A 55,519-nucleotide genomic window follows, 5' to 3' on the forward strand; every position below is an offset into this window, starting at 1 on the left:
GGCTGAGATGCGGGTTGACTGTTGCGAGACCCAGGCGCCAATCTGGCTGTCGCGCGGACGGCTGTGAAAATACTTCACCACTTCCAGCGTTGACAGGCGCTCGGCCTTGCCAGTGACCATCACCTGGCGCTCCAGCATGTGCCACGGGAAAAGCAGGCTCACGCGAGGATTGTTTTCGATCTGGTGGGCTTTACGACTCCCGAGGTTGGTGTAAAACACCAGCCCTTTTTCGTCATAGTGCTTGAGCAGGACAATTCGCTGGTAAGGTTGACCGTTTTCATCAACCGTGGCGACGACCATTGCCGTCGGGTCAGCCAGCCGGGCGTCGCAGGCTTGTCTGAGCCAACGCTCAAACAAAGCCAGCGGTTCAGCGGGAAGGTCGCGGCGGCGCAGGCCGCCACGGGTATACTCTCGGCGCAGATGCGCGATTTGCTGCAATTCGTCGTTATCAGACATGGCAATTGAGAACATAGTCAACGGGTGGCGTCATTGTGCGCCCCCGGGGCAGAAATCTCAACGTTTGGCCGTCTGCAGCCGACAGTTTTCCAGCACAACGCGATCGCGCTTGTAAACGGTGGCGCTGTCGCCTTTCGACCAGAAGACATAGACGCCGTCGGTATAGCGCGCACCTGATGCCGAAAGCCCCTGCGCCAGATTCAGCTGCTGGTTGTCATAGATAAAACTGGCCATCTGACGGCTATTGTTGATGTGCACGGTCAGCGGTTTCTGATCGCACTGATACTCCAGGGTATCCGTCTGCATCCGCTCCACAAACTGGTTATAGTAGCTACAGCCTGCGAGCATAAAGGGTACTACAGCGATAAGGATTTTTTTCATTCGTTTGCCTTCGACTTTCCCGGTCCAGGAGGGCAAATTGCCCCCCGTTTACTTGATCCAGTTTACCGGCTAATAAAAAACAGGTGTTTCAGTTAACTCTGATTCTGCGGTCGGTTTGCGGGGAAAATAGCCCCCAGCACGGTGGCCTCAGACGCGCCGGTGACCGAGGGGAGATTGCCGGGAAGCCCGGACATCGTTCGCCACGCCAGCCAGGCGAACGCCAGCGCTTCCATATCATCGCCGCTGATTCCCGCCGCATCGGTCGTGGAAACCTCCGTTCCCGGCAACAGCGCCGCCAGCCGCGCCATCAGCAGCGGATTACGCGCCCCGCCGCCGCACACCAGCAGGCGTTCGCAGCCGCCGCTCAGCAGCACCTGCTCCGCGATGGTCACCGCCGTCAGCTCAGCCAGAGTCGCCTGCACATCCTGCGCCCGCAGCCCAGGGAAGCGGGCCAGATGGCGCTCCAGCCAGCCGTAGTTGAAATATTCGCGTCCGGTACTTTTCGGCGCCGGTAGCGCAAACCACGGGTCGCTGAGCATGTTTTGTAACAACGGCAGCAGCACCTTGCCCTCGCTGGCCCACTGCGCGTCTTTATCGTAGGGTTTTCCACACTGGCGCCAGATCCACGCATCCATCAGCATATTGCCAGGTCCGGTGTCATAGCCGCGGACCGGCACGCCCGGCGCCAATAGCGACAGGTTGGCAATCCCGCCGATATTAAGCACCATTCGCCGTTCGACGGGATGCGCCAACAGCGCCTGGTGGAAAGCGGGCACCAGCGGCGCTCCCTGACCGCCAAGTGCCATATCACGACGCCGGAAATCGCCCACCACCGTCACGCCGGTATGGGCAGCTATCTGGTTGTTATCACCGATTTGCAGCGTATTCGGCGCGTCGCCAGTCGGTTCGTGCCATACCGTTTGTCCATGACAACCGATGGCGACAATGTCCGCCGGCTGCACATTTTCCTGACGCATAAGAGCCAGTACGGCATCGGCAAATAAGCGCCCGAGACGCGTATCCAGTTGACCGAGCCGGGATAACGTCAGCGTTTGTCCCTGGCAGATAGCCAGAATATCCTCTTTTATTGCCACCGGAATGGGGTACGACAGACTGGCCTGCTGCGCCACTACGCTTTCGTTGATTGCCGCCAGAACCACATCAATACCATCAAGGCTGGTTCCGGACATTACGCCGATAAAGTGACCTGATTTCATACGCCTTCCTTCATTCCATGACTTTCGTATGCCTCACACTCCATCATAAAGAAGAGCGCAATGCTACGTTGCACTAACGTTTATTAACATTAAAGCGCGAAAGATTGCGCATGACGCAAAGAACGTATGTTTATGTTAAGTTGAAGAGGTGCGGATTATTATTTTTTGTATAGTCCATGCCGGAGGTCTGCCAGCCGACGATGAAATGCCATATAATTGAACGCATGGACGTTCAACAGAACACTATTCGGTGAAGGAGATTCATAAATGATTTTACGTGTTTTGGCTGTCTCGATGATTGGTTTATCGCTTGCAGGTTGCGTGAGCAGCAGCGGCCTCTCCGGAGACGTTTACTCCGCATCGGAAGCCAAACAGGTGCAAAGCGTCACCTACGGGACCATTGTTCATACCCGTGCTGTTCAGATCCAGAGCGGTGATGACAGCAATGCTATCGGTGCTATCGGTGGTGCGGTGCTCGGCGGTTTCCTCGGTAACACCATCGGCGGCGGTACTGGCCGTTCTCTGGCAACCGCAGCAGGCGCAGTCGCCGGCGGCGTCGCTGGCCAGGGCGTACAGGGTGCGATGAACAAAACTCAGGGCGTTGAGCTGGAAATCCGTAAAGACGACGGCAATACCATCATGGTGGTGCAGAAACAGGGTAACACCCCGTTCTCTGTCGGCCAGCGCGTGGCGATTGCCGGCAGCGGCAGTCAGGTTACCGTCTCCCCGCGTTAAGCTTTTTCTTATCAGTACGGCCTTCCCGGGCCGTACTCTTCAACCAATGGCTTGATATGAAGACGTTGGCGGATACTCGCTAAAAAACCGCACGGTCGCATCCATCCCTCCTTCTGGTTCTCTCTTGCGTTTGCGCAATATTTAGCATCCGCGTTATTGTATTATTTTATGAATGACCTTACGTCGGACAGAACCGCTTTATATAAAGTCTTTACAAGGATGAAACTTATGACTGTTAACCGCAGCCGCTTAGCAAAACGGTTTTTTGTGTACTCCGTCATTTGTACTATGGCTATTGGCGTAATACACATGCTCTCCTCATCATTAATTAGTCGTATCCCTACGTTTAATTCCTTTTTTTCCCGCGATGACTATTTTTTATTAATTCTGCACATTACGGTTTCAAGTTTCATGATGATGAAGTCCTGGTGCAATAGAAAGCGTCTGTATCTGATTCCGATTGCCAGTGCGTTCGCCGGTTCATCATAGCTGATGTTTGGAACGTTGAGCTGCTATCCCGGGTGGTTCCTGTGTGATTCGAATCTGTTTGCTAACGCTAACGCTGCGCTGATTTTTTACAGCTTCCGTAATATGATGATGCTGTTTAACGCGGCGATTATTTTATATTACTTTCGCCATAGTCCAAAACTCACCCGCACGGTGTTTTTTTTGTGCTGCGTATATTTTTACGCTGGCTTTTTTATTGTTATCTGAAAACGACACCGAGTACGCCTGGTATCATGCACGTTTTTTTGAAGTCATCAGCACGTTGTTTATGTTTTTCATTTTATTGTGCGATGTATTCAGTCTGTATCGGGAATCCAAAAACAAATACCTGAACTCTTCCCAAAATTCGATCCGTGACCCGCTGACCCGGCTATACAACCGCAGCTACTTTTATGACACGCTCGCCGCCCAACTCGAGAAAACCTCGGTTTCCCGGCCCCTGTCGGCGATCGTCGAGTGCGTAAGGCGAGCGGACGCGGCAATGTATGAGGCCAAAAAAGGCGGGCGTAATCGGGTGGTTATCTGGCACAAGTAAATAAAAAAGGGCCTTGAATACTCAGGGCCCTGAATAAATTAATCTTTTTCCTGAAGATCGAGGATATTTTTTTCCAGTTTACGCACTAAACTGAGCAGCGTTGCGACTTCTTCTGCCGATACGCCAGACAGAATTTCATCTCGCGTCTTGCCGATCACCTCTTCCATTTCGTTGATCAGCGGCTCCGCTTTTTCCGTTAACCTGATTCGTTTCGCGCGCCGGTCGTTTGCACAAGTCTGGCGAGAAATGAGGCCTTTCTCTTCCAGCTGATCCAGCGTACGCACCAGTGAGGGTTGCTCGATACCAATAGCTTTCGCCAGTTGAATCTGCGACTGCTCAGGAGGCAGCTGATGAATATTATGCAGCGTGACCCAATGCGTCTGCGTTAACTCCAGAGGTTTCAGGCGATGGTCGATCAGCGCGCGCCAGACGCGCACTAAACGTGCCAGATCAGAACCAAGTGGCGATTCCAATTTCATCTCCTTATAATTAGCTTGCTAAGTTATTATACTGATTTTACAATAGTGTGCAGCATTTGAATAATCAAAACAAATGAATTACCTGATACACCAAATTCAACACAATGATTTACAATGTGTAATAGTAGCATGCTGTGAACATTCTCCCTGCAATGGCAAAGGATTTTTGCTTGTGAAACTGAGTCTTAACACTTCCGGACTGGCGCTGCAGGATCTGGTATTCGGTGCGTCAATTTACTTTCCTCCCCTGTTTAAAGCCGTGCTGCTGGGATTTTTTATCTGGCTGGTTATTCATCGCCAGTTGCGCGACTGGATGTATGCCGGCGATATCTGGCATCCCTTGCTGATGGATCTGTCCCTGTTTGCACTCTCCGTGTGTCTGGCTCTGGTTTTACTGACTGCCTGGTAATGTTCACGACATGAAAAAACTTAAATATCTCTCGACGTTATTGGTCGCCGCACTTGCGATTATTGCCGCCTGGCTGGTCTGGAACTATTACACGCAATCCCCCTGGACCCGGGATGGCAAAGTACGCGCCGAGCAAGTCAGCATTACGCCGCAGGTCTCAGGCAGCATCCTCCAGCTAAACGTTCGCGATAACCAGCTGGTCAAAGCAGGCGACGTGCTGTTCAGGATCGATGACACTCCCTATCGGATTGCCGCTCTCAACGCCGAAGCGCAGCTGGCGAAAGCGAAAGCAGAAATGGCCAAAGCGCAAGCGGAGCAAACAAAAGCGGCCAGTGACGCCCGTCGTCGTCGTCGTCTTTCGCCAGAGGCCATCTCCGCCGAAGATCTGGAAAGCGTGAATACCGCACTGAATAGCGCCACCACCACTCTTGCGGCCGCCAAAGCGGTGGTCGGCGTGGCACAGGCCAGTCTCGAGCACGCGCAATGGCAGCTTGACCAGACGGCAGTGAAATCGCCGGTAGACGGCTGGGTGACAAACTTAACGACCCGCGTGGGCGACTACGCTTCCGCGGGCCATCCGGTTTTCGCCCTTGTCGATAGCAATTCATTTTATGTCATTGGTTATTTTGAAGAAACTAAGCTGCGGCATATTCGCGCCGGCGATCCTGCGCAGATAGTGTTATACAGCAGCAAACAAACGTTACAGGGTCACGTATCCAGTATCGGCCGAGCGATCGGCGACCAGAGCATTGAAAGCGGTAACAGCCTGGTCGCGAATATCAAGCCGAATATCCCGTGGGTGCGTCTGGCCCAGCGCGTACCGGTGCGTATCGCGTTAAACGACTTACCTGCGGATATAACCCTGGTTTCCGGGACCACCTGCACCGTCTCGATTGGCGCCCCCTGATGAAACGGCTGGTCCCGTCGTGGCAGGCGCTTCCCTGGATTAAAGCCAGCCGTGCGCAGTGGCGCTATGCCCTGCGTAACGGTATTGCGATGTGTCTCGCGCTGAGTATTGCCTACTGGCTGGATCTTGATGAACCCTACTGGGCGATGACCTCTGCCGCCGTCGTCAGTTTTCCGACGGTAGGCGGCGTTATCAGTAAGAGCTTCGGGCGCATCGCCGGAAGCCTGCTCGGCGCCTGCGCCGCGCTCCTGCTCGCCGGGCATACGCTAAACGATCCCTGGCTGTTTTTATTCAGCATTTCGGCATGGATTGCGCTCTGCACCTGGGCCTGCGCAATGTATACCAACAACGTGGCCTACGCCTTCCAGCTCGCCGGCTATACCTGCGCCATTATCGCCTTTCCGGTTATCAACGTTACCGACGCCAATGAGCTATGGACTATCGCCCAATCGCGGGTTTGCGAGGTTATCGTCGGTATCCTGTGCGGCGGGCTGATGATGATGATCATGCCCAGTACGTCGGATGGCGCCACGCTGCTGACGGCATTGAAAAATATGCATGCTCGCCTGCTTGAGCACGCCAGTCTGCTGTGGGTACCGGAAACCACCGATGCCATTCGCACCGCCCACGAAAGCGTGATCGGGCAAATCCTGACCATGAACCTGCTGCGTATTCAGGCCTTCTGGAGTCATTACCGTTTTCGTCGTCAGAATCCGCTGCTGAACTATTTACTCCACCGGCAGCTGCGGCTGACCAGCGTAATCTCCAGCCTGCGCCGGATGTTGCTTAACTGGCCAGCCGCGCCAGCACAGACCCGCGCAGTCCTGGAAACACTGCTTATCGCGCTGGCCAACCCCGGGGCCGATTTTTACGCTGTCGCCCGGATAATTGCCCCGCTGGCACCTCCCGCCGATGCCGACTATCGCCATCTCGCTTTCTGGAAGCGCCTGCGCTACTTTTGCCGCCTGTATCTGGACAGCAGTCGCTGGCTCCGCCGCGTGGAGAACGCCTCGGCAATCGCCGAATTTAATGTTCCTTCCGCCCCGGCATTAGCTCGTTATACCGATCAGGCCGAAGCGTTATGGAACGGTATCAGAACCTTCTGCGCGCTGGTGGCGGTGGGGGCATGGGGTATCAGCACCCAATGGCAGTCCTGCGCCGCCGCGCTCACCCTGGCGGCAATTTGCTGCGTACTTTATTCGGTCTCACCCTCGCCGTTCAAATCACTGAGCCTGCTGATGCGGACGCTGATATTGCTGTCGATATTCAGCTTCGGGGTGAAATTCGGCCTGATGGTGCAGATAACCGACCTGTGGCAGTTCCTGCTGTTCCTTTTCCCGCTACTGACCACCATGCAACTGCTCAAGCTGCAAATGCCAAAGCTGGCGGGTCTGTGGGGACAATTGATTGTCTTCATGGGGTCGTTTATTTCGGTGACCAACCCGCCGGTGTACGACTTTGCCTCTTTTCTCAACGATAATCTGGGAAAAATCATCGGCGTCGGCTTTGCCTGGCTTGCTTTTGCGGTGATCAACCCCGGCTCCGATGCGCGCAAGAGCCGCCGCCACATAAAAGCGTTACGCCGTCACTTTGTCGATCAGCTGAGCCGCCGTCCGCAGCATAGCGAACACGAGTTCGAATCGCTGGTCTACCATCACATCAGTCAGTTAAGCAACAGCCAGGATGCCCTGGCGCGACGCTGGCTGCTGCGCTGGGGCGTGGTGCTGCTTAACTGTTCACATGTGGTCTGGCAGCTTCGCGAGTGGGAAGCCCGTTCTGACCCGCTCTCGCAGGTCCGGGATTTATGCATCAGCCTGCTTCGGGATGTCATGAGCGAACGCGGCGTCCAGCAACGTCCGCTGGCCGCAACATTGCAGGAGCTACAGCGAATTTGCGACACCCTGAACCATCACCACCAGCCGGCGGCAAAAGAGCTGGCTGCCGTGATCTGGCGGCTGTATTGCGCCCTGTCCCAGCTTGAGCAGGCACCTGCGATCGGGACGATAACCGAAAGAGCTACTTAATCACCCCGCAGGCAAAACGTTCGCCGCCTCCGCCGAGGGGCTGCGGACTGTCGGACATATTGTCTCCACCGACGTGGACCATCAGGGCTTTTCCCCGCACCTCAGCCAGCGTTTTAAGCCGCGGCGCCACCACCGGCTGGGTGGCTTTCCCGTCGCTGTTGACGAGCAGTACCGGCAGGTCGCCCAGATGCCCGCGCCCCTCAGGCCCCTCATGTTTCCCGGTCTGCTGCGGGTCGTAATGTCCGCCGGCGGCACCGGCGGCGACGGCCTTACCGTCTTTCATCGCCGGTTGGCAGCTACCGTTAGCATGAATGTGAAAACCATGTCGACCCGGCGGTAGCGCTTTGAGATCAGGGGTAAATTCCAGCCCCTTTGCGGTCTCGCTGATTTTAACGCTGCCAATGGCCTGGCCCACGCTTTGGCTGGTAACCAGATTGAGATCCACGTTTTCGCTGGCCGCCTGCGCGCCCGCTGAGATCGCTAAAGTCAGTATTGCAAGGATACATCGTTGCATAACACCTCCAGAATGGCTCTGTCCCTGATAAGTGTAAACCAGAGACGACCATTGTGGAGGCGGTGGGAGGATTATGGTACGTCGTAACCCAGCGCGGCTTTGCGGATGCGGAACCACTGCTGACGGGACATATTCAGCTTTTCGGCCACTACGGCAGAACGCACGCGCTCGATTTTACCGGAACCGATGATTGGCAACGGCTGCGACGGCAGACGCAGGATCCACGCATAAACCACCTGCTCAATGCTCTCAGCATTCAGCTCCTGAGCCACCTGCGCCAGCTCATCGCGCAGCGGCTGGAAGCTTTCATCATTAAACAAACGCCCGCCGCCGAGGCAGGACCAGGCCATCGGCCGGATACGCAACTGCTGGAGCTGATCCAGGGTGCCATCCAGCAGCAGCGGCTGGTGTACCGGAGAGATTTCAACCTGGTTGGTGGCCAGCGTAAACGGCAGGCGCGATTGCAGCAGCGTAAACTGCGCCGGCGTAAAGTTGGAGACGCCAAAGTGGCGAACTTTACCGCTGTGATGCAGGGCGAGGAAAGCTTCCGCCACCTCATCCGCATCCATTAACGGATCCGGGCGGTGGATCAGCAGCAAATCAAGATGGTCGGTCGCCAGATTGCGCAAGGACTGCTCGGCGCTTAAGACGATATGATCGCGATCGGTGATATAGTGGCCGATGGTGTTTTCGGCGCGGGCTTTAGTGGCAATGCCACATTTGCTGACGATTTCCATGCGGCTACGCAGATGCGGGGCCTGCTTCAGCGCTTCGCCAAAGGCCGCTTCGCACTGATAATTGCCGTAAATATCCGCGTGATCGACGGTAGTCACCCCCAGATCCAGGTGCTGCTCAATAAAACTGACCCGCTCGTTCACGGACATATTCCAGTCCATCAAACGCCAGTAACCCATTACAAAACGCGAAAATTCCGGCCCCTGTGGAGCCATAGCAATACGCTGAACCATAACAACGTCCTCAACAAAAAAGTGTGTTGAGTATACGCAATTTTGCCATTAAAACAGTGAAGGCTGCTGTGGTTCTTCCTCGGCCTGCGGCTTATTCGCGCGTAATTTGCGCAACAGACGCTGACGGCACAGGCGCAGCACATCCTGCTTCTGAGCATCGCTCATTGTTTGCCAGTGAAAACGCTCTTCACGGCTACGAAAGCAACCGCGACAAAATCCACGTTCATCTGACTGACAAATTCCCCGGCACGGACTCTGTACCGGGAAAAACTCCAGCTGCTCTGCCACTCCACGCCTCCGGCGACTTCTCTGTGTCTTTTATTGAAGACGTTTCAACGCCATCTGGCAACTTTTGTTATTCAGTCCCCTGCCGCAGGCGACATTTTTTGTGCTTGCATTAGACCAATCGGTCTATTACAGTGAGCGCATGAACAAACATAGCGAATACGATACCCGCGAACATATTCTGGCAACCGGTGAACAGCTGTGCATGCACCGCGGTTTTACCGGAATGGGCCTGAGCGAGCTGCTGAAAATAGCGGAAGTGCCGAAAGGTTCTTTCTACCACTATTTTCGCTCTAAAGAAGCTTACGGCGTCGCGCTGCTTGAATATCACTATGCTGGCTATATCCGCCGCCTGGTTGACCATTTTGCTCACGGCGAAGGGAATTATCGCGACCGCCTGCTGGCTTACTACCAGCATACCCTGGCGCAGTTTTGCCAGCAGGGCGTAATCAGCGGTTGCCTGACGGTGAAGCTCTCCGCTGAAGTGTGCGATTTGTCTGAATCCATGCGCGAAGAGATGAACAAAGGCGCCAGCCAGATTATTACTTTGCTGGGCGAAGCGCTGGAAAAGGGCCGCCGGGAAGGCAGCCTGACATTTAATGGCGATGCCTTTACCCTCTCCCAGGTGCTTTACTCCCTGTGGCTGGGGGCCAATCTGCAGGCCAAGATTACCCGCAGCGCAATGCCGCTGGAAAGCGCCCTTGCCCATGTCAGACAGATTATTGCAGCGCCTGGCGTTTAACAGGCGTTTTTATTTAACGAATTACGAGACGACCGGTCTACTCAGGAGTCATTATGTCCGAATCAAAACTGTTTTCCCCACTGAAAGTCGGTGCCATAACCGTACCTAACCGCGTATTCATGGCTCCGCTGACGCGCCTGCGCAGTATCGAACCCGGCGATATCCCGACGCCGTTAATGGCAGAGTACTATCGTCAACGTGCCAGCTCCGGACTGATCATCTCCGAAGCCACGCAGATTTCAGCCCAGGCAAAAGGCTATGCCGGCGCCCCAGGTCTGCACAGCCCGGAACAGATCGCGGCATGGCAGAAAATCACCGCCGGCGTTCACGCTGAACATGGCCGTATCGCCGTGCAGCTGTGGCACACCGGTCGTATTTCCCATCACTCCCTGCAGCCCGGCGGCGAAGCGCCGGTCGCGCCTTCTGCTATCAGTGCGGGCACCCGTACCTCCCTGCGCGATGAGCATGGTCACGCTATGCGCGCCGATACCTCGATGCCCCGCGCGCTGGAGCTCGATGAAATTCCGGGGATCGTCGATGATTTCCGCCAGGCGGTAGGCAATGCCCGCGATGCCGGCTTTGACCTTGTGGAGCTGCACTCTGCGCACGGCTACCTGCTGCATCAGTTCCTGTCTCCTTCTTCTAACCAGCGTAGCGATCGCTACGGCGGCAGCGTTGAAAACCGCGCGCGTCTGGTACTGGAAGTGGTGGATGCCGTCAGCAAAGAGTGGAGCGCCGACCGTATCGGGATTCGCGTCTCACCAATCGGTAGTTTCCAGAATGTCGATAATGGCCCGAACGAAGAAGCCGATGCGCTGTATCTGATTGAAGAACTCGCCAAACGCGGCATTGCCTATCTGCACATGTCCGAGCCGGACTGGGCCGGCGGCCAGCCGTACAGCGACGCGTTCCGTCAGAAAGTGCGCGATCGCTTCCCGGGCGCGATTATCGGCGCCGGCGCCTACACGGTAGAAAAAGCCAACGAGTTGATCGGCAAAGGCTTAATCGATGCGGTGGCCTTTGGTCGTGACTATATCGCCAACCCCGATCTGGTCGCACGTCTGCAGCATAAAGCCGCGCTGAACCCGCAGCGCCCTGAAAGTTTTTACGGCGGCGGTGCGGAAGGCTATACCGATTACCCGACGTTGTAATCCCGCCGGATAAGAAAGAGCCGCGTAAGGGCCGCCTGAAATGGCGGCCTTTTTACGATATAGTGCTCAGGGGTATGAAACGCCTTGTCCGTTTTGTTACGCTATTCTGACAATTGCACATACGGTCTCTGCTAAGGGGCTGTAAACAAGGAGTATAAAAACTATGCGCTTACTTCACACCATGCTGCGCGTTGGCGACCTGCAACGTTCTATTGAGTTTTACACCAACGTGCTGGGCATGAAGCTGCTGCGTACCAGCGAAAACCCCGAGTACAAATACTCGCTGGCCTTCGTGGGCTACGGCGAGGAAAGCGAGACGGCAGTTATCGAGCTGACCTATAACTGGGGCGTTGACCAATACGACCTCGGCAGCGCTTACGGTCATATCGCGCTGAGCGTGGATAACGCCGCCGAAGCCTGCGAGCGTATTCGCCAGAACGGCGGCAACGTCACCCGCGAAGCGGGCCCGGTGAAAGGCGGTACCACGGTTATCGCTTTCGTTGAAGATCCGGACGGCTACAAAATTGAACTGATTGAAGAGAAAGACGCTGGCAAAGGTCTTGGCAACTAAGCTGCTTCGGGCGCTTATCGGCGCCCGCTGTTTTTCCCCTTCCTGCTGCAAGGCACGGCAAAATTTGCCATAATGCGCGCTACTTTTTTCCAGTTAAGAGAATCTGATGTCCGAGAACGTTCAACTTAATGGTCTGTGCGACCGTTTTCGTGGTTTCTACCCCGTGGTGATTGATGTAGAAACCGCCGGGTTTAATGCTAAAACCGATGCCCTGCTTGAGATAGCCGCCATTACGTTGAAAATGGATGAGCAAGGCTGGTTGATGCCGGACGAGACGTTGCATTTTCATGTTGAACCTTTCGAAGGCGCTAATCTGCAGCCTGAAGCGTTGGCCTTTAACGGCATCAATCCGCATGACCCTGAGCGCGGCGCGGTGAGCGAATACGACGCCCTGCACGCCATTTTTAAAATGGTCCGCAAGGGGATTAAGGACCACGATTGTAATCGTGCCATCATGGTGGCCCACAACGCGACGTTCGATCTCACCTTTACGATGGCCGCCGCCGAACGCGCCGGGCTGAAACGTAATCCGTTTCACCCGTTCGTGACGTTTGATACCGCGGCGCTGAGCGGACTGGCGCTCGGTCAGACGGTGCTGTCCAAAGCCTGCCTGGCCGCCGGGATGGCGTTTGATGGTGCCAAGGCGCACTCTGCGCTGTACGATACCGAGCAGACGGCGCAGCTGTTTTGCGAAATCGTCAACCGCTGGAAACGTCTTGGCGGCTGGCCATTACCGCTTGCCGGACAAGAAGAATAAGAGACAAAAAAAGCGACTTCACAGGAAGTCGCTTTTTTACTGGCAGCAGACTTATTCAGCTTTCGGTTCGTCGGCCTTGTGCTTTGCCGCCGTTTCTTTGATCAGCTGCTGCAGCTCGCCGCGCTGATACATTTCAATCACGATGTCGCAACCGCCAACCAGCTCGCCATCAACCCACAGCTGCGGGAAGGTCGGCCAGTTCGCATATTTCGGCAGTTCCGCGCGGATATCCGGGTTTTGCAGGATGTCAACGTAGGCAAAACGCTCGCCGCATGCAGACAGCGCCTGTACAGCCTGAGCGGAAAAACCACAGCTTGGCAGTTTCGGAGACCCTTTCATGTACAGCAGGATCGGGTTTTCAGCGATTTGACGTTGGATTTTTTCTACAGTCGTGCTCATTGTCATGCTTCCTTAACTTCTATACGGCAGTAATTTGTCATTGTAGCGTCCTGAACGCAGGACGGATAATAACATTTTTTTCACTCATTATATTTTATCTTCTGTGCTCAGAAGTTGCCTTAAAAATATCACTTTGCCCGTGTAAAAGCGGTATCTCTTTAGACTGGCCCCATAGATCGCCGGGCAATTCGACCCACCTTAAATTAATGACTATCGGGAGAATGGCATCCGCACAGTGCGTTAGGCTACCGTTCGCCGCGGGAAAATCTGCGACGTCGGCAGGCCTAAATAAGAGAGTCGATCAGTCTGGAGTTATAGGGGAAAATCCACCCATTCACTATTTATCAATCACTTAAGATACCTTTGTGACCTGTTTATAGGCATCCTTATCCCGCAGGGAAATATTTGTAAATCGCCTTCACTCCGACCCCGATCACATCTGCAACCTGCTGCCGGGTAGCTCCGTTCTCCATCATCCTACGGCAGCGTTCCACAACATCAGAAGTCATTACCCGCCGGCGCCCACCTGTGCCCCCCTGCTCTCTCGCCGCCAGCCCTGCACGAGTCCGCTCTACAATCAGTTCGCGCTCCATCTCCGCCAACGCGCTCATAACGTGGAAGAAGAAGCGCCCGGCTGCCGTTGATGTGTCTATCGAGTCGGTCAGGCTTCGGAAATTCCCCCCACGCTGTTGCAGTTCCGATACCAATGTGATCAGGTCGCGCACGCTACGCCCCAGCCGATCAAGTTTCCAGACCACCAGCACATCACCCGGGCGGAGTCGCCGCAGTGCACGCTTTAATCCCGGGCGGCGGGCATTCTTCCCGCTCGCTGTGTCTTCGAATATCTGTTCACATTCTGCGCGGATCAGCGCGTTTTTCTGTAAATCGAGGTTTTGATCCCCGGTGGACACCCGAGCATAGCCAATCAGCACTTTATAACTACTTGAAATTGCTGATTGTAAAAATCTCCGACATTTCGCACAAACCCTCGTTTAGGCGAATGCTTTTTTTGGAGCAAAAACATGGCCTTTAATCCGCCACTGGGGAGCACGTCGCCTGCTGTGCTGCTCGATAACGCCAAACGTCTGGATGAGTTGGCCAACGGGCCCGCTGCCATTGTTCCCGATAGTGCAGGTCAACCGCTGGATTCCTGGACTTTTCGCTGAACTTCACATTGTGCTCGGTGCCGAACCAGTAGATCGCTTCGATAACCTCGACCATGTAGCGCTTGCTGAATTGAGAGGAACGAACGACGAAGTAGACGCGGCCGCCGTTGATACCCCGGGCGTATTTCTGCTCGCACTCCGGATTTTGCATCTGGCTTACCGGTACGGTGATGAGGTCTTTCCACTCCACTGGCTCCAGTTTTTCGCCGTACCAGATAACCTGCTCGCTCAGGTCTTTCAAAAGTGGCCACATGAGGCGATTCTGCTTATCGGTGCGGCTTTCTTCGCGCGCCTCGATAATCAGTGGCGATCGGTGATCGACAGGTAGAGACTGGATGAAGTTGACGACGTTACGCTTAACTTTGTCGTTGATGAGGCAGAATTGTTGTTTCACGCTTCACCACCAAAGAGGTAAAGCACTGAATGTAATAAAACGCAGATGTATTTCTGCATCTGTAACTGGTTGAACGATATCCTGATTGTCATTTTCACTTTGAGTCCCCTCAAAGCGCAGAAGTCACCGGAGTTGTTCAGGCTCCGACGACATGATTATGGGAAATCAATTGCAAAAAACCAGCATAAATTCTTGTAGTTATAATGAGTTAAGTCTATTCAATACCGTATTTTTTCTCAGCCACGAATTTCGGCTCTTTCCAGTTAGGACCTTTTTCTGGAAGTGGCCTCCCTGTTTTTTTTAATTTTCCTTCGTCAAATAATCGTTGATGAGTTCGCAGTAATTCGCCATGCTCAATGACTTCAAATTTGTAATTCACGTACATCCTGTCTATGCTCGGATATGGTGTTCGTAGAGCGAAATGCAGAAGAACATCTTCCACACTTTCATTTTTATAAATACTTTCAAGATCTAGCATTACTTTCCCTCATCTGCACTTCCCCACTCGAAATTAAAATTAAGGTAGCCATGTGCTAAGTCTATTCAATACCGTATTTTTTCTCAGCCACGAATTTCGGCTCTTTCCAGTTAGGGCCTTTTTTAACCAGCATTTTCTCACCCCATTCAACTTCTCCTTTTAATCGCATCTGTTCAAAAGTCCTCATGAACGCCCCATTTTCTATGACTGAAAACTTGTGACGACTGAAAAAACGATCCATTTGAGGATAACCATAGCCGTTCTCCTTTCTTACCAGGAAGAGAATAATATCCACAAGATTTTGTTCTGCTGCCATACGTTCAAAATCAATCATTTTAACTCCCTTAGAATTGCAAAACGAGAAAAGGTTATTTTTTAGCGTTCTGCCTGGCCATTTCGATGTAGCGCGGATCGGATGATCCGGCTGTAACCCATCTTAATCAACTACCGAGAATTTACATGCAGTTTAAAAATCAATGTGTAGCTCTTTGTCAAAACTAACTATCAACATTAAAATGTTCGCTTTTACGAATGCAATTTTCGGGTGATGAATGCCAAAAATCATGTCCTGCCGGATACTGATATATACGAAGATGGAACTTTTCAACAATAGCCGTGATGTACTCAAAAATTTCTGATTGAGTATTCTCGTAATCCACCCACAGTGTTGAAGTGGTAAAGCAATAAATTTCCAGTGGAATCCCCGAAGCTGAAGGTTTTAATGTTCTCACTACAACATACATATCCTTGATAATATCAGATCGTTCAGCCAAATAGGCCATCATGTAATGGCGAAATAACGTTAGATTTGTCAGTCCATTATCTATAAACCAACTGTCCGCAATCCCCATTGCATCACGCCCATCGATTAACTTAGAGAGAGATTCACTCACACCTCGTATCGCAAGTATTGGTGCAAGTATTTCCTGAGTTAAAAAAGTAACCGAGTGCTGATCTATTGTAGTACTACGCATTATCCTTCGAGCACCAGAAGAAAACATAGCCTGCCAGTTAGTATATGTTTCTGTTAAGAAATTTTTCGTAGGTATACGTGAAATCGTATTATCCCAATTGCGTATAGTAATTGTGTGTAACGCAATATCGGTAACCTCCCCGCTCAAATTCTTATCTGGCATTTCAATCCAATCACCGAGTTGAAGTACGTCATTTGATGACAACTGGACGTTGGCTACAAGAGAAAGCAGCGTATGCTGAAATACTAGCATTAGCACAGCAGCAACAGCACCCAGACTCGAGATAATAATTGCAGGCGATTTGTTTGACATAACGGCAAGTATCATTATTGCCGCAATGATATGAACTAAAATCTTACCTATTTGTATATAACCTTTTATCGAATGATTTTTACGTTTTGTTTTTCTTAAATAAGAACCATTAACGATATCTAGCATTTCATTAAAGAAGACAGACATAAAAACGAAAAATAAGATTCCGCATACTGTATTTATGCCAGTGACCAATGATGCTGGCATATTTGGCATGAATTGTAGAACATAATATACAATAATAACAGGAACGAAGTTTGATAACTTTTCAGCAATACGTCGATCTTTTTCAAGAGGAACATCTTGTTTATGACTGGAAAAAAACACTTTCCTGACAACTTTAATTAACAGGAACTTGCACATAATATGCGCAAAAAATCCAGACACAATCAGAAGCACAATGTTAAAACCTATGGCCAATGCTGGGTTGCTCTTAATAAAATTCAAAAAATAATCCAAATACGCCATCATTCATCACCTACTTCACATGCTAAACTGTATAAGTTACAACCTGTAATAAGTTGAAATAACCTTCTAACTATTTCTTATCATGGCATAATCAAGTCATGCAAGTCCACGATCTAGTTCTGAAGAAAATAAAACACTTGCAAACTGAATGGGATTAACACTCTTATGCCATCGCTGATGGTTTACAAATCAAAAGTGCCAAACTATACTCTACGTCAGATAATGTTTTTACTCCCTTCCCAAAACTTCCAAATGCGCATGCACGCCCCCCCTTGAAATCCTCAAAATCCACTACAAAGGCTTGATTGAACATCACATCCCTCATTACATTCAGTATAGAACTCAGACGCATAAATGTTCTAAACTATTTGAAGACTAAGTCATAGGATTCAAAGGAAGGAAATCTTCATGCTTTTACCCGAGAAATTAGCCTATACTCATTCAGCCATTAGTTTGTCGTTTGCATTGCTACTTATAAGACATTACCGAAGAGGGGACAAAGACCCATCAGTTAAGTCAAGGCTACTGATATCCTGCTTGTTGATAATGTCTGCTATAGCAGTATTAATCGGCGTTTATTGGCCGGACTATCACGCTTGAAGTAAGTTTAAGTATTTCTCTTCATCTAACGTCAGGCTTATCTCTGATATGCAACCGCGGCTCCCCATCTTTCGGCTCCGGCCATTCGCGCTGTTTGTTCACCACCAGTTTTTCGATCATCGCCCTGGTAATCTGCTCGTCAGTGATACCGGCACGGCGCTGAGCATTCCACAGCAGAAACTGCATGTCGGCCCGCTCGCTTAGGTCGCCGGGTTCGGCAGCCGCTTCTAAAGCCTCTTTCGAGAGATGCTTCAGTGGGCCAACAGGTCCTACATTCCCGAAGGTTACCTGTGACCACTCGGAATGCTCACGGCGCACCTGCTCGCGTTCCGGCGCTGGCTGCGTGTTGCGATAGAGCATTCTGCGGTCGCCGCGACGCTTCGAATCCCATTGCTCGTAAAAATCCTGGTGCACATCCTCCCAATGAAATTCGAGTTCACCCGATGCATCGGTGTGATAGAACTGACACTGATAAACCGGCTCGCTGTCCATTACGGTCTTGCGCGCAGCAACTGATGAGTATTCCGATCTTCTGCTAACTCTCTGCATTTGCATGAAGATGGCAGAAGACGAAACGGATTTATACAGTCGTCGTTCAGGGTTCAAAAATCACTGTCGAAGTCGTAAACCGGAAATGCAGCTACGTAGCCACGGCCATGCACTGCGCCCGGCGGCTCCGCCCTTTACCCGGTCAGGTTTCCTGATATCGAATTATCAATTTATTAAGCCGGCCTGATTTACATTACAGGCCGGTAATGAGGTGAACATGGCCCTTATTACCTTAAAAGAATGGAACGCCAGGCAGCCACGGCCACGCAGCCTTGAAACTGTTCGTCGATGGGTGAGAGAAAGCAAGATTTATCCTGCGCCGAAGAAAGACGGTGTGGAATATTTATTTCAGGAAACGGCTATTAAGGTTGAGCCATCAAAACCAACCGGCGACCTGTTACGGAGAATAGTTGGTGGGAAGAAGAAGAAATCATGATAGACGGGATCTACCTCCTAATCTGTATGTCAGAAATGACGGATATTACAGCTATCGTGACCCACGCAACGACAAAGAAGACAGCGGGTCAGTGATTTATGTGCTATGAGCTGGGAGGATGTCCGGGAGGGGTATCTTTACGTAGAGCAGAAAAAGACCGGGGCAAAACTGGCGATACCGGCAGGTCTGAAAATTGATGAGTTAGGTATCTCGCTGGAAATGGTATTGCAGGAGTGCCGTAAACTGTCGGCTGCGAAAACCATTATCTCATCACCTGCGGGAAAGGTGCTGACACCAGCGACAGTATCAGGTAATTTCAGGAAAACCCGTGAGTTGTCCGGACTCGATTTTTCTGGTGAACCACCAGGCTTTCATGAGTTGCGTAGCCTGTCGACAAGGTTGTACGGAAAACAGGCTGGAGACAGTTTTGCGCAGCATTTACTAGGGCATAAGTCTGGTATTATGACGGCAAAATATCGTGATGACAGGGGTCGGGAGTGGAACAGGATCGAGGTCGGGTAATGAATTTGTTTTGAATGATTTTGAATTGACCATTATAATGCATTGATTAAAAACGGAAAATTTTCATATACACTTTAGATACAAAAGAGTATTAACTTTTCGGGTTTTTATGCTTTAGAATCGTTGGGTTTTGTCATTCACCGTCAGGTATGGGTACATATCTGTCATTAATCAGGGGATTGCTCAGTGGCGCGGCTAAACAAAATCGCGATTTCGCTCTGTGCATTACTGTTTACATCTATCTCATTTACACCACTGGCGCATGCTTCAGGGCATACGCACACCTCCGCTAAGCCAAAAGCGCATGCGGCGAAAGGCACCACAGAACGCAAGAAAAAAGCCACCAGTCAGAAAACAAAGTCCACAACCAAAACCTCCAGCAAGAAAGCCTCAACGGCCACCCGCACCAGACACCCTACCCGCACGACAGAATCCAGCCAGACAGCGCTGAACCGTCACGCCGTCGGCACGAAAAAATGCGTCTTGCGTAAAGGGTATAAAAAACAGTGTGCCAAATCGATCGCGCCTGGTGCCGAGCCGGCTCCGGTTATGGCCAGCGTGCAGAGCAAATGCGTCGTGCGTAAAGGCTACAAAAAACGCTGTAAAACAGTCGCGGAAGAACCGCCGCTGACGCTAGCGGATGCACATAAAGTCCGCGTACAGAAAGCGCAAACCACCGCCATGTCGAAGTTAATGGACCAGATTGGCAAACCGTATCGCTGGGGCGGAACCTCGCCGCGTACCGGTTTCGACTGCAGTGGGCTGGTGTACTACGCCTATAAGGATCTGGTAAAAATCCGCATTCCGCGCACCGCTAATGAGATGTATCACCTGCGCGATGCCCGTCCGGTCGACCGCGGCGAGTTGCAAAGCGGCGATCTGGTCTTCTTCCGCACCCGTGGGCGCGGCACTGCCGATCACGTCGGCGTTTACGTCGGCAACGGCAAGTTTATTCAGTCGCCGCGTACCGGCCGCGATATCCAGATAACCTCATTAAGCGAGGATTACTGGATTCGCCACTATGTCGGCGCGCGCCGCGTAATGACCCCCAAAACCATTCGCTGAACATCACCTGCCGCGCCTGCGGCAGGTCAACTGTTCTCGCTATAACGCCAGGCTCATCTCATGCCAGGACATGCCGCCATGATCCGAGGCCGAAGGCCGCTCGTAGCGGATTAGACACCACAGACCTCTGCAAAATGGATTTTTCAGTCATCACTTTATCTTTTAGCAGCAACAGCATTCAACCGGCTCTGCGGCAAGGGGATCTCCTGCCGTCCGGCTAAGGCTTAACCGGCTGCGGTTGTTAAATATACCCTTTATCATTGCAAGGCTTTTAACTCCCTTCTGCAAGTGTTAGCATTCTGATCACAATAAAAACCTGTCGCACTCGCCGCGGCGAGGGACAGTACATGCTGTTCTGGATGGTAAAACATCCTTTGAATGTGAGCTAAAAAACAAGAAGTTATAAGGAGAGTAACAATGTCGTTTGAATTACCTGCATTACCGTATGCAAAAGACGCCCTGGCGCCGCACATTTCCGCAGAAACCCTGGAATACCACTACGGTAAACATCACCAGGCCTATGTCACCAACCTCAACAACCTGATCAAAGGCACCGCGTTTGAAGGTCAATCTTTAGAAGCGATCGTCCGCTCTTCTGAAGGCGGCATCTTTAACAATGCGGCCCAGGTCTGGAACCATACTTTCTACTGGAACTGCCTCGCACCGAATGCGGGCGGCGAACCGGAAGGTGAGCTGGCAGCCGCTATCAATCAATCCTTCGGCAACTTTGCAGAGTTCAAAGCGAAGTTTACCGACGCGGCGGCGAAGAACTTTGGTGCCGGCTGGACATGGCTGGTTAAAAACAGCGATGGCAGCCTGAGCATTGTCTCCACCAGCAACGCTGGCACGCCGCTGACCGGCGATGCCAAACCGCTGCTGACCGTGGATGTCTGGGAACATGCCTATTACATCGACTACCGTAACGCCCGTCCTGACTACCTGGCGCACTTCTGGGCGCTGGTAAACTGGAAGTTTGTCGCGGCCAATCTGGCGGCCTAAAACGCGAACGCAGAAGGGGCAACCCTTCTGCGAATACATCGGCTATCCGACCAACGCCTCTTCCGGCTGCGAACGCCCGCCGAACAGCACCAGCAGCAGCGCCCCCCCGGCAATTATCGCCCCCATCACCGGCACAAAAGCATAGCCCAGTCCGCCGGAAATCACCGCGCCGCCGGCTGCCGCGCCCAGCGCATTGCCGAGATTAAACGCCCCGATATTGACTGACGAAGAGAGCCCCGGCGCTTCATGGGCCACGCGCATCACCCGCATTTGCAGCGGCGGAACCACGGCGAAGGTCGCCGCCCCCCAGACCACCATACTGATAGCGGCCCCCAGCTGCGTCTGCGCCAGCAGCGGAATTGCCAGCATGATAACCATCAGCAGCAGCAGAAAACCCTTCAGCGTCCCGGAGACGGAGCGGTCGGCGAACTTACCGCCCAGGTAGTTACCCAGCGAAAAGCCGACGCCAATCAACACCAGCATGACGGTGACGAACAGCGGCGAGGCGTGCGTAACGGTGTGCAGCACCGGCGCAATATAGGTATAGAGGGTGAACATGGCGCCGGCCCCCAGCACGGTGGTCAGCAGCGCGGAGAGCACCTGCGGACGGACCAACACGGAGAGCTCCTGTTTAACGTTCGGGCGCTCGCCAGCGCTGCCTTTGGGCAACGAAAACCACAGGCTAACCATCGCCACCAGCCCCAGACCTGCCGTCGCGAGGAACGACATCCGCCAGCCGATCGTTTCGCCCAGCCATGTCGCCGCCGGAACGCCGCCAATATTCGCGATGGTCAACCCCATGAACATGGTCGCCACCGCGCTGGCCTGTTTGTGTTTGGGCACCACGCTCGCCGCCACCACCGAACCGAGGCCGAAGAAAGCCCCGTGGTTAAGGCTGGTGATAATGCGCGAAATCAGCAGCGTGGTGTAATCCGGCGCCATTGAGGAGAGGACGTTACCCAGCGTGAAGATCGCCATCAGAAAAATCAGCGCATTTCTGCGCGCGCGATGAGAGAGCAGCAAAGTCATCAGCGGCGCCCCGACCATCACGCCGATCGCATAAGCGCTGATCAGCATTCCCGCCGCCGGAATTGACACGTCGACGCCTTTGGCAATCACCGGCAGCAGCCCCATCGGGGAAAACTCCGTGGTACCAATACCAAACGCGCCTATCGCCAGCGCTAATAAGGGGAAGTTGATTTTCATGCAATGACTCCAGCAAACCGTCATCGGCGACGGTATCTCATCAGAAGTCAAAAGCATGACATCAATCACAAAAAAACAAAAGTAAACGAAATGGCAAAAGATTTTTGCGAAATTGGTAATAATGGCGGGATGTCGGGGGAAAGAGACCTCTCCCCCGGATAAATCAGTGCAGTACCGCTGTCAGGCCAGCGGCCACGATAAGACCCAGGACAATAATCGTTGTCGTCAGCGAAAACTTTAAATCTGTATCCATCAATTTTTCCCCCTGTTATCCCCACATGAAAAGTGAGCTTGCTCATTTTTGCACACTATCGCGCAAAAATCTTCCATGTTTTAGGGCGATGCACATTTTTGCTCTTCCCCTTTGCCGCAAGATCGGACAAAATCCCACGCTAATTTGAAAGCGTATCGGCCATTGACCCCTTCCTGTCGTTCTGTGTCGTTTTCCCGACGTGATGCAATGATGAAAATTGTCTTCAGGGTGTGTACAGGCAAACGTTTACGTATCGATAATCAGACGATCAGGTCAAGGTCTGGAGTGAAAAGTAATGGCAACAATTAAAGATGTAGCGAAGCGCGCAAACGTTTCCACTACAACAGTATCACATGTAATTAACAAAACCCGTTTCGTGGCGGAAGAGACCCGCAACGCCGTGTGGGCGGCGATCAAAGAACTGCACTATTCTCCAAGTGCCGTTGCTCGCAGCCTGAAGGTTAATCACACCAAATCGATCGGCCTGCTGGCCACCAGCAGCGAAGCGGCCTATTTCGCTGAGATTATTGAAGCCGTAGAAAAGAGCTGTTTCCAGAAAGGCTATACCCTGATTCTCGGCAATGCGTGGAACGATCCGGAAAAACAGCAGGCCTATCTGTCGATGATGGCGCAAAAGCGCGTCGACGGCATGCTGGTTATGTGTTCTGAATATCCGGAATCGGTGCTCAGTATGCTGGAAGAGTACCGCCATATTCCGATGGTGGTAATGGACTGGGGTGAATCCAAAGCCGACTTCACCGATTCGGTGATCGATAACGCCTTCGAAGGCGGCTACATGGCTGGTCGCTACCTGATCGAACGCGGCCACCGTGAAATCGGCGTGATCCCGGGTCCACTGGAGCGTAACACCGGCGCCGGGCGCCTGGCGGGCTTTATGAAAGCCATGGAAGAAGCGCAGATCGCCGTTCCGGAAAACTGGATTGTTCAGGGCGACTTCGAGCCTGAATCCGGCTACCGCGCGATGCAGCAGATCCTCAGCCAGCAGCATCGCCCGACGGCAGTCTTCTGCGGCGGCGACATCATGGCGATGGGCGCCATCTGTGCTGCGGATGAGATGGGTCTGCGCGTGCCGCAGGACATTTCGCTGATCGGTTATGATAACGTGCGTAACGCCCGCTATTTCAGCCCGGCGCTGACCACCATCCATCAGCCGAAAGACTCGCTGGGGGAAGCGGCCTTCAATATGCTGATGGATCGGATCGTCAATAAGCGTGAAGAATCTCAGTCGATTGAGGTTCACCCGCGACTGGTAGAGCGCCGCTCTGTCGTCGACGGCCCGTTCGTCGACTACCGTCGCTAATCGCCCGTGCGGCGCCGGCTACTCCGGCGCCCGCAGCCACTCCCGGTTTAACGTTTCACTGTCCCCCAGATAATCCAGCAGCCATGAGAGGGCCGGCGAGGCGTCGCTCTGCTGCCATGTCAGGCAGCATGCGGCATCCGGAAACGGGTTTTCCAGCGCCAGCGCGGTCCATTCGCCGCGGTCAATCCAGGGGCGGGCGAAATGGCTCGGCACCATGCCAACGCACAATCCCGCCGACAGGCAGGTCGCCGATGACTCCCAGTCCGGCACCACCACCCTTTTCTGATTATCCAGTAGCCAGGTCGTGCGTTTCGGTAACGAGCGGGAGGTATCCTCCCGGACCAGCGACGGCCAGTTGCGCAACACATCATCGCTGAGCGGGCTGGTCATCTGCGCCAGCGGATGATGGCTCGCCACCACGCAATCCCAGCTCAGCATCCCCATATCGCGAAAAGCGTAGCGCCCCCCCACCGGAATAGAACGGGTAGCCCCGATAGCCAGCTCCACGCGTCCGTCGGCCAGCGCGTCCCAGACGCCGTTGAAGACCTCCTGAAAAACAATCAGCTCGACATCCGGAAAATGACGATAAAAATCGACAATCATCTGCCGCATACGGGCCGATTTAACGATGTCATCCACGGCTATCGACAGCTGACCGCGCCAGCCGTTGGCTATCTGCTGGCACTGCTGGCGGGTGATCTGCATTTTTTTGATAACAGAACGTCCCTCCTGTAAAAACCAAAGCCCGGCGGGGGTCAATTCGACATCGCGATGGCGGCGTTCAAAAAGCGGTACCGCCAGCCACTCTTCCAGCTGACGGACGGTATAACTGACCGCCGAAGGTACGCGGTGCAACTCCTGCGCCGCTGCGCTGAAGCTGCCGTTGCGGGCGACAGCATCAACAACTTCGAGTGAGTATTCGGACCACATATTCTGCCTGCAAAAATTTTGAATGCATGTAGCAAATATTAGCGTTTCACAAGCCAGAATGCACTCCCTACACTCTGCGGCATCCTATCTGTATCTATAAGAGAATGTTATGCAACAACCGGGGAAAGGATTTTTAGTGTGGCTGGCGGGACTCAGCGTGCTGGGTTTCCTGGCCACCGACATGTATCTGCCGGCCTTTTCGGCTATCCAGCAGGATCTCAATACCTCTGCGGCGTCAGTCAGCGCCAGCCTGAGTCTGTTCCTCGCCGGCTTCGCCATTGGGCAGCTGTTCTGGGGCCCGCTCTCAGACCGCTACGGACGTAAACCGATTCTGCTGACCGGGCTGGCTATCTTCGCTATCGGCTGTCTGGGAATGCTGTGGGTACGCGATGCCACCCTGATGCTGGCGCTGCGCTTTATCCAGGCTCTCGGCGTCTGCGCGGCGGCGGTGACCTGGCAGGCGATGGTCACGGACTATTATCCCGCCCAGCGCACTAACCGTATTTTCGCCACCATCATGCCGCTGGTGGGGTTATCGCCGGCTCTGGCGCCGTTGCTCGGCAGCTGGCTGCTCGCCCATCTCGAATGGCAGGCCATTTTTGCCACTCTTTTTGCCATCGCCCTGCTGCTGATGGTCCCCGCCCTGCGCCTGAAGCCGGTCGCCAGGCCGCAGGGTGACGCCCGCGAAAAACTGACCTTTATGACGCTGCTGCGCTCACGCGAATACAGCGGCAACGTGCTGATTTACGCCGCCTGCTCCGCCAGCTTTTTTGCCTGGTTGACCGGGTCGCCGTTTATTCTCCATGAGATGGGCTACGGTCCGACCGCTATCGGTCTTAGCTATGTCCCGCAGACTATCGCCTTTTTAGTCGGTGGTTATGGATGCCGCGCGGCGCTGCAGAAATGGCAGGGCCAACAGCTGCTGCCATGGCTACTGGTGATTTTCGCCGTCAGCGTGGCCGCAACCTGGATGGTGGGCCTGGCTGCGGACGCCTCAATTATTGTGGTGATGATTCCCTTCTGCGTGATGGCGATTGTCAATGGCGGGATTTACCCGATAGTTGTCGCCCAGGCGCTGAAACCGTTCCCGCAGGCGACAGGTCGTGCCGCCGCGTTGCAGAACACGCTGCAGCTCGGCCTGTGCTTCCTGACCAGCCTGCTGGTCTCGGCGCTGATTGCCACGCCGCTGCTGACCACCACCAGCGTGATGCTGGTTTCTATCGTGCTGGCCGGGCTGGGCTATTTTATGCAGCGTCAGAGCGTGTACCTGACCACGGAGTCATCGCATGCATAAATGCGTTTCAGTGATGTTACAGGTCAGTAATTAGCCTGCTAATATATTTTTATTGAAAGCCTGATCTCAGCGGCCTATACTGGTGCGGCTTCACATAAATAAAAAAATTTTTAAGATTAACGGGAGCAGGATGCATCCCGTTTCACCATGGAAGGCCTTTCGGCAAGGGTTTTCGCCCTTCCTCTGTTCTACGTCGGATAGCAGCTTCACGGATATTCCGTGAGATTTCTCACAAAGCCAAAAAAGCGTCTACGCTGTTTTAAGGTTCTGATCACTTGGGCGTGATGGAGAAGCTATGAGTTCATCGTGTATAGAAGAAGTAAGCGTACCAAACGACGACTGGTACCGAATTGCAACCGAATTACTCGGTCGCGCGGGCATTGAAGTCAATGGCCCCTCCCCCTCCGATCTGCAGATTAACAATCCGCTCTTTTTTAAACGTGTTTTGCAGGAAGGGTCGCTGGGGTTAGGTGAAAGTTATATGGACGGCTGGTGGGATTGCGAACGGCTGGATCTATTCTTCCATAAAGTACTGCGCGCCGGGCTGGAAAATCAGCTCCCGCATCATCTCAAAGATACGTTGCGCGTCGCGGGCGCTCGCCTGTTTAATCTACAAAGTAAAAAGCGCGCCTGGATTGTCGGGAAAGAACATTACGACCTCGGCAACGATCTTTTCAGCCGTATGCTCGACCCCTATATGCAATATTCCTGCGCGTACTGGAAAGAGGCGCAATCGCTGGAAGAGGCGCAGGTAGCTAAATTAGATCTTATTTGCCGCAAGCTGCAGCTGGAACCGGGGATGCGGGTGCTGGATATTGGCTGCGGCTGGGGTGGGCTTGCTTACTACATGGCCAAAAATTATCACGTCAGCGTGGTCGGGGTGACCATTTCCGCCGAGCAGCAAAAAATGGCCCAGCAGCGATGCGAAGGGTTGGATGTCACCATTTTGCTGCAGGACTATCGCGACCTGCATGACCACTTTGATCGCATTGTTTCCGTCGGGATGTTTGAACACGTGGGACCTAAAAATTACGCCACCTATTTTGACGTGGTAGATCGTAATTTGAAACCTGACGGTCGTTTCTTACTGCACACCATTGGCTCCAAAAAAACGGACCACAGCGTCGATCCGTGGATCAATAAATATATTTTCCCCAACGGTTGCCTGCCTTCGGTTCGTCATATCGCGCAAGCCAGCGAATCCCATTTTGTGATGGAAGACTGGCACAATATCGGTGCCGATTACGATACCACGTTAATGGCCTGGTACGAGCGCTTCCTGGCCAGCTGGCCCGAGATCGCCGATAGCTATTCGGAACGTTTTAAACGGATGTTTAGCTATTATCTCAACGCCTGTGCGGGAGCATTTCGCGCACGCGATATTCAGCTCTGGCAGGTCGTCTTTTCTCGCGGTGTTGAAAACGGCCTTCGCGTTGCCCGCTAAAACTATCCCCCGTTAACACGGGGGATGCCTTTTCTTTCATTCTTCATCCGGCAGCGGCGCCCAATCATTCATCGCTCAGGCGCTGGGCTGCTTCTTTCGCCGCCAGCACGCGTTCCACGGTATCGACGACCGCCTGGGTTTGCGGGTCGATCTCGATATTCACCCGGTCGCCGAGTTTTTTGACGCCAAGCGTGGTGCGCTGCAGGGTTTCCGGGATCAAATGCACGCAAAAACGCGTCGGCGTCACTTCACCGACCGTCAGGCTGATCCCGTCGACGCCGATAAATCCTTTATAGAGGATATATTTCATCAGCGTCGGGTCCTGAACTTTAAACCAGATCTGGCGGTTATTTTCCGAGGTCAGGATCTTGACGATTTCCGCCGTGGTCATAATGTGACCGGACATCAGATGGCCACCGATCTCATCGCTGAATTTCGCCGCTCGTTCCACGTTGACCACGTCCCCCACCTCTACAGCGCCGAGGTTGGTGATACGCAGCGTCTCTTTCATCAGGTCGAAACTGATGCGCGGACCGTCAATTTCGGTGACCGTCAGGCAGCAACCGTTGTGCGCCACCGATGCCCCGGTCTCGATGCCGGCGAGCATATGCTCAGGCAGCTCCACCACATGGGTGCGAAAATTGGGTTTTTCATCGATGGACACCACTTTAGCGGTCCCCTGCACAATGCCAGTAAACATGCTTTACTCCTGTAGACTTTCGTGACGGTATCATTACCGTTATACCTGTCGGGAACAATACCAGTTGGCAAAACAGGTTGCCAGCGCGCATCGTGCCCTACCATTTTTTCACTGGCTTAATGGCGCATCCTCGCTACAATAGACTGGAAATCCCTTCAGCTCTTTCTTCTTGCTGCCATTTACGGCGGCTTTTTTAGTCTCAAAATAACAACAATATAAAGGTGTTCACGTGCAGAAGTATTTTATTGAAGCGCGTCAGTTATTAGCACTGGCTATCCCGGTGATCCTCGCACAGGTCGCCCAGACCTCCATGGGCTTTGTCGATACCGTCATGGCGGGCGGCTATAGCGCCACCGACATGGCGGCCGTCGCGATTGGCACCTCGATCTGGCTCCCCGCCATTCTCTTTGGCCATGGTCTGCTGCTGGCGCTGACGCCGGTTATCGCGCAGCTAAACGGCTCCGGTCGCCGCGACCGCATTGCCCACCAGGTTCGTCAGGGGTTCTGGCTGGCGGGATTGGTGTCGCTGCTGGTCATGGTGGTCCTGTGGAACGCCGGGTACATCATCAGCTCGATGCACAATATTGACCCGGCCCTTGCCGAAAAAGCGGTGGGCTACCTGCGTGCGCTGCTGTGGGGCACTCCCGGCTATCTCTTCTTCCAGGTCGCACGTAACCAGTGTGAAGGCCTTGCGAAAACTAAACCGGGGATGGTGATAGGATTTATCGGCCTGCTGGTCAATATTCCCGTGAACTATATCTTTATCTACGGCCATTTTGGCATGCCCGAACTGGGCGGCATCGGCTGCGGCGTGGCGACAGCATCCGTTTACTGGGTGATGTTCTTTTGCATGATCTCCTGGGTACGCCGCGCCCGTTCTATGCGCGATATCCGTAGCGATGAAAGCTTCAGCGGCCCGGACTTCGGCGTGCTTAAACGCCTGGCGCAGCTCGGGCTGCCGATTGCGCTGGCGCTGTTTTTCGAAGTCACCCTGTTTGCGGTCGTTGCGCTGCTGGTTTCCCCGTTAGGGATTGTGGACGTCGCGGGCCATCAGATAGCCCTGAACTTCAGCTCGCTGATGTTCGTTTTACCTCTCTCGCTAGCGGCAGCGGTCACCATCCGCGTCGGCTTCCGTCTTGGACAGGGTTCGACCCTCGATGCGCAGGTGTCTGCCAGAACCGGGGTCGGCGTTGGCGTCTGCATGGCCGTCGTCACGGCGATTTTCACTATTCTGATGCGTAAGCAGATTGCGCTACTGTATAACGACAGCCCGGAAGTGGTCCTGCTGGCTTCCCAGCTGATGCTGCTGGCCGCGATTTATCAGATTTCTGACTCCGTACAGGTCATTGGTAGCGGGATTTTGCGCGGATATAAAGACACGCGGTCGATCTTCTTTATCACGTTTACCGCGTACTGGGTGCTGGGGCTGCCGAGCGGCTACCTGCTGGCCTTAACGGATACGCTGGTTCCGCGTATGGGGCCTGCGGGTTTCTGGTGCGGATTTATTATCGGGCTCACCTCGGCGGCAGTGATGATGATGCTGCGGATGCGTTTCCTGCAGCGTCAACCGTCCAGCGTAATCTTGCAACGCGCGGCGCGCTAACGCCCAGCGGCACCCTGCACACGGGGTGCCCGAACGGATTCAGCGCGGGCCCAGTGCGGCTCTTAATGCGTCGACAAAACATTTAATTTTCGTCGTTCGCCGCCGTCCGGTCGGCACCAGAACATGCATGGGCCGCGCAGGTCCTGAGTATCCGGCTAAAACCTGCACCAGACTCCCCCGCGCCACTTCGGTTTTCAACACCTCTTCCGGCCCCAGGGTAATACCGTGCCCCGCAATGGCTGCATTCATCAGCGCCTTCCAGTCATTCGCCCGCAAGCGCCCGGAGGGTTTAACCTCGAACATGGTCCCCTCTTTCTCAAATTGCCACCGGCAGGTGCTCCCTGCCGACCAGTGACCATAGACCAGACACGCATGCTGTTGAAGATCGGTCGGCGTCTGCGGCTCGCCGTGACGCAAAATATAGTCAGGTGACGCACAGGCAATCAGCCGGTATGGCAGCAGCGGCCAAGCGACCATCGAACTGTCGGCCAGCTCGCCGATACGCACGATCACCTCAAACTCCTCTTCAATCGGGTCGACAATGCGGTCGCTCAGCGTCAGCTCGACCTGGACGTCAGGGTAGCGGGCAAGATAGTCGGTAATAAAGGCCGCGAGCGCATGCGAACCAAACGTGACCGGCGCATTCACCCGGATAATGCCTGATGGGGTCGCTTTCATCTCCTGCGCCACCGCGTCCGCTTCCGCTATTTCAGCCAGTACCACGCGGCAACGTTCATAGTAGCCACGCCCGATATCGGTGAGCGTCTGTCGGCGCGTGGTGCGGGCGATTAATGAAGTGCCTAGGTGCGCCTCAAGCGCGGCCACGTGTCGGGCGACCATCTGCGGTGAGAGCCGCAGTTGTGCGGCCGTGGCGGCAAACGACCCCGTCTCAGCCGCCTTTACGAAAACCCTGATACTGGTGAGCTGGTCCATGATTCACTCATTTGAGTTGTTTATCATTCCACTATCTTACGATTTATCTTCTGTACAGATGGAATTAAATTTATCGCCACACCCTGATCATTCGTAAGGAGTTGAAAATGAAGATTGGTATAATCGGTGCCGGATTCGTTGGCCGGTCTGTGGCGAAGCTGGCGCTTGCCGCCGGTCACGATGTCATGTTGAGTAACTCGCGGGGACCACAGACTCTGTTCAGCCTGGGTCCGATGATTGGTAGCCAGGTCGGCAGCGCAAATGACGCTGCCGAATTTGGCGAGGTGGTGGTCATTGCCGTGCCGCTCAGCGCCATCCACTCACTGCCGGTCGCCGCAATTAAAGATAAACATGTCATTGATGCAGTGAATTATTATCCCGAACGTGACGGCCCGGTTGAGGCGCTGGAGTCAGGAGATATCACTACCAGCGAATTACTCGCTCAAATCCTGCCTGCCGCCACCGTCACCAAAGCGTTTAACGCGATTCCTATGACCCAACTGGAAAGCGATGGACTGCCCGCAGGCGCGGAAAATCGTCGGGCGCTGCCGCTGGCAGGCGATAGTGAAGAAGGGAAAGCGATAGCCGCCGCGCTGTACGAGGCGTTTGGTTTTGACACCGTTGATGCCGGACCGCTGTCCGAAGGATGGCGTTTTGAACGCGGCCAGCCCGCCTATTGCGTACCAATGACCCGCCCGGCGCTGCTCACGGCGTTGTCCCGGACTCCGCGTCGCTAACCGTCCCTTCCCTCCGCCGACGCGTATTCCGTCGTCAGCGGAGCCTCCTGTTTTTCGCCCGCCACAGCCGTTGTACATTCCGTTACTTGCCGATACCAAACACTCACTGAAGCCTGGGAAAGAAATACTTATAGTGACTTCAACAGCCCCGCAGTGGGGTTAACTGAAGAAACAATTTCGAGGATATCAGAATGAAAAAAGTATTAGCTCTGGTCGTTGCCGCTGCTATGGGTCTGTCTTCTGCTGCTTTCGCTGCTGACGCAGTAAGCACCACTCAGGCTCCGGCTGCTGCAACTCACAGCACCACTGCCAAAACCGTGCATCATAAGAAACAGCACAAAACCGCTGCTAAACCAGCCGCTGAACAGAAAGCTCAGGCTGCGAAAAAACACCACAAAGCCGCTGCTAAACCAGCCGCTGAACAGAAAGCCCAGGCTGCGAAAAAACACCACAAAGCCGCTGCTAAACCAGCCGCAGAGCAGAAAGCCCAGGCTGCGAAAAAACACCACAAAGCTGCAACTAAACCAGTAGCTCAGAAAGCCCAGGCTGCGAAAAAACATCACAAAGCTGCTGCTAAACCAGTAGCGCAGAAAGCTCAGGCTGCGAAAAAACACCACAAAGCTGCTAAACACCACGCCGCTAAACCTGCTGCACAACCGGCTGCTTAATATTTCCGGTAAGTCAGGTTAATCATAAACCGGCGCTGCTACAGCGCCGGTTTTATTTCAGGAGGCCACTATGCTGCAGCGCTATCGTTTTGAGCTTATTCTGATCCTGTTAGTCCTCTGCGCGCTTTTTACCCTTCGCCTTATTTTCAAATAATCCCTCTGTTGCGGCACAAGCGTCTGCGACGCCTCTTGCGCCGTTCGCCTGACGAATCACCTGTTCTCTCTCCCGGCAGCTTCTCCAGGCCCCTCTTCGCCCTGCGTCAGGAACGACGCCGCAGCGCGACAAAGGCAGTTGGATAAGAAATATCCTTTATCATCAGTAAAATATAAGCAATATGCGTAAAACTTCCGCAATCGCGTACAATCTGAAAGAAAAGTGACGTTTGCCTCTTGCCACAACCCCATCCGATCGCTAATATGCGTCCCCGTTGTCACCACAACATTGCGTTCATAGCTCAGTTGGTTAGAGCACCACCTTGACATGGTGGGGGTCGTTGGTTCGAGTCCAATTGAACGCACCATAATGCGTTTATAGCTCAGTTGGTTAGAGCACCACCTTGACATGGTGGGGGTCGTTGGTTCGAGTCCAATTAAACGCACCATAATGCGTCCGTAGCTCAGTTGGTTAGAGCACCACCTTGACATGGTGGGGGTCGGTGGTTCGAGTCCACTCGGACGCACCATTCTTTATTCCGCAGACATCAGCAACAGTCTGTCGGTTATCGAACGGTGTGAAGTTTTCATACGTTCTCTTTCTGGTAAACCCCATAGAATTCCAGCCTGTTCCACGGCATTTAAGTTCATTCAGAACCGACGATGAGCGAATCGTTATTCGATACTCTTTCAGATACTGAACTGTTCAAATCACTTTATCTCAGTAAGTCCCGACACGGTTTAAAAACAGCAGTGAGATTGTGTCCTGATAAGGGTTGCCGGTTTTTTTGACGCCCGTAGTTTTTTGCCCCTACATCAGGTCTTTGAAATTGTTCAGGACATGTCATTTCTAAGCTGCCTGCACGGCAGTGCACGGCATGCTGGAAGCCGTCAACAAGGAACACGATTTCTAAGCTGCCTGTACGGCAGTGCACGATTAGTCATGGTTGCCTCCTGAAATGGTTTTTTTCTAAGCTGCCTGTACGGCAGTGCACGATAATAGGTACGCGTTCGTACGTTTGCACAATTTCTAAGCTGCCTGTACGGCAGTGCACATCGCGGTAAGGGTGATGGGTGGTGTGCTGAGTTTTCTAAGCTGCCTGTACGGCAGTGCACATTTACGGAAAGGCTCAGAGGTTTATCTCGAATTTCTAAGCTGCCTGTACGGCAGTGCACTCATATTTACCCCTGCGCATATGCCGCCTGCTTTTCTAAGCTGCCTGTACGGCAGTGCACGGAGGCACATCATCAGGTACCGGGCTGGATATTTTCTAAGCTGCCTGTACGGCAGTGCACCGGAGAAGGCCACCGGGGGGATGTTTGGCTTATTTCTAAGCTGCCTGTACGGCAGTGCACACTGGTACCGCCGCCCCTGTGGTCAATATGCATTTCTAAGCTGCCTGTACGGCAGTGCACGTTAACCTTAATGCCGGTAGCGGCGCGGTGCATTTCTAAGCTGCCTGTACGGCAGTGCACCACCAGCCGCTTTTTCAGTCATCACTTTCACATTTCTAAGCTGCCTGTACGGCAGTGCACGAATGCCGGAGTTCGGCGTGGTGACCATCGTATTTCTAAGCTGCCTGTACGGCAGTGCACGATGGAGTTCACCCCTCAGCCTTCCCGGCGATTTTCTAAGCTGCCTGTACGGCAGTGCACTTTAATGGCTACATCGCGAACGGGGCTTTCCCTTTCTAAGCTGCCTGTACGGCAGTGCACCACGTCTGCTCAGTGGGATGCCGGCCATTACCTTTCTAAGCTGCCTGTACGGCAGTGCACGATGAGGCCCCGGCAGCAATAAGCGCCAGCATTTTCTAAGCTGCCTGTACGGCAGTGCACCAATACCAGTGCCGGAATCACCGGACGTTACGTTTCTAAGCTGCCTGTACGGCAGTGCACATGGAGCAGGTGTACCGGGAAAACGGGATCCCTTTCTAAGCTGCCTGTACGGCAGTGCACACCACCGCTAACACCACCTCTTCACAGGTCCTTTTCTAAGCTGCCTGTACGGCAGTGCACTGACATAATATCTCCATAATTTACTGATTTCACGAAATAACCTCATATAATTACGCTTCACCCCCTTTTTTCAGCCTGTAAAAAATAATATTTAAAATCAAACAATTAGAAATAAACATTAAAAAAGGGTCTCCGGCATCTGCCAGGGATGTACGACTCGTCAAAAAATCGCCCTGCCAAATACCAGACAAATGACTATACTTAACCATGACAAATGACAGAAAGCAGGAGATGAAAAATGAGAACATGGGTTCCCGAGCAGAAGCCTGCTGACAACGCGCTCTGGCGCTATGCCGGTTTGCCTGCAAATCGGGGAATACGGCTGATCGAATTTCTCAATCAGGGGCTACCGGTCAGCGTACTCGATAATATTCATGAATGGACCGAGATGTCTAAAGCGGACATTCTTCGCGTAACGGGCATTAATGAGCGCAACGTTGCTCGTCGCAAAAGTGCGGGGCGAACCCTCACTCCCGATGAAAGTGAGCGGGTAGCACGCTTCGTTCGGGTGCTCGACGCCGCCGTTGATTATTTCGGCAGCAAAGATGAAGCCTGGAACTGGCTACAATCCCCGGTACGTGGGCTGGGCAATGTTGCTCCGGTCGATCTCATTGCAACTGAGACCGGCGCACTTGAGGTAACCGATTTAATTGGCCGCCTGGAGCACGGAGTGTTTGCATGATTTTTTATCGCCTGGTGATGGGGCGGTACGCCAGCGAGGCCTGGAGTGGAAGCGGGGCAAACCAGTATGGCGGCCGCTGGAATCATAAGGGCCATCCTGCCGTATATGTGTCCGCGTCCATCTCGCTGGCCTCACTCGAAATACTGGTGCACGTTAAAAAAGACGCGGTGCTTAATCAGTACCAGCTTTTCAGTATCGACATTCCAGATGACCAGATTGAATATCTGGATCAACACTGGTTACCCGAAGACTGGCAGGAAAACCCGGCTCCGGTATCCACCATGGATTTAGGGACTGGCTGGTTACAGGCCACCAGCGCGCTGGCGTTAGTACTGCCTTCCTGCATCATCCCTTATGAAAACAACGCAATTCTTAACCCGTTGCATCCTGCGTTTCATCAGGCGCTCGCCTCCGTTCAGCAGTACCCTTTTGTTTTTGATACCCGTCTGGCAGAAAAAACCGCATCCTGAGAGCAGATGCGGTTTTGTGTCTCAAAACCAGGGAACGGTGGCGGTCGCGCTTAGCCCATAGGTTGAAAACAGTCCCGCAACGGGTGTCGGGAGTAAATCGCCATGACGAATAAACAGCCGGAACGATTGGCCCGAAGAGAGGCTGCGCAAACTCAGCCACGGCAAATCAGTCCGTTCTTCTTCCATCGTCGCCATGCGTTTCTGCGCCTCTTCTTCGGTTAACCACCCCTTTCTGACCGAGCGTCGTAAAAGCCGCTCCGGGCTGCTTTTTACCTGAACGCGGCTGACGCAGCGCCAGCTTGCCGCCTCCGGCACGGGCTGTACCTGCGAACACAGGCAGTAATCATTCAGCCCTTTTCGCCATCCCGTTGACTCAAGTTCATTTAAGGCCCGGTGTTGGCCGTGCAGACGCAAGACAGCGCCGGGCTTGATATGATGTGACGGAAAGCTCACGCCAATATCGCCCTTTCCTCGCCTCCCCAGAGCGCGATGCAGCCTGGCAACCAGTGCCGCCATCAGCATCTCCTCACTGAACTCCGGGTCAGGTAGCACGCGGATCTCCAGATAGTGATCCATAACAACTCCTTACTCGCTCTTCTCGCCGAACACGCCGCCGCGGATCAATACAGCCATAACGTAGTGCTGCTGCTTTTTGTCCGGCGTCTGCCCTTTGGTGACCCAGTTATCGAGGAGAGTGTAAAAATCCATTTTCTCTCTCGGCTGACGACAGGCCACGCCGCGACTGGTGACAGAACCATATGGCTCAACGGCTATCGCGCCAAGTTCGTCAGCCTCAGGATGCCAGGTATCGATAGTGCGAAGCGCATTGCCAATCTTCTGCGAGTGCATGCCCGCGATATCATCTACCTGATATAACAGGCGGCTTTTGCTGCTGTTACTGTCCAGCACCAGCTCCTGCGATGGGAAAACCTCTTGCCCCGCGCCCAGGAACACCTGTGCTTCTACATTGAGGAGGACAAATCCTTCTCCGCTGAGGCCTTTTTCAATTTCCCGGGCCAGTTCGTCGAGCGACTTATCGCTGGCAGAAAAATCACGTAAACCATATTCGTGCGCGTCAAACGTCCATTCCTTGCTGCCAGTGACCTTAACAACAATTTTTTCAGCGCCTACGCGGTTACGCCATAAAAAGCGCCCGTTAGCCAGATTGGTGGCATAGCGGCGTGCCAGTTCGGCAAAACCATTTTCGCGGATATAACCATCGATCACCTGCCGAAGCGCATCCTGATAATCACGGTCGTTACACACAGAGGGGGTGGACAAATTCCCCAGCACGCGCAGGGAAAACTTAACCAGCAGGGTATCTGCTTCCGCGGAGAGCGCCGCCACATCCACCCGCTGCAGGTTCGCTTTCTGGATCTCAGCATCCAGCTTCGCCGGATCGCTGGTGAGCGCATTTTTCAGGCGGTTAGAGATTGTGCCACGCACCGCTTTTTCCTGAACACGAACGGGCTGCCACTCATTTCCCTGCCAACGCCCAGAGTACATCACCGCATCCGAGGTGGCCAGTTTGCGTTCAAATGCCAGTACAGAAGCCGTTTTAACGGCAGTTGGAGCCTTTGCCATATGGTCAGTCCTTATTTGAGATGTTCTGGTGCCAACGGCGCGCCCGCGCCCTGGCAGTAGTAGCCTGTTTCTGTCGTGTGATAACGCCAGAAAATATCATCCAGTGATTGGATCCGGTGCAGCCCGCACCATTCGCCAATCGCGTAAACCGCTTCCGTGAACGCAAACGGCGTCTGCGCATCGCGAGCATTAACCACTACCCCAGGGGCATAGAGTTCGGAGATCCGCTGGTACCCGGTCATGAGGGGAACCAGAAAGCCGGGCTTAGGTTTGGGAACATACTGCCACGCCGCAGGATCGCCTTCCTGAATGCCTTTATCTTCCGGGGTTTCGGCCTGTATTTTCAGCGCGGCAAAGTCGAGCCATGCATCAAGCAGCGTGGCGGCAGGATCGTTTTCCAGAAGCATCTGGTGATGTTCGCAAAGCCAGCTGCTGCGATCGCGCAACGCAAAACCCGGCATCAGCTGCCACTGCAGACGATACATTTCGCGCCCGGTTGCCGGCATCGGCATGACGGAAATGCCTTCAATGGAGACGATTATCCCGCCTGCCAGCCTGAACGTCGGACACACCTGCGCCAGATAATCTGCAAGCTCACGCTGGCCGTATTCACCATTTGGGATTTCACCGTGGCATTCGAGAAGAAGCGATACCGTCAGATGCATACGCCCCTCTTCGTTAAAAGAGGCGGTTTTGGCTTCACGCGTAAGAGGGTTGCGGGTAAGGGCAAATTGATAATCGCGGCCCGATGTATGGGCGTGGATCTGATGCTCGTGGCTGACCACTGCGCACCCGTCGATTCGCAGCCCCTGGGTTTGCGTCAGCCTGCGCGACAACGCATGCGCAAAACCCAGGAAATGGGTGATAGCGGGAAAACCGTACGTCAGGCCAGCCACCGCATTGGCATTTTCCACTTTTATACGGCGAAGAAGGATTAGCGAACTCATTTCAGCGCCTCCTGAATGATTTTTTCCATCTCACGCAGGTTGGTGCGTAAACGTTCGCGGGTTTCCCACTCATGTTTTTCCACAGCGCCAACGTCAGGCAGCGCCTTACGCAGACGCGCGTTCAGCCAGAGGGCGAAATCTTCCGCCACCTTTGCCTGCCAGTCATCTTTATCTCGCTCCAGACGAAACGCTTCGTCGGTTTTTGTCCGCCACGGATCGAGCCAGAGCTGCTGGTGTGCCTTCAGTTCAGGGCAGTCGAGCGTCCAGTTTTGCCACGTCTCACGCTGGAGGTCAGACACCACATCAAACAGCAGATCGATCAGCGCGTCGATATATTCATCGCATGCTTCACGAATACGAAAACTGGTATAACCACCGGTTTTTGTCAGCAATGACACCAGCAACTGCAGTTTGCCGTTGGCGCGTCGGTCAAACTGGCCGCCAAAAGTGAACACCGAGCGTAAATTCGTTGGTTTTTTTTCCGCCCTTTTCCACTGCGGCGGCTGGCAGGAAAGCAGCCAGGTACGCCCGCCACGGACGCTATTGAGATACGAAATATTCTGCGGCTTCGTGCCGCCAAAATGCATTTCCGCTGAATCCGGGAATAACGTAAGCGGTGTAGGGTGCCAGGTTTTCTCACGGCGTGCTTTCCAGATAGCCTTAACGTCATCGCCAAATCTTAAGGCGATCATTCTCTGGTGCACAGCATGGGCAAGTGAGGTGGCAAAGAGCGGGCTTAAAAGATGATAATCGTCCCCCACAGGGAAATAGCCCTGCTTCGCCAGTTTGTGGGAAGCCGGTTCTCCCGGCGTAAATGCGCGGGTAAACCCTGAAACCCACTCAGCCAGTTCAGCGGCATCGTCGGTAAAAGCAGCCAGAGGGCTGCGATCGCCGCGCTTCAGAGAGGCAAGAAGAGAATCACCGTTTTCAATACGCATTTGCAGCAGTTTCGCCACATCCAGCGCCGCTGCGTTGCCAACCGCATCCGGTTCCAGACCTGACATCGCCGCGCTGCTCAGATAACCTTCCTGCGCCACGGCCTCGCTGAAGATACTGCTACTTTTTGAATCCCCGTGGGTAAATTTCGCCGCATGGGTCACGAGGTTAATCTGCCCGGCTCGCTTTGCTGCATCCGTCAGCCATGCTTTCGGTTCATAGCGAAGCTCCAGTTCCCGGTGTTCTGCCGCAAGCGTCGCGCTATCTGCATCGCTGCGCTTTGCGGCTGCTTTATCGAATGCTTCCAGCTTTGCTTGCCGTCGTCCGGCAATATAATTTCGAAGCGCCGCTATCAAAGCCCCTTCATCCATCACCCTCTCCTTTAGCTGATTACTTTATGGCTTTACGATTGTTATAAATGAATTGAATACCTGAGAAGGTGCGTTAAGGCTAAGTGACTGATGAACAAGTATCTCTTTAGTGAGAAAAGGGTAAACAATCAGCATAATCGAACACCACATTACGTTTGGCTTCTTCATGAGCTTAAGACCTTTTTAAAGTGTGCCTACATAATAAAACTGCGGCACAACAAAAATCAATCCTATGATACTTAGCAAAATAGGTTTTATTGACGCTTCTGTTTTGCACAGGTAGTCTTTACTCGCACTGCCGCTCAGGTAGCTTAGAAATATGACACTTAGGATTGGACTCAATCCTGTAAACTGCTGCACAAGCAGTTCGCGCCCTCTTTCAGAGGGCGCGAAACACACCCAGCACCGGGTGATATAGCCACTCTTCTGTCTCCTCTTCTTTAGCCACCCTTAGCGTTATCTCCCCAAAGCGTCGCGACACAGCAGCAAGCTCCATCTGCTTCGACTCGGCCAACGCAAGCAGCACCTGTGCATAATCCACGCCGAACCACGGCTGTACACCATCGGCGAGGGTCAAGGCCTGCCAGCGAAACCGTCCGGCTGGTTTTAACCCGCCGTTTTCCTGCATCAGGCAAAACTCGGGCTCGTCATCGTCCTCTTCCATACTCAGAAAGAAAGAGGCCTGCGGTGAAGACCGGCGAAACGGCGTGCGGCGCTGAAGTTCACCACTCCACGTCAGCGGTAGCCGCCACCAGGATGCGGCAATCGCCTCCTGTTTATCGCCCCCATCGAGCAACGCGGCGCGCAACCGGGTATGCTCCAGCGCCGCAAGTCTGTTTCCAGGTATGCCCTCAGCAATGCGTGGCACAGCATCGATCGTCCGGTAGTCCTCTTCACTGAGCAGATCATGCATATCGTGGTGAGGAAGCAGATGCTTTTCGGTTTCAAACCCCGGCCGGCAATAGGCCACCGTTTTACCCTGAAGGGCTCGCACGTTGCGTTCCAGAATCACCAGGTTCTCGCGCACAGGAACGTGCTGACGGTGGCGCTGAATACGCCCGGCAAACTGAATAAGCGAACGCATGGAGCTTGGTTCAGCGATCCCCCAATCGGCATCAAAATCCCGGCCGACTTCTAAAACAGAGGTGCCGAGCACCACAAAAAGGTGGTTTTGCTCCGGCATAGCGAGCGCCTGTTGCACTTCGGGTAACTGCCAAATCGCCTGCGGATCATGGCGGGTAAACGCACCATCCAGACGTTTTTCAATCAACGCGCGGACCGCAAGCGGGTGCTGGCTGTGATAAACGCAATAATGAATGCGGTAATTTTCTGGCGAGGGTATTTCCATTAGCGTTTGGGCTATCGCGACCAGCGGATTGATATTGGCAAGCCGGACGAGGCCAAACGAAACGGTTTTACCATTTTTATGCGTGTTGTGGTGCTGATGAAGCACCTGTATTTGCTGGTGCAGCGTGTTCGCAACCGCCGAAACAATGCCTGAATTGCCAGCTGAATGCAGCACCACGATCGCCAGTTTCCCCAGACGAAGGCAGGGTTTTTCCGGCAAACGTTTAACGCGCTGAGTTACAAACTTGCCGTGCGCCTGACGAAACAGGGCTTCGTCTGCCACATCGTGAGACTGAGCGCCATACTCATCAAACCAGGCGCAGCAGATGTTTACCGGCCTGTCAGATACGCCGCACGCTGCCTGCCAGGCCTTGCGCCCTTCCCGGTAGGCTTCAAACAGGGCTTCCGTCAATGCGGGGGGCAATGTCGCGGATGAGAGAAGCACACGTGAGCCCAGCATTCCCGCCCAGTTCACCAGACGACACAGCGCGTGCAAATCATCAATATCGAAGTCATCTGGCTCATCAAGTACCAGATCGCTGGTCAGCAGACGTAGCATAGCGGGGATCTGCCTGCCGCCGCGCACGCCTTCTGTTGCAGGCATCAGATGGTCGATGGTGGTCACCAGCACCGGCGCGCTAACCAGCCGATTGAGCGCCGGTTCTTGCGCAAGCCACTGCCGGGCGATGCCGCTATCCGTGGCGCCTTCATAATGAACATAATGGTGGCAGGCGAAAAACGCCTCGTCGCTTGCGCTGTTGGTATCTTCCCCGTCGCTCCCCTGGTAAAGTTCTCGCACCGCGGCAGAACCGGTCACCACGGCCAGCGTATCGTCATCCAGCCCCAGGCGCGACTGCAAAGCCTGCCCGGTCTGCAACGTCAGCGAACGTAGTCCCAGCGCCACGCTGAAGCGACACCCTTCCTGCTCATCAGACAGCGCATACATAATGCGCGCATTGGCAAAGGTTTTACCGCACCCGGTAGACGCCATATTGATACCGAAAAAGCCCTGCTCGACACTTTTGTCGCGCAGGGACAAGGCCACGTCCCAGGCCTTGTTTTGCCAGAGAAAGCGTGCATCTTTCGCCCTTTCCCGGAACGTTTTATGCCGGGCAATGGCTGGCAATGTGCGCCGTAAAGCGGGAAGAGAACGCCCCAGCAGTAACGCATGATGCGCGACGCCAATATTGTGCTCGTCAAGTTTTTGTTTGAGCTGTCGGGTCTGACGGTCGCTGTTTGCCCAGGTCTGAATAGCTTCATCCTGCCATCCCGCATACGCGGGCTGAGATGAGTAAACGTGATCGGCCAGCATCAGTGACAGACGCGCAAGGTGCAGAGTGAAGAGATTATCCAGGGAGCCATAGTGCAATAATCCCGGCAGATTCCTGATGCGCTTGCCAATTTGCCGGGCTTTCTCGCGCCATGTTTTACTTTTCAGCGGCGTACCGTGGGGGAATTTCCAGACGTTTTTAAAGTCGCGATCTTTCCATTGATGCTTGCCAGTAGATGTGTGATTAAGCGAGTTCCAGTCGGCGTTCAGCTGCCGCTCGATCCAGCCCTCGCAATACATTAACTGGGGTTGCGCTGAGAGTGACTGCGGCAGCCGATGGTGCGACAACATTAGCCATCCGACCACTTTCGCCAGAGGAGGTAAGGTGCTGAGCGGGCTACACGTCCATGTCGGCGAATCCATCTTCACTGCTTTTAGCATCTCCTTTTCGTCAGAGGCGTTGAGCTGCCCAAGCCGCCCCAGCCACTGTTCATCGGTCCGTTCGCCGACGAACGCCTGAAACAGGCGAACAGAGATCCACTCGTGGCGGTACGGTTGACAGACATGCTGACTTTCTCCGCGCAGCGTCTGCTGGAAGCACATCCCGGCCTTACCAAAATCGTGAAACAGCCCGGCGATAGCGGCCAGCAACGCAATACTCTCGGCACTGTTCCAGCGATGCTCCGCGCCGTTCTTTAGCACATCGAGCGTGGTACGGTTGGTGGGCGCGCGGCCCTGCGCGTTAAAACGACGAATATTACCGACAATCCACAGTAACTCTGTTTGCCCGTTTTTTTTAAGCCAGTGACAGGCAACAGCCGTATTGCGTCGGGCAGTTTTACGCAGAAGTTTTCTGAGCGTGTTGACGCCATCAAGGGTGATCGCCGTCTGCCAGGCGGCATCTCCCGTTCGCTCAGCAAACTGGTCGATAATCCGACAGCTTTCTTCACGCGCCTTTTTCGTACAGCGGGAGATGATCAGGATATTCATGGGGCCACCTTAGCGAGTGACAGGGAGGTCTCCTGTAGCGTGGCGATCATCACGTCCAGCGCATCGGCCTGCTGGAAAACGTTGATACAGCGCTGACGAAACATTTGATTGTCTTCCCCTTCCATCGCGGCGATAAATGCCTGCGGCAACACCAGGGCGTCTTTTATTAAATCAGCAATATCAAAGACCAGACCGCCACGGCGGGTTTTGCCATGCATCACAGCCAGACCGTGGGGAATGCCGGTAACCCAGGCCGCGACAGCGGCCAGCCCGTAGGCCAGATAGTTGCCCTGATCGAGAAACCGGTTTGCCGTATCAACACCGCCGCCCCGTTTGGCACGGGTAAAGTTACCGTAACCGACCGTCTGGCTTGCCAGTTTGTAGAGCGATTTTGTCAGTTGCGCTTCCTGAAGCATCAATGAGGTATGGTCGTTGGCGCTTTCCATCCCCTGCCGCGCGCGCTCAAGAATGGCCTGCAATACGTCCATATCTGACTGAAACGAGGTTTCGCGCTGCATCCGCAGCCCTGACCACTGTTTTTCAATTTGCTGTAACCGAATAAACTGAAATGTTTTTGCCGCCTGCAGTCGCTTTGCTTCGTCAAACCAGAATGACACCCAGTTTTGCAAATACCCTGTTGGACGATATTCGCTTTGCGGGCAGAGCCATGAGACATCAATATCCACTTCGTTAGCCGAATAAAGCGGCGTGCCATCCGTTCCGCAAAACCCAACCATCACCCCGGCGCGAGCAAACTCCCGCATCGCCATTTGCGTAACAGAGGTCCCCATACCCAACATCACCGCAGTCGTATTAGCAATGGGGATGTTCCAGTAGAAAGATTCTTTGCCCTCCTGGGTGACATACTCCACCCGACCGCCGTTCACCTGTACACGACATTTTTCGAGGTAATAAATATTAGCGCGTTTAGAATGAAGAATAGTTTTTAAATCAGAGGGGGTGATCGTGTTTTCAGGCATGGCAAACCCTTTGCGCAAAATAGTAATGTCATCTGTCTATTGATGAAAACCTCTGCATACAAATGTGACTTTCATCAAACAATCAACTCTTTGAAGAGTAATATTCCCTGCATTAATATTAATCACGTTCTTTGAGGGTTTTCTATATTTACTTTAAAAATTCTCTGAAGTAGATATAAAACCGTTTATATCATTATCAGGCAGTCAATTTGCCAGAGAACAGCTACAGTAGCGGCATAATATTGCAATTTCTGACGTAGCCATTAAATCTTACTGCCTGTATTCCAGGAGCAGAAGAAGGAGCCATTTGCTAAAGCTACATCATTCTGCTCTCCTGCTGCAGGTGGGTCGGATACAATTTCGCGCCAGCGATGATCGCTGAACCGGAAGGATTTCCCGATACCTCTTTACGCACTTCCTGACCGCAGGTAGCGCAACCACTTTATGTTCTACAAAAGTCGTTTCTGGTCACAGATGACAACATCGCAGAATCAGCACTCACAACGCCACTTGCCGTTCGCATTCCCTTCGCCGCTGGACTATACCTTAGTCATCTTTATTCCCTGAGGAACACTCATGATGAGCAAAAAAATTCTGATGCTGGTCGGCGATTACGCTGAAGATTACTTGAATAAAATTATAACCAACTGATTTAAAATAAAATTAATTAATAATTACCTAAAATATGTACTTAATTATGTACTCACAAACCTAAACAATCCATTTGACTAGTAATCACCTCTCGCTGAATACTGTATATTCAACCAGCACAAAGGTGATTATCATGCGTGTAGAAATCAGCATTGCCAAAGAGAAAGCCGCGAAAATGCCAAAGGGGTCAATGGAGGCCTTGAAAGACGAAATGACCCGTCGAATCAGCAAGCAATATGACGACGTTGAAGTGATCGTGAAAACGGCCAGTAATGATGGACTGAGCGTTTTGTGGGCGACTGATAAAGAAATCGCCAAAGAATTTGTAGAGACCACTCTAAAAGACGCTTGGGAGACGGCTGACGACTAGTTTGTGTGTTGAGTTATGGGTATAGTGCGCCCCGACTGTACGGCATGAACACCTGCAGTTACCCTACTCGGCAGGTCTTGTATACGGCTGCCGGGTGGGTTTTTACATCAAATCCTCACCCAGCCTCATGCAGTATGCTATCCGGGAAATCTTTATAAATCGTCTTCACCCCCTCCGAGCACATAGGCCACAGACACAATGTTTTAACTGCTCAGACCAGAAATATCTGGAAGCTTTGGGCGTCTTCTTGGAAGATAGGCGTGTGCGAAGACGCACACAGCAATGATGTTATGTAGTATTTTCCCCTTGAGTGTGCCTGCTCAAGGGGATTTTTTATCGCCGTATTGTACTGGCAAATATTTGTAAATAGTCTTCACCCCCACGCCTGTCACATCGGCCACACGCTACTGGACAGGCGCTTAGTCCGGTATGTTTCTCGCGCTACGACTGCTTACGTTAACGTCTGGTAATGATCTAGCGGCGAGACGTAAAGCGGCGTTGAAAGCAATTATAGTGACCGGCCGGCGTTGGTACTTCACACGGTTAGAATGACTCTGAAATAAAAAAACATCTTCTGGATAGCGTTCTCTTCTACGAGCAATCATCGCCTCCACTGGAGGGGTTGATTCAACACGTAGCTCCTTCAGGTGACCCTGTTTTCGTATCAGTATCAAGCCACCATCAATATCATCATATCGAATACTCAGCAGCCTTCCAGCGCTTAAACCCGTGTGAAAAATTAACGCCCACAAGTCAGCCCATGTATCTGAGATGGAAACAAGATTGCTGTTAATAGTTAAAAATTGCTCAAAACTTATTGTTTTCTTACCGTTCACGAACAAACCAAACTGTTTTCAAAACCGTAATAACTTATTATCTCAAATGTTACATATCAAGGGAAGGGCAGGAATCCTTGATCGCGGACGGCAGCAGGAAAGTATTTGTAGATCGTCTTCACTCCCACCCCTATCACATCGGCCACCTGCTGCCGGATTGCGCCCATACCCAACATCCTGCGGCATCGCTCCACAACTTCAGTGGTCATTACCCGGCGGCGTCCGCCCACTCTCCCCTGCTCCCTCGCTGCGGCTAAACCGGCTCGGGTACGCTCCACTATTAACTCGCGCTCCATCTCCGCCAGGGCGCTCATAACGTGGAAGAAAAAGCGACCTGCTGGCGTACTGGTATCGATGCTGTCGGTCAGGCTGCAGAAATTCACCCCACGCGCCTGCAACTCCGATACGAGCGTAATCAGATCACGCACGCTGCGGCCCAGCCGGTCCTGTTTCCAGACCACCAGCACATCTCTTACCTGCGGTCGCCACAGCACACTTTGACCAGAGTCACTTGGCATTTTTGTTGCTGGTCGTCCACTCACGTAGCCAATCATCATTACGAGGAAACCCCCATCGAAACGTGCACATAACAAAACAAAAAAATTATCAATAAAAACATTTTTTGATTTATCCCCCCCCACCCAAAAAAACACATGATTTAGAAACTACTTGCAAAAGAAATTTTGTTATATATTATTTATTTCAAAACATTGCTAGGAGTTGAGAAATGGAAAAAACAAACAACTGTGAGCCTCTGGTTTCTGTGTATATCCCCACGCATAATCGAGCTAACTTGTTAAAAAAAGCAGTATTGAGCATATTTTTTCAGTCTTATAGAAATATCGAAATATTAATTTGCGATGACGGTTCAACGGATAATACAGGAAGCACTGTTGATGATTTAAAAAAATCATCCCCATTCCCTATTATTTACATCAAAAATGAATCACCCATGGGTGCTTGCAACGCCAGAAACCGTTGTATCTCAGTCGCCAGTGGTGAATATATAACAGGTCTAGATGATGACGATCAGTTTACTGAAGATAGAATTTCTACTTTTATTCATGAAGCCTGTGTTAACAGTCGGCATATAATATCTGCAAATCATACATTTTCAGATGGAAAAACTTTAAAGAATGGACCATCCTACTCAGGTGAAATAACTTTTGATGACATGAAATTTAGGAACCACATTGGCAATCAAATTTTCACTAAAACAAAATACCTCAGGGAAATTGGTGGTTTTGATGAAAATCTTCCTGCATGGCAGGATTACGACGCATGGTTCCGGTTACTAAAAAAACATGGAAATTCGTTTAGAGTTTCTGCTTCAACATATGTTGTCAATGTTGACCATGGAGAAAATAGAATATCTACCAGCAGCAAGGCATATAAAGGACACCTTATGTTTCTAGAAAAACATGCTGTAGAACTATCTAAAGATCATGTTAAGAGCCTGAGGCTAATGGACTTAATAAATAGACAACAAAAAATCCCCCTTTCATTCATTTTTAAAAACATTTCAAAAAAAAACATTATAACCATGATAAAATTATCACTATCAAGGACCATATCCTCTCTCCATCTATTAAAAAAGCAGTTCAGTAAAAACATGAGGCGTAATTAGTATGACTTTTTATATTAATTTTGAAATTTACTGCCCTGCTAATGAGTTAGGTGATGAGGTGATGCCTCTAATTAGTTGAATCTGATGTATAATGCGGGCTTTTGAGGTTCTTTCATGGCCAGCGTTAACATTCATTGTCCTCGTTGTCAGTCTGCACAGGTCTACCGCCATGGTCAGAACCCTAAAGGCCATGACAGATTTCGCTGCCGTGACTGCCACCGCGTTTTTCAGCTCACTTACACTTATGAGGCCCGTAAGCCGGGCATTAAAGAGCTGATCACTGAAATGGCCTTCAATGGCGCCGGGGTTCGCGATACCGCCAGAACACTGAAAATTGGCATTAACACCGTCATCCGGACTTTAAAAAACTCACGCCAAAGCGAATAACGTCTTCGCCCGTTGCTCATGCTGATGTGGCGCTTATCTGCGAACTTGATGAGCAATGGAGTTTCGTTGGCAGTAAAGCCCGGCAACACTGGCTCTGGTACGCGTATAACACCAAAACAGGGGGTGTACTGGCCTACACTTTTGGTCCCCGTACCGATGAAACCTGCCGGGAACTACTGGCACTGCTTACGCCATTCAACATCGGCATGATCACCAGCGACGACTGGGGCAGCTATGGCCGGGAGGTGCCGAAGGATAAGCATCTGACCGGAAAAATATTCACCCAACGGATTGAGCGCAATAACCTGACGCTGCGCACCCGCATTAAGCGCTTGGCTCGTAAAACAATCTGCTTCTCGCGTTCAGTAGAGATCCACGAAAAAGTCATCGGGACGTTTATTGAAAAACACATGTTCTACTAATTGGAAGCATCACCGGTGATGAGAAACTAAAGGTTACCGGATAATCTCCAACCATGATTTTAGCCTAGCCATCGCGATCTTTACGCTGCGAAGCGCTAGGCCAGAAATATCCTGCCTGACAATTTCCACTGTATAAATTAAATCTATTTCAACATCCTTGTCGCAGAGATATCCACCGAGGTAATGAATCTGAACAGTTTTTGTCGCAGATAATTTAAAGGACATTTGCACCTTCTTATTAGTTCGTTAAGGGATTAAACTCTGGCAGTAACTGGATTTCATCTTCTGCCCCTGAAATATCAGAATCCGAATCAACGTTTACCATGTAAATGCCATGGTAAATATCACTTCCATCTGAACATTTCGCCCAAAGGTGTGCGTAGTAACGCTCTTCTCCATCAATACCAAATGGCTTTTTGATAATGTCTTTGACATACATTGTCAGCCACGCTTCATCAGGGATGTTTTGTGTAACATGAATGAGGGGTGAGTGTTTAAACGACATACATACTCCGGTTAATTTTGAATTACCTGCCTGCCAAGATATATTTGCTGGGCGTAGAAGTTTGCGCACTCACGGATAGGCTGGCCCATCGCGGTATAACCATAATCATTAAAATGGTTGTAGTTAGCAAGAATGTAAACCCCTGACCATCCCACTGTTTCAACAGCACGCATAAACGATATTTCACCCTCTGCGATGTACACATTTTTGTTTCTGGCACTTGAGCGATAAGAGTTGTTTGCCATCCAGAAACGCACGTCCCCAGAAACCTCAACTCCGCTCCCCGTCCAGTCTCGCGATACAACAGATTGTGATGGTGGCGGGAAAAGAACAAGCTCCATATCCATGTTGACTTGCATAATATTAACGGACGCACTACTGGCTTCTGGAATGGGTTCGTTGACAGTCACTACGGTTCTGTCTGATGATATGGAGGCTATTGTATATGTTCCGACGTTAGGGCCGGAGCCTACCTTTAATGAATATCCTGCCTTTAATATATTTCCGCCATACTGCGCGTTGGCAAACGCATTCTGCGTAATAGTATTCGCTACTGGATCAAATACAAAACTTGTTGTGACATTAAATGTCCTTATTGGATATGACGATGCCACGCCGGTTGGTAATGCGTACGTTATTTTAGTCACATCATTATGTGGCGACGTGCAGACTATTGGAATAGCCCCTCGGGCCAGGCATTTATCAATGATTGCATCAAGCGTATTGGCTGCACCGGTATATGTTTCACCCGCATTGAAATTAGCCACTGGCGCGTCATTCATTCCTGGAATAATTAAAACAAAATCACTGGTCGCATAGGGTGAAGCATCAAGCTGCGCTGAGAACTGTGAAATAGCCGTAGTCGGAACACACTGGTTATCATTGATAATTTCCAGATTACCAAAAAACTTTAGTTGTTTTTTCAGTTGATCAACGAACTGCGCATTCGGCGCATAGACCGAGCCATCACTAGAACCAGCACCCACGCCTATCGATGAACCTATCGATGTGCAGATAATCTGATTTGGGGTGACTGTTTTGACCCCGTTTGAAAACGAAATATTCCCGAACGGAGACGTTACCAGCTTTGCCTTTAATGATGCCAGAGGGTCACTTACAGCTCCCTGCAGGGCGGTTACGCTTTTCCCCAGGTTGATAATGTCAGTTGTTGGATCGCCTGAATACAGAAGCTTAAAGTTGTTAACGGGAGACCCGCGATACTGAACTGTTACGGGTTTAGCTACCTGAAGTTCCCCTCCCGTCAGCGCGGTGTTTGCCCCTTTCAGCAGGGTACGCGTCACAGAGTTCCCGTACAGATCAGTAATAACCAGCGTCGTTGCGCCAGTGTTCGCCACCACAGGTTCAAACGTAATCTGAGTACCGTCACCCAGCAGGCCGGGGATAGTCAGGGAAATAGCGTTCGGGCTACTGGTGTCGCTCGTCACAATCCCTTTGGTATAGGCGTTGAGAATACGTGCCCTGTCCGCCGGGTAAGTCATCATGCGAAAATCAGAAGAAGCGGCATTGTACATAAGTAGACATGGGTAACCTGCCGCCAGGTCTCCCACAGCAAGAGCGGTGCCATTCGCCTGTTTAATCGTGCGTGCCGTCCACCCGTTCAGTGACAGCGTCGGCGTTCTCGTGGTGTTGGTCGCGCTGGGCGTGAATACAAATGCGCGCCCGGTGACCAGAAGCTGTGATGATGTGGTGTTGGCGGTAGTCCCTGTATACGCGTCCGCCGTCATTGCCACTGCCGAAACAATCGCAACAGAGTTCAGCTCGACGCTCAGCAGGCGTGAATTCAGCTCTGCCGCTACCGGACCGGATGCGACCAGGACGAAATTGTTTGCCGTGCCTGTGCGAAACTCCATCAGCACCGGCTGATTCAGCAGCAGCTCATTACCCGCGAGTGCCGCAAAATTTTGCTTCTGGATGGCACGAGTAACTGTATTCCCTTTCGCGTCAGTAACGGTCACATTGACCGCGCCGGTATTCAGGATCGGTGACAGAAAATAAATCAGACTGCTATCCACCAACAAGCCAGGGATAGTGATAGCGATAGTGTTTGCCGCGCTGCTGCTGACTGCGGTCGCAGCCTGATAGCCAGTTGGTAGCGCAGAGAGCATTTTTCTCCCTGTGGTAACCAACGTACCGGCGACATTCATATACTCAATAGCCAGATACGCGTCATCGGAGCTGCGCACATAAGTGGTGCTCCCCTCCGGGATATTCGCAATATCTGCCTGTGCGTCGGCAATCGTCATGTATTGCTTGCTCAGGGGGATCAGGTTCTGTCGTGTGGCCTCTACAGCAACACCTGCGGCTGCTGTTATTTTTATTGCAGTCCCAGAAAGTGAGTCTTTCGCATTCCCAAAGCGATCAATGTATATATCGCTTTCAGTATTCATATAGTCATCAAAGGCTAACGCATTATCGTTAATATCTTTCATGCTGTTAGACGGACGTAAATTTCCTGTGTTATATCTTTGAGGCATATAAATTCCAGGCAGGAGCTAAGCTCCGTGTAGTTAATAACAACCCAGCAGTTATTTGTTTGCTGATGACATAATAATTACAATATCATTCACACTGAATGATATTTAATAAATGAAGATGATTAATCGCTAACTCTTAAATGAAGGTAGAATTTAATTAACTAAACTCGTAGACAATACAAATTCCTTTATTCCCAGCCAATCCGTTAACAGTCGTGCCAGCTCCAGCATATCGACCGTCTGCGCCTCTCCCGAACTGACCGCCAGGAAATTGTGATAGGTAAGCTATAAAACCGGTAGCTGTTCCCGCTGAAACCTGCATCACTTGTGGCGTTTGCGCCTCCCCGCCACTTGAGGCAAGCACCACACCTTCTGACGTGTTTACTAATCCAGTATACCTGTAGGCATTCCCAGAAATGAACGCACCAGCTGATGCCATTCCATTCGCTCCAGCGCTACCACCAGCTACAGAAACAAGGCTACCAAATGATGACTTCGCCCCGTCATTGCCAGGAGCACCACCAGATCCTATAGTGACGCTTACTGATGATGGAACATCTTTAGCATCAAACCGCGATTTATTATACTGCCCGCTACATCCCGGCTGAGACCCACCAGTAGATGAGCTATCTGCAGTGATAGACTTAGACCCTCCCCCGCCAGCAATCATTTCAACTACTAAACTTTTTGTTCCCTCTGATTTTGTATAAGTACCACTATCATAAAAAACTTTTATATCAATTAGGCGGCCAGTAGTAACATCTTCAATTGCCTTTAATATTTGCGAGTCGTCGTCGGGGTTTAGTGCATATCCCAACCCTTCGACTACGTTAACCATTTCCCTTTGAAATGTGTTAAGCATTTCGGCATTAATAATTGTCGGCGATACCCCATTAGCAACATTACCGTTAGTATATTCGCCATTAGCATCAGCGGTATCTGTTGTACTTCCAACTTTTCTCATATTTACCTTCAGGATTTAATTTAAAGAGATATTCCCCGATGCCATATCAAATATCGTTGCAAACTCAGGGGTTACTTCATAAACGCCTTCATCATTAAAACCGAAAAGAATATAACCAAACTTAACCAGCGTATAAGATGGCGCCAGTGCATTTATACGGCACTCAAGCTGACGATTCCCCCATGAGCGAAGTGGATCCCCGCAATAACTGAGGCCCACCCGTGCATAAGATATCGTGGTATCCTCGGCCTCTACCAACCAGACGAATGGCCAGTCATCGCCATTAAGACCGTCACCGCAAACAGATAATCCAGCGCGCGCCTGTCTGTATTCTTTAATGGCGATGGTGTAGCCCATCGCGGCTGCAATGCTGATGAAATAGCTTTTTGACTGACCACCGGTACTGATTAATTTTGAGACGATTGCGTTTTGTCGCTTGGCGATTGTGTCGACCTCGCCAATGGAGCAATCATCAGGCAATCCAAGCGTATTTTCCCAGTCAGTGAGCATGATGGTGGCTGTCTTAGGGAAAGCGCCACTAAGAAGAGACTGAGCATCATTATCACTACGTTGAAAACTCCTGGCCAGCGCTCGAAGCACTGCCGTCTGCACTGCATTTTTATCTCTTGTCCAGGCTCTTCCTGAGGGGATTAAAGCCTGTAGCGCTTTAAGGTAGTCGTCAGTTGAGAAGAGGCTCATGTATAGTTCACCTCTCCACGAACGGCCATCTCACCTATTCCCGGCTCAATATTTGCAGATGGGGAAACCAGAATAAAACCAGCTGTCCCAGAAACATCCCCTATCGCACGGTTAAGGTCTGAAAGATAGATTTTTCCTGTTCCGAGAGGATCAGCAGATTCAAACAAAACGCTGTCAATAGCGTCAGCTATAGCAGCAGTTGTAGTGCTAATCGCATCAGAGATACCACTTATTTCAAAATCAATAACCCGCTCAGTAGGCGAACAGATGTAATTCAGGGAGGTGACAGGGGTAAGTGGGTACATATAATCGGCTACCCTTCCCTGATCGCCTGAAGCCTTCACTCCGCCCCATTCTTCCAGCTGCGATATACCATCCGTACCAACCGGGAACCCATGGTTTGTCTTGTCGTTGCCATCACACATGATGTAAATCACAACGGTTCCTGGGCCCATTCCTCTACGGCGAACCCATGCTCGTGTAACGCCCGATACGGCCAGAGCCCATGTACGATAATCAGTATCGCTGCCACCCTGCGGAGGATTTTGAAACAACAAAAGTCCGCGCTGGCGAAAATCCTCTTCATCCTCAATATCAGCACCGCCGGTGGCTGGCTGAATGAGCGTGACCGTGCTTTCAATGCCAGACACATTCGCATCAAGGGTCAGGATAGTACCGGCATCAGCATTTCCCAGGCTGCCACCTCCAGTGACATCCTCGGTGATGTCAGGTAATACGGCGGTAACAGCAACTGTTGCTGTGCCAGAGCTGCCAATCGTTACACCAGCATCAGTAGTGTACTGATAACCATCCGCGCGATTAATTACTGCACCCGCATCTAACGTCCTCCCTGATGTACCTTTGATTTGTGCTTCAGGTGATCGAGCTGCGGTAGCTGCTTTACGGTAGGCCTGTTTAAGCGCCATCCATCCAGCAAGCCATTCATCTGTCGATGTAAAAGGGGTGCATTGTCGGGCAATATAATCCAGATAGGCATAATGCAAGTGCGCCATGCCAGCATCCATATCCGCCAGCACCTTCAAATTTCCGAACCGGAGCAGAGAGCCGACCTTCTCCAGCTCCGCCTGCATGAACTGTTGATTTTCTGTTCTCAGCTCACTAAGCGTTTTTCTTTTAAATGGCATTGTTCAGTTGCTCCCATAACCAGAAGAATTTGAATTCTTGCCAGTCGCCGTCCGGGGGAAGATAACGGATGATAAGATTCAGCCTGTTCGGAAAAACGATTTCTGAGGTCGCCTGTATTTCCCTGGCGATTCCATCACTTTTTATCCATGCCAGCGCTTCTTCAGCATATTGCTCTGCTCGCATAGCTACGTCGCGGGTCAGTTTTTCTCTCCGCAATAACCACAGACGTGAACCGATTGTTTTCTCATTTCCCAGATCGCCCCACCATCCCCGGCGATCCGTCCCTTCATATGGGTCATCTGCGCGCGCAAGGCCATCGGTAAAAAGGCTGATCAACACGGCGGTATGCATATCATTGTCAGAGGTGAGAATGCCGAAATTTTCCTGCCAGTCGGCCTGCATCTCATCAATATTCCAGAAGGATGAAATATCACTCATCAGATACCTTCTCTGTGGTTTTTTCACTGGTGACAGTGCTTTCACCTGACTGAACCTCTTTCACGTCATGATCGTGAATGTTGTAGGCGTCACGCAGTTGTTTTACGGTTTTGGTGTTTGAATTGCAGTTGTCTACAATGTCGCCGGTGCACTTGAACATCGGCGTGTTGGCAAGGATGGAATCAGAAGCATTGATAGTGACGGTAGTGGCATTATTGACCTCTACGTTTTTACCCTTAGCATCAATGAAGACTCCATCTTCCGTCAGCAGGATATTCAGGCCCCACTGGTTATACATCACCGACTCACCTGACTTTAGTCCTGAATGCCGGTATCCCTGATGGTTGGTTGCAATAACCACTGGATTAGAGCGATCGCCACCCAGGAATGCGAGTACAACATCAGTACCGGCAGGAAGACCGGATGAAAAGCCAAACTCTGCGAGCCTGTGGGCGCTGGCAACTTCCAGAGGTGTCTGATACTGCACTGACTGCGTTCCGCCATCATCTTTCATCGCAGTAATTCGACCCACACCCAGCATGCTGGCGATACGGTTAGCAAAATGGCTAAACTTGCTCATTGGTTGAATCCTGCAAGTTGTTGGTAGAAAGCGTAAGGCTGAACGGCAAACGCTTCTGGAGGCATTAGCGTTAGCCTGGCATGGGTGCCATCGCTGTCGCGCATAAACGTTACGTCGGCAATCAGCAACTCGGTATTAGGCAGCTTTAGCGTGGGAATATTTACAGGAATCAGCGTATTTGGCTCCCATAGCTTCCCGGCTTTATCCCGCCAGCTATCTATCGTGACGCTCAGTTGCTTTGAGCGGCCATAACGCCTGTTCATCTCCCAGTCAATCGCGCGCTGTGCCTGCTGAGATGCCATCAGGGTGCTTTCAACGATAACGATACGCTTTCGATAGCGCATCTTTGCCGCTTCCGGATCACGCGCGGTAGCCAGAGTTACTGAGTCATAAGCAGTATCAGGTGAAAACCCAGCTATTGGTGAAACGCTCATCGAGATGCCAACATAGTCAGAAAACCTTTCCGACATATCAGCGCGGTAGTACGCCTGCTCTATGTTTTCCCCTTCTGCGACACCACTGGCAGCTCGACGGGTTCCCACTCGCGTGAGAAGCAGGTTACCG

At 52.2% G+C, this 55,519-nt stretch carries 59 protein-coding genes, 3 tRNA genes, 5 pseudogenes and 1 CRISPR repeat array (2 of these 68 only partly in view); of the genes and pseudogenes, 31 read left to right on the top strand and 36 right to left on the bottom strand.

Going from position 1 to position 55,519, the window contains the following annotated elements; genetic code table 11:
* The 3 genes from pdxH to anmK form a co-directional block, all read right to left on the bottom strand.
* Positions 1-456: the 5' portion of a pyridoxamine 5'-phosphate oxidase gene (gene pdxH / locus FNY10_RS09310; protein ID WP_131048038.1), read on the bottom strand. Its footprint begins 201 nt before the window's first position; 456 of the gene's 657 nt are visible here — the first part of the coding sequence; the start codon lies at positions 454-456; its stop codon lies beyond the left edge, outside the window.
* A 57-nt stretch (positions 457-513) separates the two neighbouring features.
* The gene (gene mliC, locus FNY10_RS09315) at positions 514-837 is read right to left on the bottom strand and encodes a C-type lysozyme inhibitor (RefSeq protein ID WP_100683672.1); all 324 of its coding nucleotides are present in this window, start codon (positions 835-837) and stop codon (positions 514-516) included.
* 92 nt (positions 838-929) lie between these two features.
* Entirely contained in the window at positions 930-2,054 is a 1,125-nt protein-coding gene (gene anmK / locus FNY10_RS09320; RefSeq protein ID WP_100683671.1) for an anhydro-N-acetylmuramic acid kinase, read from the bottom strand.
* 267 nt (positions 2,055-2,321) lie between these two features.
* Here anmK and slyB point away from each other — a divergent pair, with 267 nt between their 5' ends.
* The 4 genes and pseudogenes from slyB to FNY10_RS27310 all read left to right on the top strand — a co-directional run bounded on the left by slyB (position 2,322) and on the right by FNY10_RS27310 (position 3,831).
* Positions 2,322-2,789 carry an outer membrane lipoprotein SlyB gene (slyB, locus tag FNY10_RS09325; protein WP_100683670.1) on the top strand — a complete coding sequence of 156 codons (468 nt, stop codon included), beginning with the start codon at positions 2,322-2,324 and terminating at the stop codon, positions 2,787-2,789.
* Between the two features lie 417 nt (positions 2,790-3,206).
* Positions 3,207-3,503, top strand: a pseudogene (locus tag FNY10_RS27300) (MASE4 domain-containing protein).
* A pseudogene (locus tag FNY10_RS27305) lies at positions 3,493-3,543 on the top strand (hypothetical protein); the annotation flags it as partial. The pseudogenes FNY10_RS27300 and FNY10_RS27305, both read left to right, overlap by 11 nt.
* Positions 3,544-3,564: 21 nt before the next feature.
* The gene (locus FNY10_RS27310; protein ID WP_416309054.1) at positions 3,565-3,831 is read left to right on the top strand and encodes a hypothetical protein; all 267 of its coding nucleotides are present in this window, start codon (positions 3,565-3,567) and stop codon (positions 3,829-3,831) included.
* 38 nt (positions 3,832-3,869) lie between these two features.
* Here FNY10_RS27310 and slyA read toward each other — a convergent pair whose 3' ends face one another.
* On the bottom strand, positions 3,870-4,310 hold the full coding sequence (gene slyA, locus FNY10_RS09335; RefSeq protein ID WP_131048003.1) for a transcriptional regulator SlyA: 441 nt from the start codon (positions 4,308-4,310) through the stop codon (positions 3,870-3,872).
* Positions 4,311-4,482: 172 nt separating this feature from the next.
* Between slyA and FNY10_RS09340 the strand changes: the two genes are divergently transcribed.
* Genes FNY10_RS09340 through FNY10_RS09350 form a run of 3 tightly spaced genes read left to right on the top strand, consistent with a single transcriptional unit; the run spans position 4,483 to position 7,650 of the window.
* On the top strand, positions 4,483-4,719 hold the full coding sequence (locus tag FNY10_RS09340; RefSeq protein ID WP_004862692.1) for a DUF1656 domain-containing protein: 237 nt from the start codon (positions 4,483-4,485) through the stop codon (positions 4,717-4,719).
* Between the two features lie 10 nt (positions 4,720-4,729).
* Complete coding sequence (locus tag FNY10_RS09345; RefSeq protein ID WP_160704770.1) at positions 4,730-5,626, top strand: HlyD family secretion protein; 897 nt, start codon at positions 4,730-4,732, stop codon at positions 5,624-5,626.
* Complete coding sequence (locus FNY10_RS09350) at positions 5,626-7,650, top strand: FUSC family protein (protein WP_160704768.1); 2,025 nt, start codon at positions 5,626-5,628, stop codon at positions 7,648-7,650. The genes FNY10_RS09345 and FNY10_RS09350 overlap by 1 nt, the downstream gene beginning before the upstream one ends.
* Here the strand turns inward: FNY10_RS09350 and sodC are convergent.
* The 3 genes from sodC to FNY10_RS09365 all read right to left on the bottom strand — a co-directional run bounded on the left by sodC (position 7,643) and on the right by FNY10_RS09365 (position 9,420).
* Positions 7,643-8,164, bottom strand: a complete 522-nt coding sequence (gene sodC, locus FNY10_RS09355) for a superoxide dismutase [Cu-Zn] SodC (RefSeq protein WP_141964486.1) — start codon at positions 8,162-8,164, stop codon at positions 7,643-7,645. The genes FNY10_RS09350 and sodC overlap by 8 nt on opposite strands.
* Positions 8,165-8,235: 71 nt before the next feature.
* Positions 8,236-9,132 (bottom strand): aldo/keto reductase, encoded by an 897-nt coding sequence (locus FNY10_RS09360; protein ID WP_141964485.1) that lies wholly within the window; start codon positions 9,130-9,132, stop codon positions 8,236-8,238.
* A gap of 48 nt (positions 9,133-9,180) precedes the next feature.
* Positions 9,181-9,420, bottom strand: coding sequence for a DUF1289 domain-containing protein (locus FNY10_RS09365; RefSeq protein ID WP_032687394.1), 240 nt, complete (start codon positions 9,418-9,420; stop codon positions 9,181-9,183).
* A 139-nt stretch (positions 9,421-9,559) separates the two neighbouring features.
* On the opposite strand from FNY10_RS09365, the gene FNY10_RS09370 reads away from it, so the two are divergent.
* The 4 genes from FNY10_RS09370 to rnt all read left to right on the top strand — a co-directional run bounded on the left by FNY10_RS09370 (position 9,560) and on the right by rnt (position 12,638).
* Positions 9,560-10,159, top strand: a complete 600-nt coding sequence (locus tag FNY10_RS09370) for a TetR/AcrR family transcriptional regulator (protein ID WP_142255874.1) — start codon at positions 9,560-9,562, stop codon at positions 10,157-10,159.
* A gap of 53 nt (positions 10,160-10,212) precedes the next feature.
* Positions 10,213-11,310: an alkene reductase gene (locus tag FNY10_RS09375; protein ID WP_160704766.1), complete on the top strand. Its 1,098-nt coding sequence runs from the start codon at positions 10,213-10,215 to the stop codon at positions 11,308-11,310.
* Between the two features lie 163 nt (positions 11,311-11,473).
* Complete coding sequence (gloA, locus tag FNY10_RS09380; protein ID WP_100683663.1) at positions 11,474-11,881, top strand: lactoylglutathione lyase; 408 nt, start codon at positions 11,474-11,476, stop codon at positions 11,879-11,881.
* Between the two features lie 106 nt (positions 11,882-11,987).
* A complete protein-coding gene (gene rnt / locus FNY10_RS09385; RefSeq protein WP_100683662.1) occupies positions 11,988-12,638 on the top strand; it encodes a ribonuclease T in 651 nt (216 codons plus the stop codon).
* Between the two features lie 51 nt (positions 12,639-12,689).
* Here rnt and grxD read toward each other — a convergent pair whose 3' ends face one another.
* The 7 genes and pseudogenes from grxD to FNY10_RS09420 all read right to left on the bottom strand — a co-directional run.
* On the bottom strand, positions 12,690-13,037 hold the full coding sequence (grxD, locus tag FNY10_RS09390) for a monothiol glutaredoxin 4 (protein WP_131047997.1): 348 nt from the start codon (positions 13,035-13,037) through the stop codon (positions 12,690-12,692).
* Positions 13,038-13,423: 386 nt separating this feature from the next.
* Positions 13,424-13,969, bottom strand: a complete 546-nt coding sequence (locus tag FNY10_RS09395) for a recombinase family protein (RefSeq protein WP_160704764.1) — start codon at positions 13,967-13,969, stop codon at positions 13,424-13,426.
* A gap of 97 nt (positions 13,970-14,066) precedes the next feature.
* Positions 14,067-14,597 carry a recombination protein NinB gene (locus tag FNY10_RS09400; RefSeq protein WP_160704762.1) on the bottom strand — a complete coding sequence of 177 codons (531 nt, stop codon included), beginning with the start codon at positions 14,595-14,597 and terminating at the stop codon, positions 14,067-14,069.
* A 214-nt stretch (positions 14,598-14,811) separates the two neighbouring features.
* Positions 14,812-15,075: an immunity protein gene (locus FNY10_RS09405; RefSeq protein ID WP_160704760.1), complete on the bottom strand. Its 264-nt coding sequence runs from the start codon at positions 15,073-15,075 to the stop codon at positions 14,812-14,814.
* A 61-nt stretch (positions 15,076-15,136) separates the two neighbouring features.
* The gene (locus FNY10_RS09410) at positions 15,137-15,409 is read right to left on the bottom strand and encodes a hypothetical protein (protein WP_131047994.1); all 273 of its coding nucleotides are present in this window, start codon (positions 15,407-15,409) and stop codon (positions 15,137-15,139) included.
* 163 nt (positions 15,410-15,572) lie between these two features.
* Positions 15,573-16,829, bottom strand: coding sequence for a mechanosensitive ion channel family protein (locus FNY10_RS09415; protein WP_100683657.1), 1,257 nt, complete (start codon positions 16,827-16,829; stop codon positions 15,573-15,575).
* Positions 16,830-17,462: 633 nt separating this feature from the next.
* A pseudogene (locus FNY10_RS09420) lies at positions 17,463-17,786 on the bottom strand (DUF550 domain-containing protein); the annotation flags it as partial.
* A gap of 206 nt (positions 17,787-17,992) precedes the next feature.
* Here FNY10_RS09420 and FNY10_RS09425 point away from each other — a divergent pair.
* The 6 genes and pseudogenes from FNY10_RS09425 to sodB all read left to right on the top strand — a co-directional run.
* A pseudogene (locus FNY10_RS09425) lies at positions 17,993-18,133 on the top strand (DUF4060 family protein); the annotation flags it as partial.
* Between the two features lie 62 nt (positions 18,134-18,195).
* Positions 18,196-18,414: an excisionase gene (locus FNY10_RS09430; protein ID WP_141964480.1), complete on the top strand. Its 219-nt coding sequence runs from the start codon at positions 18,196-18,198 to the stop codon at positions 18,412-18,414.
* Positions 18,392-18,523, top strand: a complete 132-nt coding sequence (locus tag FNY10_RS27315) for a phage integrase Arm DNA-binding domain-containing protein (RefSeq protein ID WP_160704758.1) — start codon at positions 18,392-18,394, stop codon at positions 18,521-18,523. Before FNY10_RS09430 ends, FNY10_RS27315 begins: the two co-directional genes overlap by 23 nt.
* Positions 18,508-18,936 (top strand): annotated as a pseudogene (locus tag FNY10_RS09440) (tyrosine-type recombinase/integrase); the annotation flags it as partial. The gene FNY10_RS27315 and the pseudogene FNY10_RS09440, both read left to right, overlap by 16 nt.
* A gap of 186 nt (positions 18,937-19,122) precedes the next feature.
* Positions 19,123-20,001 carry a C40 family peptidase gene (locus FNY10_RS09445; RefSeq protein ID WP_141964479.1) on the top strand — a complete coding sequence of 293 codons (879 nt, stop codon included), beginning with the start codon at positions 19,123-19,125 and terminating at the stop codon, positions 19,999-20,001.
* A gap of 417 nt (positions 20,002-20,418) precedes the next feature.
* Positions 20,419-21,000 (top strand): superoxide dismutase [Fe], encoded by a 582-nt coding sequence (gene sodB / locus FNY10_RS09450; RefSeq protein WP_141964478.1) that lies wholly within the window; start codon positions 20,419-20,421, stop codon positions 20,998-21,000.
* A 42-nt stretch (positions 21,001-21,042) separates the two neighbouring features.
* On the opposite strand, the gene FNY10_RS09455 is transcribed toward sodB, so the two are convergent.
* The gene (locus FNY10_RS09455; RefSeq protein ID WP_141964477.1) at positions 21,043-22,206 is read right to left on the bottom strand and encodes an MFS transporter; all 1,164 of its coding nucleotides are present in this window, start codon (positions 22,204-22,206) and stop codon (positions 21,043-21,045) included.
* A 163-nt stretch (positions 22,207-22,369) separates the two neighbouring features.
* Complete coding sequence (locus FNY10_RS09460) at positions 22,370-22,459, bottom strand: YnhF family membrane protein (protein ID WP_004862736.1); 90 nt, start codon at positions 22,457-22,459, stop codon at positions 22,370-22,372.
* 295 nt (positions 22,460-22,754) lie between these two features.
* Here FNY10_RS09460 and purR point away from each other — a divergent pair, with 295 nt between their 5' ends.
* Positions 22,755-23,780, top strand: coding sequence for an HTH-type transcriptional repressor PurR (gene purR / locus FNY10_RS09465; RefSeq protein WP_100683653.1), 1,026 nt, complete (start codon positions 22,755-22,757; stop codon positions 23,778-23,780).
* Between the two features lie 18 nt (positions 23,781-23,798).
* Here purR and punR read toward each other — a convergent pair whose 3' ends face one another.
* A complete protein-coding gene (gene punR / locus FNY10_RS09470; RefSeq protein ID WP_160704756.1) occupies positions 23,799-24,710 on the bottom strand; it encodes a DNA-binding transcriptional activator PunR in 912 nt (303 codons plus the stop codon).
* Positions 24,711-24,819: 109 nt separating this feature from the next.
* On the opposite strand from punR, the gene punC reads away from it, so the two are divergent.
* Both punC and cfa read left to right on the top strand, forming a co-directional pair.
* On the top strand, positions 24,820-26,004 hold the full coding sequence (gene punC, locus FNY10_RS09475) for a purine nucleoside transporter PunC (RefSeq protein WP_160704754.1): 1,185 nt from the start codon (positions 24,820-24,822) through the stop codon (positions 26,002-26,004).
* Positions 26,005-26,299: 295 nt separating this feature from the next.
* Positions 26,300-27,448 (top strand): cyclopropane fatty acyl phospholipid synthase, encoded by a 1,149-nt coding sequence (cfa, locus tag FNY10_RS09480; RefSeq protein ID WP_160704752.1) that lies wholly within the window; start codon positions 26,300-26,302, stop codon positions 27,446-27,448.
* Between the two features lie 64 nt (positions 27,449-27,512).
* Here the strand turns inward: cfa and FNY10_RS09485 are convergent, their stop codons facing one another.
* A complete protein-coding gene (locus FNY10_RS09485) occupies positions 27,513-28,148 on the bottom strand; it encodes a riboflavin synthase subunit alpha (RefSeq protein ID WP_100683649.1) in 636 nt (211 codons plus the stop codon).
* Positions 28,149-28,377: 229 nt separating this feature from the next.
* Between FNY10_RS09485 and mdtK the strand changes: the two genes are divergently transcribed.
* Positions 28,378-29,751: an MdtK family multidrug efflux MATE transporter gene (mdtK, locus tag FNY10_RS09490; protein ID WP_131047985.1), complete on the top strand. Its 1,374-nt coding sequence runs from the start codon at positions 28,378-28,380 to the stop codon at positions 29,749-29,751.
* 39 nt (positions 29,752-29,790) lie between these two features.
* On the opposite strand, the gene FNY10_RS09495 is transcribed toward mdtK, so the two are convergent.
* Positions 29,791-30,684 carry a LysR family transcriptional regulator gene (locus tag FNY10_RS09495; RefSeq protein WP_160704750.1) on the bottom strand — a complete coding sequence of 298 codons (894 nt, stop codon included), beginning with the start codon at positions 30,682-30,684 and terminating at the stop codon, positions 29,791-29,793.
* Positions 30,685-30,791: 107 nt separating this feature from the next.
* Here FNY10_RS09495 and FNY10_RS09500 point away from each other — a divergent pair, with 107 nt between their 5' ends.
* The 7 genes from FNY10_RS09500 to FNY10_RS09530 all read left to right on the top strand — a co-directional run bounded on the left by FNY10_RS09500 (position 30,792) and on the right by FNY10_RS09530 (position 35,410).
* Positions 30,792-31,421, top strand: coding sequence for an NADPH-dependent F420 reductase (locus FNY10_RS09500; RefSeq protein ID WP_131047984.1), 630 nt, complete (start codon positions 30,792-30,794; stop codon positions 31,419-31,421).
* Positions 31,422-31,612: 191 nt separating this feature from the next.
* Complete coding sequence (gene asr, locus FNY10_RS09505; RefSeq protein ID WP_141964474.1) at positions 31,613-32,089, top strand: acid resistance repetitive basic protein Asr; 477 nt, start codon at positions 31,613-31,615, stop codon at positions 32,087-32,089.
* A gap of 444 nt (positions 32,090-32,533) precedes the next feature.
* A tRNA-Val gene (locus FNY10_RS09510) sits at positions 32,534-32,610 on the top strand.
* Positions 32,611-32,614: 4 nt separating this feature from the next.
* Positions 32,615-32,691: transfer RNA gene (locus FNY10_RS09515), tRNA-Val, on the top strand.
* Positions 32,692-32,695: 4 nt separating this feature from the next.
* Positions 32,696-32,772, top strand: a tRNA-Val gene (locus tag FNY10_RS09520).
* 317 nt (positions 32,773-33,089) lie between these two features.
* Positions 33,090-34,258: a CRISPR direct-repeat array (repeat unit 28 nt; unit sequence TTTCTAAGCTGCCTGTACGGCAGTGCAC).
* A gap of 238 nt (positions 34,259-34,496) precedes the next feature.
* A complete protein-coding gene (locus FNY10_RS09525; protein ID WP_160704748.1) occupies positions 34,497-34,940 on the top strand; it encodes an antitoxin Xre/MbcA/ParS toxin-binding domain-containing protein in 444 nt (147 codons plus the stop codon).
* Positions 34,937-35,410, top strand: coding sequence for an RES family NAD+ phosphorylase (locus FNY10_RS09530; protein ID WP_131047981.1), 474 nt, complete (start codon positions 34,937-34,939; stop codon positions 35,408-35,410). The genes FNY10_RS09525 and FNY10_RS09530 overlap by 4 nt, the downstream gene beginning before the upstream one ends.
* Before the next feature lie 21 nt (positions 35,411-35,431).
* Here FNY10_RS09530 and cas6f read toward each other — a convergent pair whose 3' ends face one another.
* The 6 genes from cas6f to cas1f all read right to left on the bottom strand — a co-directional run bounded on the left by cas6f (position 35,432) and on the right by cas1f (position 43,835).
* Positions 35,432-35,986: a type I-F CRISPR-associated endoribonuclease Cas6/Csy4 gene (gene cas6f, locus FNY10_RS09535; protein WP_160704746.1), complete on the bottom strand. Its 555-nt coding sequence runs from the start codon at positions 35,984-35,986 to the stop codon at positions 35,432-35,434.
* Positions 35,987-35,995: 9 nt separating this feature from the next.
* The gene (csy3, locus tag FNY10_RS09540; protein WP_131047979.1) at positions 35,996-36,994 is read right to left on the bottom strand and encodes a type I-F CRISPR-associated protein Csy3; all 999 of its coding nucleotides are present in this window, start codon (positions 36,992-36,994) and stop codon (positions 35,996-35,998) included.
* Positions 36,995-37,005: 11 nt separating this feature from the next.
* On the bottom strand, positions 37,006-37,941 hold the full coding sequence (gene csy2 / locus FNY10_RS09545) for a type I-F CRISPR-associated protein Csy2 (RefSeq protein ID WP_160704744.1): 936 nt from the start codon (positions 37,939-37,941) through the stop codon (positions 37,006-37,008).
* Positions 37,938-39,248 (bottom strand): type I-F CRISPR-associated protein Csy1, encoded by a 1,311-nt coding sequence (gene csy1, locus FNY10_RS09550; RefSeq protein WP_160704742.1) that lies wholly within the window; start codon positions 39,246-39,248, stop codon positions 37,938-37,940. Before csy1 ends, csy2 begins: the two co-directional genes overlap by 4 nt.
* A gap of 379 nt (positions 39,249-39,627) precedes the next feature.
* The gene (cas3f, locus tag FNY10_RS09555) at positions 39,628-42,855 is read right to left on the bottom strand and encodes a type I-F CRISPR-associated helicase Cas3f (protein ID WP_160704740.1); all 3,228 of its coding nucleotides are present in this window, start codon (positions 42,853-42,855) and stop codon (positions 39,628-39,630) included.
* The gene (cas1f, locus tag FNY10_RS09560) at positions 42,852-43,835 is read right to left on the bottom strand and encodes a type I-F CRISPR-associated endonuclease Cas1f (RefSeq protein WP_141964467.1); all 984 of its coding nucleotides are present in this window, start codon (positions 43,833-43,835) and stop codon (positions 42,852-42,854) included. Before cas1f ends, cas3f begins: the two co-directional genes overlap by 4 nt.
* A gap of 784 nt (positions 43,836-44,619) precedes the next feature.
* On the opposite strand from cas1f, the gene FNY10_RS09565 reads away from it, so the two are divergent.
* On the top strand, positions 44,620-44,856 hold the full coding sequence (locus FNY10_RS09565; protein ID WP_160704738.1) for a DinI-like family protein: 237 nt from the start codon (positions 44,620-44,622) through the stop codon (positions 44,854-44,856).
* A gap of 419 nt (positions 44,857-45,275) precedes the next feature.
* Here FNY10_RS09565 and FNY10_RS26865 read toward each other — a convergent pair whose 3' ends face one another.
* Both FNY10_RS26865 and FNY10_RS09570 read right to left on the bottom strand, forming a co-directional pair.
* Positions 45,276-45,698: a hypothetical protein gene (locus FNY10_RS26865; RefSeq protein ID WP_073554459.1), complete on the bottom strand. Its 423-nt coding sequence runs from the start codon at positions 45,696-45,698 to the stop codon at positions 45,276-45,278.
* Between the two features lie 50 nt (positions 45,699-45,748).
* Entirely contained in the window at positions 45,749-46,345 is a 597-nt protein-coding gene (locus FNY10_RS09570; RefSeq protein WP_416309047.1) for a recombinase family protein, read from the bottom strand.
* A gap of 74 nt (positions 46,346-46,419) precedes the next feature.
* On the opposite strand from FNY10_RS09570, the gene FNY10_RS09575 reads away from it, so the two are divergent.
* Together FNY10_RS09575 and FNY10_RS09580 are read left to right on the top strand one after the other, a co-directional pair.
* The gene (locus tag FNY10_RS09575) at positions 46,420-47,319 is read left to right on the top strand and encodes a glycosyltransferase (protein WP_160704736.1); all 900 of its coding nucleotides are present in this window, start codon (positions 46,420-46,422) and stop codon (positions 47,317-47,319) included.
* 114 nt (positions 47,320-47,433) lie between these two features.
* Positions 47,434-48,128 (top strand): IS1-like element IS1N family transposase gene (locus FNY10_RS09580; RefSeq protein WP_087786203.1). Its coding sequence is split into 2 segments (ribosomal slippage): positions 47,434-47,680 and positions 47,680-48,128, totalling 696 coding nucleotides; the frame shifts between segments, so codons are not numbered across the junction.
* 33 nt (positions 48,129-48,161) lie between these two features.
* Here FNY10_RS09580 and FNY10_RS09585 read toward each other — a convergent pair.
* The 9 genes from FNY10_RS09585 to FNY10_RS09625 all read right to left on the bottom strand — a co-directional run.
* The gene (locus tag FNY10_RS09585) at positions 48,162-48,353 is read right to left on the bottom strand and encodes a hypothetical protein (protein ID WP_160704734.1); all 192 of its coding nucleotides are present in this window, start codon (positions 48,351-48,353) and stop codon (positions 48,162-48,164) included.
* A 13-nt stretch (positions 48,354-48,366) separates the two neighbouring features.
* Positions 48,367-48,633, bottom strand: a complete 267-nt coding sequence (locus FNY10_RS09590; RefSeq protein ID WP_160704732.1) for a hypothetical protein — start codon at positions 48,631-48,633, stop codon at positions 48,367-48,369.
* Between the two features lie 11 nt (positions 48,634-48,644).
* Positions 48,645-51,128, bottom strand: a complete 2,484-nt coding sequence (locus FNY10_RS26870; protein WP_227699360.1) for a hypothetical protein — start codon at positions 51,126-51,128, stop codon at positions 48,645-48,647.
* 157 nt (positions 51,129-51,285) lie between these two features.
* The gene (locus tag FNY10_RS09600) at positions 51,286-52,092 is read right to left on the bottom strand and encodes a phage tail protein (protein ID WP_160704730.1); all 807 of its coding nucleotides are present in this window, start codon (positions 52,090-52,092) and stop codon (positions 51,286-51,288) included.
* 15 nt (positions 52,093-52,107) lie between these two features.
* Positions 52,108-52,791, bottom strand: coding sequence for a YmfQ family protein (locus FNY10_RS09605; RefSeq protein WP_160704728.1), 684 nt, complete (start codon positions 52,789-52,791; stop codon positions 52,108-52,110).
* Positions 52,788-53,936 carry a baseplate J/gp47 family protein gene (locus FNY10_RS09610; protein ID WP_160704726.1) on the bottom strand — a complete coding sequence of 383 codons (1,149 nt, stop codon included), beginning with the start codon at positions 53,934-53,936 and terminating at the stop codon, positions 52,788-52,790. The genes FNY10_RS09605 and FNY10_RS09610 overlap by 4 nt, the downstream gene beginning before the upstream one ends.
* Positions 53,926-54,375 carry a phage GP46 family protein gene (locus tag FNY10_RS09615; protein WP_048294792.1) on the bottom strand — a complete coding sequence of 150 codons (450 nt, stop codon included), beginning with the start codon at positions 54,373-54,375 and terminating at the stop codon, positions 53,926-53,928. The genes FNY10_RS09610 and FNY10_RS09615 overlap by 11 nt, the downstream gene beginning before the upstream one ends.
* The gene (locus FNY10_RS09620) at positions 54,368-54,955 is read right to left on the bottom strand and encodes a phage baseplate assembly protein domain-containing protein (protein WP_227699361.1); all 588 of its coding nucleotides are present in this window, start codon (positions 54,953-54,955) and stop codon (positions 54,368-54,370) included. The genes FNY10_RS09615 and FNY10_RS09620 overlap by 8 nt, the downstream gene beginning before the upstream one ends.
* A protein-coding gene (locus tag FNY10_RS09625) for a phage baseplate assembly protein (RefSeq protein ID WP_160704724.1) crosses the window boundary here: on the bottom strand, positions 54,952-55,519 show its 3' portion. 512 nt of this gene lie beyond the right edge of the window; 568 of the gene's 1,080 nt are visible here — the last part of the coding sequence; its start codon lies off the right edge, out of view — the gene reads right to left on this strand; its stop codon occupies positions 54,952-54,954. The genes FNY10_RS09620 and FNY10_RS09625 overlap by 4 nt, the downstream gene beginning before the upstream one ends.

It is taken from the genome of Klebsiella sp. Lac1 (assembly GCF_009825425.1).
Classification (GTDB): Bacteria; Pseudomonadota; Gammaproteobacteria; order Enterobacterales; family Enterobacteriaceae; genus Klebsiella; species Klebsiella electrica.

Coding starts and splice junctions, on each gene's coding strand:
- FNY10_RS09525 (WP_160704748.1), top strand. CDS start 34,497: ATGAGAACATGGGTTCCCGAGCAGAAGCCTGCTGACAACGCGCTCTGG.
- FNY10_RS09410 (WP_131047994.1), bottom strand. CDS start 15,409: ATGATTGATTTTGAACGTATGGCAGCAGAACAAAATCTTGTGGATATT.
- FNY10_RS09605 (WP_160704728.1), bottom strand. CDS start 52,791: ATGAGCCTCTTCTCAACTGACGACTACCTTAAAGCGCTACAGGCTTTA.
- FNY10_RS09415 (WP_100683657.1), bottom strand. CDS start 16,829: ATGGCGTATTTGGATTATTTTTTGAATTTTATTAAGAGCAACCCAGCA.
- FNY10_RS09405 (WP_160704760.1), bottom strand. CDS start 15,075: ATGCTAGATCTTGAAAGTATTTATAAAAATGAAAGTGTGGAAGATGTT.
- mliC (WP_100683672.1), bottom strand. CDS start 837: ATGAAAAAAATCCTTATCGCTGTAGTACCCTTTATGCTCGCAGGCTGT.
- FNY10_RS09575 (WP_160704736.1), top strand. CDS start 46,420: ATGGAAAAAACAAACAACTGTGAGCCTCTGGTTTCTGTGTATATCCCC.
- anmK (WP_100683671.1), bottom strand. CDS start 2,054: ATGAAATCAGGTCACTTTATCGGCGTAATGTCCGGAACCAGCCTTGAT.
- purR (WP_100683653.1), top strand. CDS start 22,755: ATGGCAACAATTAAAGATGTAGCGAAGCGCGCAAACGTTTCCACTACA.
- punC (WP_160704754.1), top strand. CDS start 24,820: ATGCAACAACCGGGGAAAGGATTTTTAGTGTGGCTGGCGGGACTCAGC.
- FNY10_RS09430 (WP_141964480.1), top strand. CDS start 18,196: ATGGCCCTTATTACCTTAAAAGAATGGAACGCCAGGCAGCCACGGCCA.
- punR (WP_160704756.1), bottom strand. CDS start 24,710: ATGTGGTCCGAATACTCACTCGAAGTTGTTGATGCTGTCGCCCGCAAC.
- FNY10_RS09370 (WP_142255874.1), top strand. CDS start 9,560: ATGAACAAACATAGCGAATACGATACCCGCGAACATATTCTGGCAACC.
- rnt (WP_100683662.1), top strand. CDS start 11,988: ATGTCCGAGAACGTTCAACTTAATGGTCTGTGCGACCGTTTTCGTGGT.
- FNY10_RS09615 (WP_048294792.1), bottom strand. CDS start 54,375: ATGAGTGATATTTCATCCTTCTGGAATATTGATGAGATGCAGGCCGAC.
- cas6f (WP_160704746.1), bottom strand. CDS start 35,986: ATGGATCACTATCTGGAGATCCGCGTGCTACCTGACCCGGAGTTCAGT.
- asr (WP_141964474.1), top strand. CDS start 31,613: ATGAAAAAAGTATTAGCTCTGGTCGTTGCCGCTGCTATGGGTCTGTCT.
- csy2 (WP_160704744.1), bottom strand. CDS start 37,941: ATGAGTTCGCTAATCCTTCTTCGCCGTATAAAAGTGGAAAATGCCAAT.
- FNY10_RS09590 (WP_160704732.1), bottom strand. CDS start 48,633: ATGTCGTTTAAACACTCACCCCTCATTCATGTTACACAAAACATCCCT.
- gloA (WP_100683663.1), top strand. CDS start 11,474: ATGCGCTTACTTCACACCATGCTGCGCGTTGGCGACCTGCAACGTTCT.
- cfa (WP_160704752.1), top strand. CDS start 26,300: ATGAGTTCATCGTGTATAGAAGAAGTAAGCGTACCAAACGACGACTGG.
- FNY10_RS09530 (WP_131047981.1), top strand. CDS start 34,937: ATGATTTTTTATCGCCTGGTGATGGGGCGGTACGCCAGCGAGGCCTGG.
- FNY10_RS09585 (WP_160704734.1), bottom strand. CDS start 48,353: ATGTCCTTTAAATTATCTGCGACAAAAACTGTTCAGATTCATTACCTC.
- FNY10_RS09495 (WP_160704750.1), bottom strand. CDS start 30,684: ATGGACCAGCTCACCAGTATCAGGGTTTTCGTAAAGGCGGCTGAGACG.
- FNY10_RS09375 (WP_160704766.1), top strand. CDS start 10,213: ATGTCCGAATCAAAACTGTTTTCCCCACTGAAAGTCGGTGCCATAACC.
- FNY10_RS09600 (WP_160704730.1), bottom strand. CDS start 52,092: ATGAGAAAAGTTGGAAGTACAACAGATACCGCTGATGCTAATGGCGAA.
- cas1f (WP_141964467.1), bottom strand. CDS start 43,835: ATGCCTGAAAACACGATCACCCCCTCTGATTTAAAAACTATTCTTCAT.
- csy1 (WP_160704742.1), bottom strand. CDS start 39,248: ATGGATGAAGGGGCTTTGATAGCGGCGCTTCGAAATTATATTGCCGGA.
- FNY10_RS09565 (WP_160704738.1), top strand. CDS start 44,620: ATGCGTGTAGAAATCAGCATTGCCAAAGAGAAAGCCGCGAAAATGCCA.
- FNY10_RS09620 (WP_227699361.1), bottom strand. CDS start 54,955: ATGAGCAAGTTTAGCCATTTTGCTAACCGTATCGCCAGCATGCTGGGT.
- FNY10_RS26870 (WP_227699360.1), bottom strand. CDS start 51,128: ATGCCTCAAAGATATAACACAGGAAATTTACGTCCGTCTAACAGCATG.
- FNY10_RS09485 (WP_100683649.1), bottom strand. CDS start 28,148: ATGTTTACTGGCATTGTGCAGGGGACCGCTAAAGTGGTGTCCATCGAT.
- FNY10_RS27310 (WP_416309054.1), top strand. CDS start 3,565: ATGTTTTTCATTTTATTGTGCGATGTATTCAGTCTGTATCGGGAATCC.
- csy3 (WP_131047979.1), bottom strand. CDS start 36,994: ATGGCAAAGGCTCCAACTGCCGTTAAAACGGCTTCTGTACTGGCATTT.
- FNY10_RS09350 (WP_160704768.1), top strand. CDS start 5,626: ATGAAACGGCTGGTCCCGTCGTGGCAGGCGCTTCCCTGGATTAAAGCC.
- FNY10_RS09500 (WP_131047984.1), top strand. CDS start 30,792: ATGAAGATTGGTATAATCGGTGCCGGATTCGTTGGCCGGTCTGTGGCG.
- FNY10_RS09460 (WP_004862736.1), bottom strand. CDS start 22,459: ATGGATACAGATTTAAAGTTTTCGCTGACGACAACGATTATTGTCCTG.
- slyB (WP_100683670.1), top strand. CDS start 2,322: ATGATTTTACGTGTTTTGGCTGTCTCGATGATTGGTTTATCGCTTGCA.
- sodC (WP_141964486.1), bottom strand. CDS start 8,164: ATGCAACGATGTATCCTTGCAATACTGACTTTAGCGATCTCAGCGGGC.
- FNY10_RS09455 (WP_141964477.1), bottom strand. CDS start 22,206: ATGAAAATCAACTTCCCCTTATTAGCGCTGGCGATAGGCGCGTTTGGT.
- FNY10_RS09345 (WP_160704770.1), top strand. CDS start 4,730: ATGAAAAAACTTAAATATCTCTCGACGTTATTGGTCGCCGCACTTGCG.
- FNY10_RS09360 (WP_141964485.1), bottom strand. CDS start 9,132: ATGGTTCAGCGTATTGCTATGGCTCCACAGGGGCCGGAATTTTCGCGT.
- cas3f (WP_160704740.1), bottom strand. CDS start 42,855: ATGAATATCCTGATCATCTCCCGCTGTACGAAAAAGGCGCGTGAAGAA.
- grxD (WP_131047997.1), bottom strand. CDS start 13,037: ATGAGCACGACTGTAGAAAAAATCCAACGTCAAATCGCTGAAAACCCG.
- slyA (WP_131048003.1), bottom strand. CDS start 4,310: ATGAAATTGGAATCGCCACTTGGTTCTGATCTGGCACGTTTAGTGCGC.
- FNY10_RS09610 (WP_160704726.1), bottom strand. CDS start 53,936: ATGCCATTTAAAAGAAAAACGCTTAGTGAGCTGAGAACAGAAAATCAA.
- sodB (WP_141964478.1), top strand. CDS start 20,419: ATGTCGTTTGAATTACCTGCATTACCGTATGCAAAAGACGCCCTGGCG.